This is a genomic window from Nostoc sp. DedSLP03 (genome assembly GCF_034530815.1).
Lineage (GTDB): Bacteria > Cyanobacteriota > Cyanobacteriia > Cyanobacteriales > Nostocaceae > Nostoc.
Map to the genome: position 1 here is coordinate 57,672 of NZ_JAVRCK010000011.1, position 57,671 is coordinate 115,342.

Sequence of the window (57,671 nt, forward strand, 5' to 3'; positions counted from 1 at the left end):
AGTGCTGGAATCTTTCGTGCAAATGGGAGTCACTTTAATAGATGCTGAGGGTAAAGCGGCGTTTAATTCAGCACCAGGGAAAGCCGCGTTTCAGTATTGGGTAGACTTGTATAAAAAAGGTTTGCTTCCTAAAGAGGCTTTAACTCAAGGACATCGCCACGCGATCGATTTATACCAATCTGGAGAGACTGCGTTTCTAGCTTCTGGACCAGAGTTCCTAAAAACGATCGCTAATAATGCCCCAAAAATTGCTCAAGCTTCGGAAATAGCACCTCAACTCACTGGTGACACAGGCAAGAAAAATGTCGCGGTGATGAACATAGTTATTCCCCGCGATAGCAAACAACCAGATGGCGCTGTGAAGTTTGCTTTATTTGTCACCAATGACGAAAATCAGTTAGCCTTTGCTAAAGCTGCAAATGTTCTGCCTTCTACAATCAAAGCATTGTCTGATAGTTACTTTAAAGATGTTCCAGCTAATGCTTCAACAATAGAAAAAGCAAGAGTAATGAGTGCTCAAGAACTGCCAAAGGCAGAAATATTGACCCCGACATTGAAGGATTTTAATAAACTTCAAAAAGCAGTTTACGAAAACTTGCAAGCAGCAATGTTAGGACAGAAAACTGTAGATAAAGCTGTAGAAGATGCGGCGCAGGAGTGGAATCAAAGATAAATTTGGGCATTGGGCATGGGGAAAGGGTAAGGGAAAAGGGTAAGGGGAAATGGGGAAAGATTAAATTTATTCCTTTTCCCTTTAACCTTTAACCTTTTCTCCTGCCCCCCTGCTCCCCTGCTCCCTCATCTCCCTATTCCCTATTCCTCATTTGTAAAAAGTCGCCGATTAAATAAAGGGAACCACACAAAACGATTAAATCGTCTGTGGTAGCGGTTGAGGTTGCAGCCTCTAATGCTGTGAATAAATCTGGATGGATTTGGCGATCGCTTAATTCGGGACAGATGCTGTAAGCTAGGTTTGATAAGTAGTCTAGATCCGCAGAAGTTCTACCGGGCCAAGGTTCTACTGGTATTGGCACTAAATAAAGGCGATCGCCTGGTCGCAGTAATGCGGTAAAAATATCAGCATGATCCTTATCGGCAAACATTCCCATAACCCAATTTACGGGTTTGAGGTTAACTGCGTCTAAGCTATCAATATATTGGCGGAGAACTTGAGCGGCGCCGGTATTATGAGCGCCATCAAGTAATAATTTATGCTTGTTCCAAGTAATCCATTGCATCCGCCCCGGCCATTTAGTTTTGGCCATACCGTTAATTATGGCTTCTTCTGAAATCTGCCAACCTTGTTGTTGGAGAATTTCTAAAGCAGCTATTGCCAAAGCTGAATTAGTTAACTGAATTTGTCCGGCTAACGGCAACGGATATTTAATTAAATTAGAATTTTGAATTGTTTTATATTCTGCCCATCCTGTAGCAATTTCACGGGCGGGTTGAGGTGTAAAAATTGGACATTGTAATTCTAAGGCGCGCGATCGCACCACTTGGTCTGCCTCTGGTGGTAATGGCCCAACCACAACGGGACATCTAGGTTTCAGAATACCTGCTTTTTCTCTAGCAATGTCAGCGACGGTAGGGCCAAGTTGCTGCCAGTGTTCCCGACTAATAGAAGTAATGAGTGTAACCAAAGGTTCCAAGCAGACATTGGTTGCATCCAAGCGCCCTCCCAGTCCTACTTCTACCACAGCCACATCAACTTGCTGCTGGGCAAAATATAACCAAGCAGCCGCCGTAATTACTTCAAATTGAGTTGCCGATTCGTCCTGATGACGAATAACCGCTTGGACTTTTTCTAATAATTGACTCAATTCCTCAGAGGAAATTTGCTGTTCGTTCAAACAAATACGTTCCGTCCAATCAACTAGATGGGGTGAAGTGTAGCGTCCTGTACGATAACCAGCCTCTGTGAGTACTGAGGAAATATAGGCACAGACTGAACCTTTGCCATTAGTGCCAGCAACATGAATTACCGGGACTTGGTGATGGGGATTGCCGAGATTTGCCAAGAGGTTGACAATGCGATCTAGTCCCAAATGGACACCAAAGCGTTGCAGGGGTTGTATTACAGAATCGATATCCAAGGAATGAGAGTGGGAGAAATCAATTCAAAATTCACGCATTCAAAATTCAAAATTGAATAAAAAGATTGGGAAAGATGTAGCTTTAGCTTCTTGCAGGGTAAGACACAAGCGGATAGGGGGGACAAGGGGGACTACTAAACCCAATGCCCAATGCCTAATGTCCCCATGCCCCATCAATGAATTTAAGCTTCTCTATCGAAAAAGCCTTGAAATTGTCTTAAAGCCGCAGCGCCAATATTAAACACTGCCCAACTAGCAGCAATGACTACTGGTGCTAAAACGATCGCTATACGAAAATCGATATCCATATCTAAGAACCCCTCTTTTAAGTAGAAATTAAAGTTTTGTCAACAGCTCTCATTTTTATTTTTAGCTGAAGTGGGCAATTTTTCCAAATCCAAATGTAAAGAATGTTTAAATTATGGGGCATTGGGCATTGGGGAATGGGGAAAGGGAAAGGGGTAAGGGGAAAGATTAAATTTCTTCCTTTTCCCTTTAACCTTTAACCTTTTCCCCTGCTCCCCCTGCCTCCTCTGCCTCCCCTGCCCCCTGCCTCCCCACTCCCTACTCTCTAAGCCTTGCTAAAACCAATATCAGTACCCTTACCAGCATGAACTAAAGCTAACTTTTGGTAACGTTTAGCGTGTTCAATCAGTTCTGCGGCTTCAACATCTGTTACTTGCCGTAATACTTTACCTGGAATACCGACAACTAATGACAAAGGCGGTACATTTTTAGTTACCACTGCGCCAGCACCAATAATGCTACCAGCGCCCACTCGTACCCCATCTAAAATCACTGCGCCAATGCCAATCAAACTTCCACGTTCAATGTAGGCAGAATGTACTACAGCGCGATGCCCTACGGTAACATGATCTTCTAAGATTGTTGGAAAACCAGCATCACCATGTAAAATTGCACCATCCTGAATATTTGTGCATTCGCCAATTTCAATTTGTTCTACATCTCCCCTCACCACTGCTCCATACCAAATGCTCACTCCTGTTGCTATATTTACCGAACCCATAACAACAGCATTGCTCGCAATGAAGGCAGCTTGAGAAAAATCAGGAGATGTCCAGTAAGAAGCGGTAGACACGATAGAATATGAATATGGTACCCAGGAACACTGGAGAAACTCCAACCTTTGAGGCTGGTTGCACAACCAGGATATCACAGCGTCAAGCCTCTACGCTGAGGAAAACACTAGTGAACAATGTTCCTGCCGCAACACCGTGTCTATGCAGCAGCGAGCAAGTAACCCAAAGTGGTTGAGCCGAAGTGTATAATCCAACCCACTAGTGCTGGTGAAGACAAAACTATGTTTGTACGCACTTCATGATGAATCCAGGTTTGCAGTACCCAATGTTTGGGCCGGAAATACAGTGTCCCCATTGTCGCCAGACTATTCCGGCGTTGACACTCACAGATACCTATCTGTGTCCGCGTCATGGCGCGTTTGAAGCTAATCCGAAAAATGGAGAGTTAATCCATTTGCAATCGGGGCGTCATTGGCGGAGGTGGAATAATGAATGGTATAGACAACATACTCATCCTGATGGTATTCGCTTTGAAATTCACGAAGCATTAGACAAGCTCTATACCCAAGGTTTTCGAGCAACACGAGTAATTATTGCTCGACGCTATCAGGAATTGATGAGTGGCTACTTAGAACGTAGCACGCCTTGGCGTTCTGGACAATCAGAAGCTACTGCGGCGCGTTTGTACGGTTTACCCGTGGAGTTTAGCCCCGATAGCTCAGATGATGCCTGTTGGGAAGTGATTAATTTTGACTTGGAAAAAGAGCCTGGTGTCCCTGTACGCTACCCTTATTTCAGGTTGTTTGAGTAATGGTCATTTGTCATTAGTCATTTGTCATTAGTGAATAACAAAGGACAAATGACTAAGGACTAAGGACTAAGGATTAATATGCACCACGCTTCTATTCGGACTGCGAATATTCATCGAGCGATCGCTTTCTACGAACTTCTAGGGTTTACAATCTCAGAACGCTTTACCACAGGCTACACCTTAGCTTGCTGGATGGAAGGATTGGGCGGCAGAATTGAACTGATCCAAATTCCCGAACCAAAACCAGCCCCAGATGCTTTTGCTGACGAACATTATGTAGGGTATTATCATCTCTCGTTCGATTTAACTGAAATTACACCAGATTTACCTAGCTGGTTGACAAATTTGCAAGAACGTGTATTAGTAGCTACTGAAAGTCAAACCGAAGGATTAGAACCGTTGAAGGTGCTTTTAGAACCGACACAACAGCAAATAGGCGATCGCATTTACGAAGTGGCTTTCATCGCCGATACTGATGGCTTACCTCTGGAATTCATTCGGATTTTAGCAAAACTCCCGTAATTTAGCTTTTTTATTAGCTTTGTTGCTAATATATTGTTTTTCTGTATTGTTACTGAAGTCACAGATTTTTTCGTCAGATTAGAGTGTAGTCATTCCTCAAAATAACTATGTAACTTAATTTACAGATAAATCCGCTAAATACATGTATGGATTTATCAAATTTTATTCTAAATTTGATAAATATCCCTTGCCGCTATTACTTTTAAGTTTATGGCTAGTAGCTGTTTTTTTGTTGAGCGATCGACCTGCTCATAGCCAACATCCAGTTATATTTACTAACAAAGAAAAATATCAGTCAACCTTGCTAGCAAAAAGAATAATGCCCTCAACACTGACAGAAAATGTCCGCAAGACAGTGCTGGAGAATGGTCTAACTGTTCTGACAAAGGAAGTCCATACTGCGCCAGTGGTGACGGTGCAGGTGTGGTACAAGGTTGGCTCGCGTAACGAAGAACCAGGCGTGAATGGCATTGCCCACCAATTGGAACACATGATGTTTAAAGGCACTCGCAATCGTCCAATTCAATTTGGACGTTTGTTTAGTGCTTTAGGTAGTGATTCTAATGCTTTTACCAGCTATGACCAAACTGCATATTACGGTACTGTGGAACGAAACAAGCTGAAAGCGCTCTTGGTGCTAGAAGCAGACAGAATGCGAAATTCCCAGATTGAGCCGGAGCAATTAGCCAGTGAAAAGCGGGTAGTAATTTCCGAGTTGCAGGGTTACGAAAATAGTCCAGAATATCGCCTCAACCGCGCTGTCATGCAAGCGGCGTTTCCCAATCATGCTTATGGGTTGCCTGTAGGTGGCACCAAAGCTGATGTTGAGAAATTTGAAGTCGAGCAGGTAGAAAAATATTACCGCAATTTTTACAGTCCCGATAATGCTGTCTTAGTGATTGTGGGAGATTTTCAAACTGCAAATACTCTTGAAACAATTAAAGAAGTATTTGGCAAATTACCAAAAAAAGTTAAGAGTGAGGAGCTAAGAGTTAGGAGTGAGGAGTTAGGAGTTAGCAGTAAAAATACTTTTACCCCATCTACCTCACTCAGCACTCCCATTGTATTGCGAGAACCGGGAGCAGGGCGGCTGTTACAAGTTGTGTATCCGTTACCGGATGCAAATCAACCGGATGTCCCGGCGCTGGATGTGATGGATTACATCTTGACAGAGGGACGGAATTCTAGACTTTATCAGGCATTGGTGGAATCAGGTTTAGCTAGTGAACTTACAGCATCCGTCACCAGTTTGCGAGAATCTGGCTGGTATGAGTTGTTGGTAACGGCTGGAGCTAAACAAGATTTGAAAAAAATTGACTCAATGTTGAGTAGTGCGATCGCTAATGTAGCAGAAAAAGGTGTGACATCCGAGGAAGTAGAACGAGCCAAAACTCAATTAACAGCAGATGTAATTTTGAGTAACCGTGATATCACCTCTCAAGCAATGCGATTGGGAACTGATGAGACAACTGTTGGTGATTATCGCTACACAGACCGCTATTTGGCAGCTGTTCGTTTGGTGAAGCCGACGGATGTTGTTGCTGTGATTAACAAATACTTGACAAAAGAAGCGCGGACAGTAGGATTTTTTGAACCAACCCAGAAGCGGATAACAGAAGTTGCTGACAAACCAGACTCAGCCCAAACTACAGAAAATTTCTCTCCTGGCGCACCTGTGCTTTTTTCTGAGGTGATGAAATACTTACCGTCGGTGGATTTGGCTACAGATGCGATTGCCCAAGTCTTACCCCAGGAATTTAAATTGACTAACGGATTGCGGATATTACTGTTACCCGATCGCAGTACTCCCACCGTTACCTTGAGCGGTTATATTCAAGCTGGGACAGAATTCGATCCAGAGAGCAAAGCTGGATTGGCTGCTTTTGTGGCAGATAATTTGCTAAATGGCACTAAGAGCAAGGATGTTTTAACTATTGCTAAAGTCTTAGGAGAACGAGGGGCAAGTTTAGACTTTCAAACCTACCGCGAAGGTGTGCATATTGAAGGTGATAGTTTAGCAGAAGACCTACCAATACTTGTGGAGATACTAGCAGATGTTATTAAAAATAGTACCTTTCCAAGCAAAGAGTTGGAACTGCATCGCGAACAAACTTTAACTGAGCTACAACAGGAATTAGATGAGCCATCAGAAGTAGCTAGAAGAGTATTTGTTCAGTCAATTTACCCGAAAAAACACCCCTTACATACTTTCCCTACAGAGGAGAGTTTACAGCAGATTCAGCGCCAGGATGTGATTGATTTTAAAACTAAACATTATCGCCCAGATACAACAGTGCTAGCGCTGGTAGGAGATTTCGATCTAGACAAAGTGCGATCGCTGATAAAAAATAAGTTTGGAGACTGGGAAGTTAGCGGCCAAGCACCCACATTAAAATATCCCCCGGTGGCAATGCCAAAGAAAATGGTGAGTGTCAACCCAGTTTTACCAGATAAAGCCCAAGCTGTAACTTATATGGGTTACACAGGTATTAACCGTTACGATCCTCGATTTCATGCAGCCTTAGTATTAAACCAGATATTGGGAGGCGATACCTTATCTAGTAGACTAGGTGCAGAAGTGCGCGATCGCCAAGGTTTGAGCTATGGAATTTATAGCTCCTTCCAAGCTCTTAAGAATGTAGGGACATTTTTGATTGAGATGCAGACTAGTCCTGAAGATAGCAGTAAAGCGATCGCTAGTACCCGCCAAATACTACAGCAAATCCATCAACAAGGCGTCACTGCACTCGAAGTAGAAACAGCTAAACGCACCCTGATGAGCAACTACAACGTTTCCCTAGCAAACCCAGAGGAATTAACAGATAGAATTCTGATGAATGAGGTGTACGGACTAGATAAAGTAGAATTGCACTCTTTCACTGATAAAATCCAGAAAGTCACCCTTACTCAAGTTAATCAAGCGGCTCGTGAGTTACTCCACCCAGATCAAATCGTAGTCGTTACTGCTGGGCCATCTGTGTTAGCAGAGAAAAGTATTAGGTAGAGATAGGCACTAGGCATGGATAATATAAAGAATAGGTAAAATGGTTTTCCCCGCTACCTATTAATCGTTATTGCTCATCAGCATTGCCTTTTGAGAATTAGTGATGAAAATCTATAACTATTTTTACGAAATTGTAATTAAATCCCTTACTTTTACAATTCATACTTGGGTGCAAATATTACGACCGAACTACGTGATATTAACGTTGCTTATAGCTCTAAATTTCATCGCTGCTACTCCAGCAATGGCGGCGAATAAATCTTTTGATTTGCTCAAGCAACCAGCTACAGAAATTACAGTTAGCTTGGGTAATGCGGCTGACGAACTCAAATTTGAGCCAAATCATTTGGAATTTGAGGTTGGCAAACGCTATCAACTACGGCTTACTAATCCCAGCCAACTGAAGCACTATTTTACTGCTAAAGATTTTGCCGATGGCATCTGGACACAAAAAGTTGAAGCAGGCAAAGTAGAAATCAAAGGAGCCATTCACGAACTGGAACTCAAGCCCAGTGCGGAAGCCGAATGGGTATTTGTGCCCCTGAAATCTGGTACTTATGGCTTACGTTGTACAATACCAGGACATACAGAAGCAGGTATGACTGGAGAGATTGCCATCAAGAATTAAAAATTAAAGATAATTGTGTTAAATTCTCTGCGTACCTCTGGGCTTACCTTTGTGCCCCTGGAGCGTTTAAATTTCAACCCTCATTTTAGACAAAACTGTACTAACTCCCATAGTGCGTTCTGAAAAAGAACTTAGGGCGTTTTTGATTCCAGTCCAACACATCAGGAGTATGCCAATATGTTATTCTATATACATTAGCGCCCAAAATAGAAGAATCCCTATCAAAGATTAAAATAACTTAAATTATAGATATTATTTCTCAATTAACTTAGAGAAAGCATTGATACTTCAGCGTCACAGCCACCAGTAATTATTAATTTCCCATGAACATTTTCAGTAACTTACTTTCTCAAGCGACTCAGCCTGCACCTGCGAAAAAACAGCGCCGAGGAATTGAAATTAAATCGCCGCGTGAAATTGAAATCATGCGGCAATCATCGACAATTGTAGCAACTGTCCTAAAAGAAATTTCCGAGCTAGTAAAACCAGGAATGACAACAGCTGATTTGGATGCTTATGCAGAGAAACGCATCCGCGAAATGGGTGCAACACCGAGTTTTAAAGGATATCACGGTTTTCCAGGTTCTATTTGCTCCAGTATTAATAATGAAGCAGTACATGGCATTCCTAGCCCCAAAAAAGTGATTCGCGTCGGGGATGTATTAAAAGTAGATACGGGTGCTTATTTCCAAGGCTTTCATGGTGATTCTTGCATTTCAATTGCTGTGGGTGAAGTGACGCAAGAAGCTGCTAAATTAATTCGTGTAGCAGAAGAAGCTTTATATAAAGGTATTGAACAAGTTAAGGCTGGTGTATACCTCCTTGACTTAGCTGGAGCAATTGAAGACCATGTGAAAGCTAACGGCTTTAGTATAGTTGAAGAGTTTACTGGACACGGTGTCGGTCGTAACCTGCATGAAGAACCTTCAGTATTCAACTATCGTACTCGTGAGATGCCAAATGTTAAACTCCGGGCGGGGATGACGCTGGCAATTGAGCCAATTTTAAATGCGGGTTCCAGACACACACGAACATTGTCTGACCGTTGGACAGCAGTCACGATGGATAATTCTTTGTCGGCTCAATTTGAGCATACAGTTTTGGTAACGGAGACTGGTTATGAGATTTTAACTGACCGTTCTAAGCTGTAATTGTTTAGTTGTAATTATCTGTTTTTAAAGAGGTGAAGCGTCGAAACAGGGCGATTTACCTCTTTACTTTTTTAACACAATTTGTAAAACATTCAATAACTGCTATATAGCAATCCTATCTAATTTTTCACAAATGATTTAGGACTGTTGATTAGTCCCTGCATAATTAGTTTTGTAAATAGAAAGCATCTCTTTAGCTTGCACAAAGACAGACGTACTCTCTGGAATAGCTTCTAACAAATTAATTGCTTGCCGCCATTTATTTTGTGCTTGCTGCCGACTTAGTTGTGAATGGGGTGAATTTTTAAATAAATTAGCTTCTGTTGCTAGCTTGTGGGCTAATTCTAAGTTTCCTACAGCTTTCCTTTCAATTAGCACTCTTTTACTGATAGATTTATAGTTAATTTGATAGTAAGCTAATTTATTCTTTGCCCGGTCATAAACTGATGTTTTAGCAGGAATGTTATCTAATAAAATTATTGCATGATACCATTTAGTTTCTGCTTCTTGCCAGACTTTTAGAGGATGCGGTGGCTTTTGAACTAGAGAAGCAGCCTCCATACCAAGTTTTTGAGCAGATTTAAAGTTGGCGATGGCGGAGTCATCGTCTGTGACGAACGTACTTGTTTCTTGAGTTAAACTTAGATTTTGCTCTTTAATTTTTAAACCAGTAAAAGTTAAGACTAATAAACTTGAAGCGATAATCAAAGCTGAACGTATTATTTTTGGTGTTGAAAACTTTGTTAATATTCCTACTTTCTGGCTACTGATTGCTTCTCTACTACTTTCCTCTTCAATCTTTTTCAGGGCTTGTTCTCCCTGTTGAGTTAAAGTATTACCCCTAATAATTAAAGCAGCAATTTGTTCTTGGAAATAATCACAATCATTGAGAATATCTGTCAATTCTTGAAATTTTCCCTCACTTGATATGATTAATTCGTGGTCATCATCTAACCACTCTAGAGCAAAACCAGATTTACCATAAAAAGCTGATACGCCTAATAAAATATTTAATAAGTTGCGACTATTTTTAATAGTATCAAAAATATAATTTAGTTTTTGTTGTAGCTTTAATAGTTGTTTTTGAGAATCGCTAATTTTTTCAATTTGATGTTTTAAAATATTAAATTTAGCCAAGGCCAAGTCAATTTTTAAACTTTCATTCAAGGTTTGAAGTTGATTAGATATACTTAAATTAATAATATCATAATTTAGTTGATTTACTAATTGAATATCACTAAGAATATCAGCGGCGATCGCTTGCAGAAAATAACCCCATTCAAGCCAATCATCAATTTTTGATTGTAAATCAGTCAATGAAATTTTAGTTTCTGAATTTCCAAATTTCTCTGCGATCGCTGGATCGATTAATCCTCCACTAGGTATAAATAAAACACCTACAGTACCTATTCGAGGAAGCGTAGCGATCGCAGAATTTTTGACGTTCTCAAGTCTCAATTCCTGAACGATTAATTTTTTAATATTTCGTAGTTTTTCCTGAGCATTATTAATCGGGATAATTTGTTCCATGATTTGATTAGAATCGCCAATAGTAAGTTTTAGACTCTGAATCAATGTTGGCAATTCACTAACAAGTATTTCTAGGTTAGCCATAAATACCCTTTAGGGATTTGTCGAAAGTTTATGCAGAACAATTAAAATGGCTTGAGTAAGAACGTAACCATGCCTATTGCATCTGAGTATCCTAAATGAGTGGCAAATCTCAGGAGCTATAAAATGTATAGTTCCCGGAAATCCTGCTAAAGTAACAATTTCAGTTTAAAAATCCCAGAGAAAAACAAAATTACCCATTCACTAACCTATGAATGAAGTTGATTTAGCATTTACCCCAGCACTAGAGTTGGCGCAATTAATTCGTCGCCGGGAAATATCACCCCTAGAGTTGGTAGAAATATATTTAGAAAGGATTGGGCAATTAAATCCCCAATTAGGAAGTTATTTTACGGTGACGGCAGAATTAGCGATCGCAGATGCCAAAGCCAAAACAGAATTATTAACAACTACTTCAGAACTACCGCCATTTTTTGGCGTACCGATTTCTATTAAAGACCTCAATGCTGTAGCAGGCGTTACCTGTACTTATGGAAATCCGGCATTACTGAACAATATCCCTAACTATGATGATGGGGTTGTAACGCGCATTAAACAAGCTGGATTTACTCTTCTTGGTAAAACAGCTACTTCCGAATTAGGTTCTTTTCCCTACAGCGAACCTATGGGTTTTACCCCAGCGAGAAATCCGTGGAATTTAGAATACACTCCTGGCGGTTCCAGTGGTGGTGCGGCGGCGGCGGTAGCAGCGGGACTGTGTGCGATCGCTCAAGGTTCTGATGGCGGTGGTTCAATTCGGGGGCCTGCGGCTTGTTGTGGTTTGGTGGGACTCAAACCATCAAGGGGCAGGGTGAGTAAAGCACCAGTAGGCGAACGCCTCGCTGGAATTGCCGTCAACGGGCCAATCGCCCGGACTGTCGCTGATGCTGCTGCCCTTTTGGATGCCATATCTGGGTACATGACAGGCGATCCTTACTGGTTGCCAGATCCCGAACCATCATTTCTCGCCGCTACTGAGACAAAACTCGGTGCTTTGCGAATTGCCTTTGACACTAGTATTTCTCCTTTGGGAGAAGCTGACGCCAACTGTCAGCAAGGTGTCCGTCAAACAGTCCAGTTATTAGAACAACTCGGCCACCACGTTGAACAAAAATCCCCAGATTTTAGTGGTTTAGTTGAACCATTTCAAATCGTTTGGCAAGCTGGAGTAGCTGCATCGGGACTTCCTGTTGAAGCTTTGCAGCCATTGAATCGCTGGCTATTTGCACGTACAGGTTCCGTTGGAGAATACCTGCAAGCGGTTTCCCAAATGCAGGTAGTGGCACGTCAGATTGTGGCATTTTTCGATACTGTGGATGTGCTGGTATTGCCAGTTTATCTACATTCACCTATTCGCGTTGGGGAATGGGCTTCGCTCAGTCCAGAAGAGACATTCCAAAATATTATTAAGTGGGTTGCTCCTTGTCCGCCTGCGAATGCAACTGGACAACCTGCGATCGCCATTCCTGTTGGCTTTGATAGTAAGGGTTTACCCATGAGTGTGCAGCTAATTGGTAAACCTGCCGCTGAAGCCACAATCATCAGCCTAGCAGCACAATTAGAAGCGGCTAATCCTTGGATTCATCATCGTCCAGCCTGGGCAATATCAGGCTAATCATGCAGGCATCCCTGGAACAACTTTCGCAAATTATCGTGTTTGCGGGTTTAAAAACAGCAGATAAGATTGGTTTGCAACCTTACACTCAGGTACAAGGCTATCGCAAAGGAGAAATTATTCTCCATGAAGGCGATCGCTTACCAGCAAAACTCTACGCTGTTGTCAGTGGATCGATTCAAGTTACTAAAACAGCAACAACGGGGAAAGAAACAATTCTCCGTGCCTTAGCTGCTGGGGAAATTTTTGCGGCTCCTGCTTTGTTGGGAAATGGAATTTCTCCGGCAACTGTCACTGCTGAATCTGATTGTGAAATCCTCACTGTAGAGCGAGATGTTTTATTAAAAGCTATTGGCGAAAATCCGGAAATCGCCTTACGAATGCTGATGGTTTTTAACAGTCGGATTCAGCAATTACATGAAACAGTTCACGGATTAGTTTCTGAAAGAGCGATTGTTCGCCTTGCGAGATTAATTCAATATTTTATTGTTGAATCTGGAACTGAATCTAGTCCACAAGGCGAGTGTTTAAAAGTTAAATTATCTTATTATCGGATGGCTCGAAGTAGCGGCATTACTTACGAAGAATGCGTGCGATTAATTAAAAGTCTCAAGTCAGTAATTGCTTATCGTCGAGGTGGGACGATTACGATCCTTGATGTTAAGAAATTGGATGCGATCGCTTCTGGAAATATAGATTAGTAGTGGCGCACAGATGTGCGCCACTATATGCGGGAGACAGCAATTCAGACTGCTACAGCTGCTTTATCTTGTTCGCGTGCAGCCACAACTAAAACTAGACATAGAGCTGCGATCGCTTTTTGCCATTCTTGCCGAACTTGCGCATCTTCGACACCTTCAAACAACCCTACCAAGCGGGGAATAGAAGCTTCTAAAGCCAGACGAGGTACTGGACGGTGTAACTCAACTAAATGAGTTAAACTTTCTTGATTATGGACAAAACCAATTACCCATTTTGTAGTGTGATCGGGACTATCAGGAACCCGTTTGACTCCCAACTCATTTTTTAACCAGTTGTAAAAAGGTGGTAATTCCTTAGCTAAAACTCTTCCGGCGGTGGGTAAAGTTTCCTTAAGCAAATTGGTATCTAAGCTGTTTAATTCTTGTTGCAATTCAGGTGAATTGAGAACTTTAGTTAGAGGCTGTGAGAGTATTTCCTCCAACTGATTTTCAGAAAAATTTAGATTTTCAGCAAAAGTTAAAAGTAGCGATCGCATTTTTTTAGACTCCAAAATTAACTAATTTTTATCTGTTACTTTCTCTGAGAGGGAAAGCAAAAATGTCAGGTTTTCTTCAATTTTTCAAGCATCAGGTGCATTGGTAAATATCAAGACAAAAACACCAATTCATAGTATTTTGGGATTATGAACTGTAAATAAAAGCTGATAATCCTCCAGGCTGAAAGTTTGCCTGCTGAGATAATTTCTCTGTAGCTATTTGTCTACGAGAACGCAGATACTTTTTTCTCGTTGCTGCTAATAGTTCGTGTTCTGTAGCTGTTTAGAAATTGAAGATAGGGTTGGTCATCTGTGCGATCCTTTGAACTTGTCTTACCCTCAATTTCTCAGTAATTTATGATATTGTCTCTGAGGTAGCTCATAGAAGCGATATTAGTTCGCTTGCCATTCATGCTCAAGGATCGCGTAAAGAAAGTTGTCGTACCATCTGCCTTTGATAAACTCTTTTTCTCGCAGATGACCTTCACGACGCATACGAATTTTTTCTAATACCTTTACAGAAGCAATGTTCTCTGAAACACACCAAGACCAGATACGATGCATTCTCAGTTCTTCAAAGCCAAACTTTAAAATTGCCTGTGCTGCTTCTGTTGCATAACCTTGTCCCCAATATTGAGTATTTAGTTCATAGCCGATATTTGCTTCCCGCATTTCTGGATCGTTTACACGGATACCACAATTGCCAATCAGCCGATTTTCTTCTTTGAGGACAACAGCTAACTGAAACTTAGTCCGAGGTTGCTCTTTTTGCTGATCGATAAACATCTGGATAAACTCACAAACATCGTTCTGTGTGCGTTGTGTCCAGTAGTTATAACGCAAATACAAAGGATCGGATTGATAAGCAAAAACCGCCTGCAAATCTGTCTCTACAAAATCACGCATTAGCAAGCGGTGTGTTTCTAATATCATGTCTTTTTTGATAGGCAAGTTCTACCATATTTACGTTAGCCAGTGGAATAATTGGCGTTGCTGAATTCAGGTATGAAAATGATTTGGCGTGATTTCAAAATCTTTGTAAAAACGTTACATGGCAACGTCTTTAAACCCAGATTCATAGATTGAATTAGCAACGCCGAATAATTAAGTTGCTCGATCGATTTTTTGCACTTCTTCGTCAGATAATTTCACGTTGATAGCACGCGTTGAGTCTTCGATGCTGGAAACCTTGCTAGCACCAGGAATAGGCAAAATAACAGGCGACTTGGAACGCAACCACGCCAAAACGATATTATACACCGACACGCCTTTTTCTTTAGCTAATTTAGCGAGCGCAGAAATATCTTGCAAGTCTTGATGGCGACGCCTACCACCAAAGGGACTCCAAGGTAAAAAGGTCAATCCCTGCTGTTCGCAATATTCTAATACGCCGTCATTTTCTGGCTGGCGCTGCCAAGGGCTGTATTGATTCTGCACTGAAACAATATCGATGATATCCTGCGCCCGTTTAATTTGTTCAACAGAAAAGTTAGAAACTCCTACAAACCGAATTAAACCAGCCTCCACTGCTTCTTTAACTGGCGCAAGAGATTCTTCAATGGTGTAATTAGAATCGGGAGAATGGTATTGCCAAACATCGATGGGTTTAGCACCGCCCAAAGCCTCAAAACTGGCTCGAATTGTTTGGCGCAAATGTTCTGGGTTGCCGTTGCTTGTCCAGTTACCATTGGGACGCATCAACCCGCCCTTAGTTGCTACAATTACTTGGCTAACATCGCCTTTGTAACTACTAAGTGCCTTGTGAATTAACTGTTCATTGTGGTGCTTATCTGACTCATCTTTGCAGTAAGAATCGGCTGTGTCAATAAATGTAATACCCAAATCCAAAGCCCGATGAATAACTTGGATTGATTCCGATTCAGAAGGACGATTAGCAATTGACATGGGCATACCACCCAAACCAATCGCACTTACCAAGATACCAGTTTTTCCTAGCTGTTTAGTTTCCATAATTCTAGCTATAGCTTTCTCCCCCAATTATTTATCAGTTAGTTATTCATCATAAATCCTCCCTAGTACTTAGACTTGAGGGCGATAAGTAGACCTCTTGCAAAAGTGCTTTTTGCAAGAGAGGGGAAAAGGGTAAAGGTTAAAGGGTAAAGGGAAAATAACAAACCTTTCCCCCTTTCCCCTTTCCCTTTTCCCGACTTTTGCAAGAAGTCTAGTGAATATAATTCTTCTTTATATTAGGCGTGAAAATATCAGATTATTTGATGACAATCATTGATTGCCTTAACTTCTACACAAGAATATACTTTCAAATTCAAAATTCAGCCACCCTACGCAATCTTGCTATATCACTCAATCCTTTTTCCCAAAATTATGAAAAAGTGAGCCAATTTCAAAGTCTTTTTCCCAAGCATGGGAGAAGGATTTAGGGTGAAAACTTTTGACTACTACAAGAATTTTAATAGTTATTAAAATAAAGTTAAAAGTTAATTTTTTTAAAGTCGTCTTTGATTGCAGTCTGAGTGAATTTCACTTTTGTTCAAGCTTGTTAATATTTAACTCAGTTTGCCCTGCTATTAAAGAAACAATATCTGCATTCGATTAGAGTAATTTGGTAATATTTACGCCCGTTAAACGGACGTAAATATCATTACACAATTGTACTGGCTAATTACTTCATCTAAATTTCTTAAGAAATTTAGATGAAGTAATTAATAGCCTTCTATAGTAAAACCAGCAGCTTGAACCATCTGTTTAATTGACTCTTCAGAAGCCTCAGTATCTACAGTTACAGTTTTAGTGTCTACGTTCACGTCTACTTTGGCATCAGATTCCATAGTCAGAATAGATTTAGTTATTTTCTTGGCGCATTCTTCACCTTTAATATCCGGAACTTTCAATTTAATTGCCATTAGGTACCTCATTACGCCAACTGAAATTTACATTTAATCAATATACTATCAATTTTAAGACTGAGCGGACATCTTACTAGAGTTAGGGAATTGAGCATGACAGAAATAGTAACAAATAATAGTTATACCTAAATCATTATTGACAAATTGCTTAAGCAGTAAAATAAAATAAAATGCCAAAGTAGATAAAGTATTTTCTGAAAATACACTTAGTACTGCTAACTTATAAAAAGCCACTTTTTTATTTATTCTGAAGACTCCATGAGAAGTTCCTCCTGCTTTTCTAAAAGTTGGTGTTCGACATAGTTGCTTTTGCAGCGCTGCCCAATTGTACAAGTGTCTATGCGTAAATCACGAAACTTTTTATCTGTAGTTTTTAATTTATTGTATACTTAAGATACTTTTGCCTCATTTTTAACGTACATATAAACCCAAAAAACAGCTATCTTGCGGCATAGATATACTGTGGATTTTGCAACAAAGACCTTCAATGACGCAATTATGGTATGAGTATTGGACGCTGCTAATTTAGGTATTGACAGTAGAAACTGCTTCACATTGCAAATGGAAACGATTACTCAAATGTGCCAGTAGTTGAAATGCGATCGCTAGAAGCAACGAAAAAATTAGCATTTCTCGTTTGATTTTTTTTCCAATATCTATGACGAACTATGACCCTCGAAATAAAACTCGCTAACGCTTCTCTAGGAGAGGCTACGCCTAGTTTGCTTACGCTATCGGTGGTGCAACTTCAGGATGCTGAAGTCATCTTACTCATAAACACAACCTAGTTAACTACAAATACCCACTTTGTCAGTTTGTCTAATTGAGATATGTTTGGTAAATAAAATAAGTAGCCTAGATCATCGGCTGTTATTCCACACTTGACATAAAGCATTGTGAGTGCAAAACGTCTGCCAGAAACCATTGCCCATGTCAGAATTACCCGCCAATCCTGGCAACACGGCTTCCTTGAGGGTGAAGTGAGTGCGGGTGAGTTTGAGTGGCATTTCCAGTGGCATTTTCGTCGGGGAGAACTTGCCGTCAAGCCTTCCCAAGGTCGCGCCTTAATCAAAGAACCTCTCGGTCGGTTCTTAGAGCAACAAGATTACCAGCTAGAGCCTGGCGGAGACTATGCTTTTACGATTCGGGCGGAACTTTAAAACTTAGGAGTTATTCAATTTTGGATTTTGGATTTTAGATTTTGGATTGAAGAAAAAATCTAAAATTGGCTGGTTGCTGATTCAGTGAGGCGATTTAAGTATCTTTCGATTAAGAGGATGGCAACAATGTCATCTATGGGTCTTGGAGGCTGTCGTAGACCCTGTGGCAATAGCTTGATTAACCCTTTGGGCGGGAACATTTGCCAATAGCGATCGCGTGCTTCTAAGGTTGTGTAGCGCTCATCCACTAAAATAATACTCAACGGTTCTGTCAATTCTTGATATAGTTTCTGTCTCCACTGTTTGGCTGTAGTTTGGTCGCCCATGACCATCAAAGAGATCGGGAACCTTTGGCGCAGTGTCTCAATACTAGCGATCGCCTCTTTTGCTAACACAACTTGATGATAATACAGTTGCCGATCCAGCCCCATCACCCCTAGACCACACTTATCTCGACCTGGATCGAACCCCAAGATGACTGGTTGCGTTGGTGAAAATTCACGGAAATTCATAATTAATTAAAAATTAAAAATGTTCGCATAGTATCTGCTAAATAAAAAATGCAGCTATAGCAATTATTTTGACTGCTGTTCAATATGTTTAAATCTTACTAATAACAGTGTGCAAATAATTTTTTAAGTACTAAAAATAATTTTTCCGTTAACTATTGCTACCAATTTTACTCTCAATGGCCCGGCTGTATAAGTATCCTCTGCTGCGATCGCTTTGATCTCCAAGGGTTGATTATACTGTCTTAGTAGACTGACAAAGCGCAGAAAAGTCCCCTCTACTTGCACATTTTCGACAATTCCGGCATTACGGGCACGAAATTGGGAAGCAGAAATCAGTATTTCTAGCCGCTGCTGTAACTGATAAGATGTCATGGTTTGGGAATCAGCAGTAGTCGTGGCTAGCACCGCACCTCCCGAAAAAACCAGTTGATTCTGGGCTGTATCCGCGAAAAATTCTATCTGCTTTTCTCCCCTGACGTAATTACCAGCAGAGAATATTCGCACGACGTATTCTTTACCATCGGCAATCTGCTTGCTTAATTGATCGACCCGATCCTCGGTCACGCGCAACAGCTCTAAATTTGACGAATTTGTACCAGGCTCGCTTAATTCGAGGTTGGCGTTGCGATTGGCTTCTTGTAAAAGTTGTACCACTGCCTGACGAGCAGCGGCAGGTTGAGTAACACGAATTACAGCAGCGGACAGAACTTGACCGCGAACTAAGGCCAGCTTACCCAAACGCAGGTCGCGGTAGGACTGATAATATTTTTCCAGTCTGGCAACTTCCTGTTCTAGTTCCTCCTGTTGTGCTTCCAATTCTTTGAGGCGCGATTCCCGTTTGGCAATCACTTGCTCTCGTGCTGCAACTTCTACGTTACGCTTTTGAATAAGTTGATCCAGCTGGCCAATTTTTTGATCGCGTGCTTCTATGGCTTCTTGACGGTTAGCAAGTTCGCGATCGCGTTTTTCGATTGCTGTTTTGGCTTCGTCAATGGCTTTTTTCGCTTCTGCATACAGTCGTTGACGTTCTGTCTTCAAGAGTTCAACTGCCGCCTGTAGCTGTTTTCTCTGATTGGAAACGCTTTGCAACTCAGCTATGGCTTTTTGGTATTGAGTTACAACTTGTCCTAACTGACCTTGAGTGCGTTGGAGTTGAGTTTGGGTTTGGGCTTGTTGACTAATTGTGCGGTTCAGCTGGGCTTGCGTTTCCCTCTGTTTGGCGTTTGCCGCCTGCAAGGATTGATTAATTGCCTGCAAGTCTTGTTGTGCTTTTGCTTGGGCAATTCTTGCTTGGTTTAGCTCACCCTCTACCTGACTTTTCTGCGTTTCTGCGGTTTTTAGCTGTTCCCGCTTCTGTCTGAGGTCTGTTTGAATATCTTCTAACTCAAAGACTCCTTTTCGCAAACCTTCGTCGGCAGCGAATAAAATCCCTAGAGTTGATGCTGAAATCAAACCACCAGTAAAAATTGTTACTAGTACGGCGGTGTTTTTCGGACGAAGCTTAAAAAGTGAGAGGCGGGCTTTGCCAACTCGTGTGCCGATGCGATCGCCCACGGTGGCAATTACGCCTCCCAAAATCAAAATTGCTGCGATAAGGATGTATCCGGTGGTCATCTTTAGCTACCGAAATCCTTCCAGATACAGCCTACTACTTTTAAGCATTGTCTGGAAAGAAGTGGAAATTGGCAATAGCTGAAATTATTCAATTTTAGATTTACCTCTAGCTATTAGTGTCATTTTTCAAAATAGAACACGCGCCGATTCCCCTTTCTCCAATTGTTTTTATGTGAACTGTCTACTTAAGGTAACAGGTTTATGCACAGTAATCTTCTTTTTGTGGATGGAAATCATTTTTTTCTCACGCAAATCTCCCAGTAGCCTAGTAACGGTAACACGAGTTGAACCAATTGCCTCTGCGATCGCTTGATGAGATAACTTCAGATCAATTGTGATCCCATCTGCACAAGGAACGCCAAAATCCCGACAAAGAATTAACAAAAAACTCACCAATCTAGAACCCATATCTCGGTGAGCAAGAGTTTCAATCATCATCTCTGTCTGTAAAATGCGCGAAGACAGACCTCGCAGCATTAACATTGATAATTCTGGATTTTCCTTGAGTGCTACCTCTACCTGTTCAATTGGTGCCGACAGTAATTCTACAGGAGTAAATGCAACCGCATGGTAAAACCGATCCGATTTATTTCCTGTCAGCAATGACAATACACCAAAAACACTATTTTCCCGCAGCAACGCTACCGTTATTTCCTCTCCTGCCTCGTACACCCTGGAAAGTTTAACAGCACCTTTCAAAAGAAAATAAACTCGTTCGGCAGGATCGCCAGGAAAAAAGATCGTTTTATTGCGTTCAAACGTTTCCACAACTGGCGGAAACGCCCCGGTCGCCATCTGACGAAAAACATTTGCTAGGGCTTTATCTTGTGTCACGATCATCTCCCTTCCCCTACCCAATGCCGGAAAAACAAAAACTGATTACCTAAGAATACACCCGAAAAATGAATAAAGCACCGTCAACCTTTCTGTACTTTCCTATACTCCAACTAATCTCTTCATAACTCTTTGTTTATAATGATACATAATTGTTGATCCTTTCAGCTACTAATTGTTGATAACTAGTTCCAATAACTGTATTTAAAAGGTTTTTTGAAGAACAAATAAAGATATTTTGAGAATATCTTTATAAAAAATCAAGATTTTTACACGCAGCAAAAACTCTTACCAATATTCATTTTTGCAAATCCTGTATAAAACAAAGATAAATTAGCCTCAGATTCTAGTATGCTCCTAATGATCGATCGCATTAACAATTTTTATGCTAAATCTGACTGGAAAAAATGCCCTTGTTACAGGTATTGCCAATAACCGCTCGATCGCCTGGGGGATAGCCCAACAGCTGCACAAAGCCGGAGCAAACCTGGGTATTACCTACCTACCAGATGAACGCGGCAAGATGGAGAAAAAAGTCGCGGAATTGGTAGAACCTCTTAACCCCAGCCTATTTCTTCCCTGTAATGTCCAAGATGAAGACCAAATTAAATCTACTTTTGAGACAATCCGCGAAAAGTGGGGAAAGCTAGATATCCTCATCCATTGTCTGGCCTTTGCCAGCAAAGACGATTTAAGTGGAGATTTTAGCCAAACTTCTCGTTCTGGCTTCAACACCGCCTTAGAAATTAGTACCTACTCACTAGTGCAGTTAAGTGGTGCAGCCAAACCTTTGATGACAGAGGGAGGTAGCATCGTCACCCTGACATATTTAGGTGGTGTTAGGGCAATCCCCAACTACAACGTTATGGGAATTGCCAAGGCGGGGTTAGAAATGAGTGTGCGTTACTTAGCTGCTGAACTAGGGCCGCAAAATATTCGTGTGAATGCCATCTCCGCAGGCCCCATCCGTACTTTGGCATCTTCAGCAGTGGGTGGGATTTTGGATATGATTCATCATGTAGAAGAAGTAGCTCCCCTACGACGCACCGTCACTCAGTTAGAAGTGGGCAACGCTGCGGCTTTCTTGTGTAGTGATTTGTCCAGCGGCATTACCGGACAAATTCTCTATGTAGATGCAGGATATGAAATTATGGGAATGTGACACGATAAAGTTAGGAGTTAGGAGTGAGGAGTTAAGAGTTATAAATTTTTAACTCATAACTCATAACTCCTAACTTTTAACTCTTTTCACTCCCCATGCAAACAACCAATCGCCAAGTTAATTCAAACTACGATCGCTCAACCCAAACCCCTCGCATTGCCACTGTTCACCGCACCACTGGTGAAACTAATGTGCAAGTCACCATCAACCTGGATGGTAGAGGAACTTGCACAGCAGCAACAGGTATTCCGTTTTTGGATCACATGTTGCATCAAATTGCCTCCCACGGGCTGATTGATATAGATGTTCAAGCCAAGGGAGACTGGGAAATTGACGATCATCATACTAACGAAGATGTAGGCATTACTTTAGGGCAAGCTTTTAACCAAGCACTAGGTGACAGAAAGGGTATTGTCCGCTTTGGTAATTTTCTTGCACCGCTGGATGAAGCTTTAGTTCAGGTAGCGCTAGATTTTTCTGGACGGCCTCACCTCAGCTATGGCTTGCAAATTCCAACTCAACGGGTAGGAACCTATGACACCCAACTGGTGCGAGAATTTTTTGTGGCACTGGTGAACCATAGTCAAATGACACTGCACATTCGACAATTGGATGGCATTAATTCTCATCACATCATTGAAGCGACATTTAAAGCTTTTGCAAGAGCAACACGGCTGGCGGTAGAAATTGACTCCCGACGTGCTGGTTTAATTCCCAGTTCTAAGGGAGTTCTATGAAAAAAGTCAAATTGGGCATTGGGGATTGGGCATGGGGCATGGACAAGAGACAACTTAGATGAGGAAGAGGGAAAAGACAAGGGAGAGACTGGTTTAATAATTCCTCCTTGTCCCCCTTGTCTTCCTTGTCTCCCCTGCCTCCCCTGCTCACTGCTCCCTTGCTTCTTCCCCAGTCCCCCATTTCGGATAATTGACACACGAGTTGTTGATGGTTATTATCAGCCTACCGGGTAATTTTTAATTGACGCCAAGCTGATAAATAGTGATTTAACCGAGATGAAGTCTGTTGCAGATGACTCTAATTCTCAACTTAATACGGCAGACATTCCACCAGTAGTCCTAACTTCTGAGTTGCGAAAAGTCTATCGCACTGGTTTTTGGCTAAATCAAAAAGTCGTATCTCTCAAAAACTGTTCTTTAACGGTTTACAAAGGCGAAACCTTTGGTTTGTTGGGGCCTAATGGTGCTGGGAAAACTACCCTTTTAAAATTGTTGCTGGGAATTATTCATCCCACTTCTGGACGCGGATCGTTGTTAGGTAATCCAATAGGCGATCGCAGTGTTAAGCAACATATTGGCTATCTGCCGGAAAATCCCTATTTGTATGACTATCTCACTGGTTGGGAATTTTTACAGCTTGCTGCTGGGTTATTCCAAATTCCCCAAAGTGTCCAACGCCAGCGCATTCCCCAACTACTGGAATTGGTCGGTTTATCCCAAGCCGATGCCCGTAAAAAACTGTTGCGCCGCTATTCCAAAGGAATGCTACAGCGTGTTGGTATGGCACAGGCATTAATTAATGAGCCAGATTTAGTTTTTCTGGACGAACCTATGTCTGGTCTCGATCCGGTGGGGCGCTATCAAATGCGAGAAATTATTCTGGCGCTCAAAGCTGCTGGTAAGACGATTTTTTTCAACAGCCACGTTCTTAGTGAAGTAGAACAGATTTGCGATCGCATTGCCATCCTCGCTCAAGGTGAACTAATTTGCTCTGGTTCCCTCAATGAACTCTTAGGCGTAAATGACACATATCAAGTAAAAGGTCAAGGTGGTGACTGGGAAATTCTCAAAAAATGGATACCCACTCTCATATTTGAGCCTGATGGTTCCTGGCACGGTACACTACAAGATGGTTACTATGATTTTCTTGCCAGTCTTCGTCTTATGGAAGGTAAAATTATTGCTATTAACTTGTCACGTCAATCCCTAGAAGAATTTTTTATTCAACAGATCCAAAGAAAAAATAACCCCTTGAATTAGTCTTGTTGCCAAGTAGTAAATTGTCGACTAGCTCGAAGAGCAAAACCCAAAATTCTGCCTTTTTGAGTTCTCTTTGCCAACGCAATCCACAAAAAATAAAATTCCAACATCTTTTCAAGGTTATTTGTATTTATTTAATGAACTTGTTCCTAATTTTAGTAGTCCCTTACTACTCATCGCAAATTTTAAATGTCATCAAATTAACTTTGAAAAGAAAAATTTATTCGTGACAATTGATTGTTAGCTAACAGACGATTTCTTGTAGAAACTGGGTTTATTTGTGTAAATCCTATATTTTTTGATATTACTCTATTCAAGCAACATTAACTTTAAGCTAACTTCACTAAAAATTTAACTTCAATAAACAAATTTCCTCCGGAAAATCACACTTTTCTAGGAAAATAAGAGTGTCGGGGAACATGAATATTTAGGTATAGTCAAAATAAGAATGTTTAGACAGTACTTTATTGATTGTAGTTTCAGAGTTTCAAGTAAATATGCTTAACAAAAGTTTGTCTAAATTCCTAATTCAGCCAACTGTAGGTATGGCTTTGTTAACTGCTGTCAATGCCGCTGTGTCATCTGCCAGTCTAGCTCAGGGACAACCGTTACCACCAACAACACAACCACCAATTACACAAACACAATTAGATGCTAATTATTCATTAGGAGGCGGCGATCTCATCCGTGTAAATGTATTTGAAGTACCTGAATATACAGGTGAATACCAAATTCCCCCCGGTGGAGCAATCAACCTACCTTTAATTGGCAGTGTATCGGTATTAGGGCTAACAACTGAACAAGCTTCTGACGAAATAGCTAGAAGATATGCTCGCTTCCTCAAACGCCCGTTAATCTCAGTCAATCTCTTGTCTCCTCGTCCTATAAATATTTTTGTTGCTGGAGAGGTGACACGTCCTGGAGCTTACACTCTAAACTTGAGCGGAGGCGCCGGGAACAATCCAGGCGTACAATATCCCACTGTATTAGCAGCATTAACAACAGCGCAGGGGGTGACTTTAGCTGCGGATGTGACTCAAGTTCAATTACGGCGTAGAATAGGACGTTCTTCAGAGCAATCTGTCACCCTCAATTTGAAAGAACTCATTCAAACAGGCAAGTTATCGCAGGATATTACCTTGCGGGATGGAGACACTATAGTTGTGCCAACAGCAACCAACTTCAACGTCGCAGAATCTCGCAATATATTTGCATCCAACTTTGCCGCCAGTCAAACCACACCCCGCACAGTAACAATTATTGGTGAAGTTAACCGTCCTGGTTCGTATCTTGTCACCCCAGGTAATACAGATAGCCAAGTGGGCGCAACTCCCAACAGTGGCACTGCCAGTCCCACTGGTTTACCAAATGTGACACGAGTAATTCAATTAGCTGGAGGGATTACAGCACAAGCTGATGTGCGTAATCTCAAGCTACGCCGACCTACAAGAACTGGCTCAGAACAATCTATAGATATTAATCTTTGGCAACTGTTACAGAGTGGTGATGCCAATCAAGACATCATTGTGCAAGACGGAGATACAATTGTTATTCCGACGGCAACTGAAATTAACCCCGCAGAAGCGACTCAATTAGCGACCACTACTTTGTCTCCTACACGAATTCAGGTTGGTGTGGTTGGCGAAGTTAAAAAACCAGGTCTAACAGACGTTCAACCAAATAGCTCTTTAAATCAAGCTATACTCGCTGCTGGCGGATTTAATGATGCCAGAGCTAGTAGTAGTGCTGTTGATTTGATTCGCCTCAACCCTAATGGTTCTGTCACTAAACGTATAGTAAAAGTGGATTTCTCTGCTGGGATTAATGAGCAAACTAATCCTATACTCCGCAATAATGATGTTGTAGTAGTCAACCGATCTGGTTCAGCTAAGACTGGCGATACCGTCAACACCATAACCGGACCTCTAGGTGTTATCTTTAATCTTTTGAACTTATTCGGACTTTAGTTTAAAAGATAGATGCAAATTGGGGACTTAGCCAACCCTCTTCGTCCCTAAAATTGCACTATCCTTTAATCAAAAGCAAGTTACACATAACACAATACAGTTTAGATAAGCCCAAAATCCAGATGTAGAGACGCGATTTAAAGACTATTTATAAAGTAAATCTAAAGAAGAGTTATCAGGTAGAAGTCAACGATAGGATACTGTTTATGCAGTATATCTACATAGGAAGCAATGAAGCGAAAGCTTTATTCTACAGACCTTAGTGACTCAGAATGGGCAATTTTAGCGCCTTTGATTCCAGCAGCTAAACATGGTGGGCATCCGCGAACAACGGATATGCGAGAAGTATGCAATGCGATCTACTACCACCTAAAGACGAGTTGCCAATGGGATATGCTTCCAGGGGACTTTCCTCCCAGTGCAACTGTTTACAGCTACTATCGTAAATGGCAAAAACGAGATATTTGGGAGCAAATGAATCATACTTTGCGCGATCAAGTTCGTCAAAAAATGGGCAAGTCAACTCAACCAAGTGCCTTAGCAAAGCTCGCCGTAGGCATCGCAGCAGATAGCCAGTCGGTTAAAACGACGGAAAAAAGGGGGATGTGTACGGTTTTGATGGTGGCAAATTAGTTAAAGAGAGGAAACGCCAAACGATAGTTGATAGTCTTGGGCTATTGCTCAAAGTTATTGGCAAGTGTTGGAAATGCTGCCCTATTGAGTGCTTGCAGCCTATGCTTTGATGGAGCTGCTAGAAGAACATCCTGAAGTCTTGGAAAAAGTCGAGGTAATGTGGGTTGATTCCGGCTATAACGGTGATAAGTTTGCCCTCGCAGTGTGGTTGATGATTCAAGCTGATGTTGAGGTAATGCAGCGTACAGGAAAAGAATTTGAGGTTTTACCCAAACGCTGGGTAGTGGAAAGAACATTTGGATGGTTTTACCAATATCATCGTCTTAGTAAGGATTATGAGCGTCTTCCAGAAATGAGTGAAGCTGCCATATATGCTGTTATGACTCGTGTTATGTTGCGTCGTCTTGTTGCCTAAAGATTTACTTTATAAATGGTCTCTTATCGCGTCTTAAAAGACCAATTATCTACACCAACAACCCTTAACCCAAGCGTATTGACACATAACAAACGCTTTACAAGACATCGCTTCTTCCAAATAGCGTTTTTTTTAAATGCTGTGATACTGGTTAGGACAAGTCTGCTATAAATACTCTGACAGTCGCTCTCTTCTGATTTGCCAATGTTCTAAGCTATTTGACTACTTTTATATATCCGTCATTATAATAATTTTAAGTAATATTACTCATAGAAAAATACTGTAAACTTTAAAACTCTCATTGTAAATTCATAATGTGCATTGATAGACTTTTGAAATCTTGATTGTAGGTACTCGGATTACTTATGATAATGAGAATATTTTAGAAAGCAGATTTCGTAAATACTAGTTCATTAATGATTTTTAGTCATTCAATGATTCTTATTATCATAAGAATTATTTAAGTAAATCAACTAATTGATGACAGATATACTATTTTAACCACAGATACTGCGTATACACAGTAGAATGATGTCGAATTGGAAATGACGCCATTTGTACGGTTGCTTGGTGTTCATGAATAGGGTAACTCTGGATACTGATATTTTTTATTCAGTGATTTTATCAGATGTTTGCGATTTTTTGGAACACAAGCTCAAAAGGTGGTTCAGCCATATTTACGCGAAAATGCGCAGGTTTAAACCTATAAAACCGTGTATAAACTTACAAGTGGCAGTGATACGACCGTATCTAATACTGGGTTATTAACTAAGGCTAGAGTTACTAACCGTTAACGATTGAGTTTTTGCAACATACCCTATTTTTTCCCTATGATGATTCATGGTTTCGGTTTTCTCAGTTTGAGCGCATCTCTTGTACTTCCCTGGGCATTAACAGGTCTGGTTCAAGGACAGAGAATAACAGAGTCTTTCTTTAAAGATGTTCCTCAGCCATCCACTATTCAGGAAACACCACTACCTAACCGCAAACTGATCAGTGGTATTTCAACTGGGACAACATACTATGTTAGTGGTAACGGAAACGACAGAAATAGCGGACTCTCTACCTCATCCGCTTTTAGGACACTTCAAAGGGCAGCAAACCTGACTAATCCTGGCGATACGGTACTTATTATGAACGGGCAATACAAGAATGGGCCTAAAAACGGTTCTGTACTAAGTATTAAACGTTCTGGAACTGCAAATGCATGGATTAAATATGAAGCATATCCTGGGCATTTTCCAAAAATTCAGCACAATACGTGGAATGGTATCTCGATTTCAAATGGAGCTTCATACATCGAGATTAACGGGCTGGAGGTTATAGGGAACAATGCTAATATCACCCGTGATTATGCGTTAAGTCAGAAATATAACAGATCAAATCCGCTTACTAACGGAAATTGCATAAGCATTGAGGGAGGAAACAAAGGCCGTTCTCATCACATAAATATTCTAAACAACAAAGTGCATGATTGTGGAGGAGGAGGTATCTCAGCAATCCAAGCTGATTATGTGAAAGTGGATAATAACACTGTTTTCAATAACGCTTGGTACACAGTTCATGGTTGCAGTGGCATTTCCATGCTTAATAATTGGAGTTCTGACAATAACAAGGGATACAAGATATTTGTGACCAATAATAGGAGCTACAACAATCGAATGTACGTTCCTTGGATTGATGCCGGAACGATCACAGACGGTAATGGCATTATTGTTGATGTTTCAAAAGGATATAGAGGACGGGTTTTAATTGCAAACAATCTCACCTACAATAATGGCGGTTCAGGTATTCATGCCCATGATAGTCAGCATATCGATATTATCAACAACACGGCATATTTGAATCAGCAAAGTGCAGAAGTTAAAAAAAAGGCAAAGGGCGAAATTTATGCGGGTTATTCATCTGATGTCAAAATTTTCAATAACATTATGTATCCTTCCCCTGGTAATGCTGCGAATAGCAATATGAAAAATGTCAACGTCAATTATAACTACAATGTTTATCGCAATAATTCGACGATCAAGATTACAGGACCTAACGATATAATTGCAGATCCACAGTTTGTTAATCCCTCAGCTCGTGACTTTAGATTAAAATCAACAAGTCCGGCAATTAATAGTGGTTTAAAGTGGAGTAGTTTGAAAACCGATTTTCTAGGCAATCCTCGTGTGTCCGGTTATGCACCTGATAGAGGTGCATACGAAAATCAGTAGTAGTTAAAAGTATGGCATTGGGTTGTAGGATAAAGTTCTTATTGATATATAGCTTTTGTCTACAACCCAATTGGAGAAGGCCAGCAAGAGCCATGAAGGAAAACAGTGATAGATATATCTGCTCTGATCTAGGAGCGCTATATAAATAATTTTTAGTCCGGTTAATTACTTATTATTTAAAATTTCTGGCGTCTTTACGTCAGTCTTTAATTAATTAATAAATAATTTATCCGGACTTGATGTAACTCCTAAAATAGTGTTTTTAGAAGCTTTATTTCTTCGCCAGTCCCTTAAGCTCTTTTTTCAACTCTCTTGGGTTAAAGTATTCGTGAGAATGATATCGATAACTACTAGATTCATTTTTATCAATGACTCCGTTGACTACTAAACCTAGAACGTTGTAATTGGATCTCTCTAATATCTCTTGAGCAGCATTAGCACTGTTGGAATCAATTACTCCGGGTCGAGCTACTAACAAAATACCATCAGTCATTTGGCTTAAAGTCAAAGCATCGGCTGCCAAAAGCAGTGGAGGAGCATCAATAATTACAAAGTCATACTTATACTGGGATGAGAAACTATCAATGAGTGATGCCATCCGTTTTGAGTCAAGCAAAGCAAGTGGGTTGGGAGGCCTAACTCCAGCAGTTAAAACATCAAGGTTGTCCATTACCTTAGATACGGCAATGTTAAATTCAGCCTGACCTACCAGAACCTCACTCAAACCAACTTCATTGGTTAATTGCCAGAGATGATGCTGAGAAGGAACTCGCATATCTGCATCTATTAATAAAACTTGACGTCCTAGTTGAGCGATCGCTGCTGCCAAATTAGCTGAAACTGTAGACTTGCCTTCTTTAGGAATTGCACTAGTTATCACAATGGTTTTAAGCAATTTATCTGAACTTAAGAATTTCAGATTTGCTTGTATCATCCGATACATTTCACTCGTTAAAGAGTGGGGAGTATCTCTGACGGCAACTATTTGAGACATTGATTCTGCATTTGAATCACGGGAACGAAGCTTTTTAACAGACAAAGGAACAATTCCTAGCAAAGTATATTTAAATACATCTCTAATTTCTTTAAGTGTTTTTAGAGATCTATCTCTCATCGCGAGAAAAAGTACAGTTGTGGTAGCAAAAAACAAACCAAACATGACTCCTAGCACCAAAACAATTATTTTTTTGGTTAATGTAGGATCTTCAGGCACTAAAGCCTGAGCAATAATTCGGGAACTAGGGGTATTTGTATTTTCAACTAACTGTAATTCTTGAACCTTTTTCAATAGAGTTTGATAGGTTGATTCTGCAACTTCAACTTTCCGTTCTAACTCTCGCTGGTTTTGTGCCAACTGGGGTATGAGTTTCACCCGCTGTTCATAGCTGGCACGAGAATTATATAAAGACGAGAGTCTTTGAGTTAAGCCAAAACGTTGTATTTCTGATTGCAGAAAGTTTTGTATCAGGCTTTGTCTGAGTTCTCCAATCTGCAATAGGTTCTGGGGAACTTGTGTTTGATTGCCAATAGTCTGACCAACTTGCTGTTGTAGAAGAGATTTTAAATTCGCTTTTTTTGCTTCTAGGTTAATAATTGTAGGGCTGTCATCGAGAAAACGGCTGCGCTCAACCGCTAACTGCCGATCGGTTTCTTGAAGTTGTGTAAGAATTCCCTGTACTGCTGGTGACTGACTAAGGGCACTCACAGCGATCGCTTCCTGAGAATTTAGCTCTACTTTCTGCCGTAGTTCATTGGTTTGGGCATTTACCTCATCCAGTTGAGCCTTGACAGTATTCATCTCATTATCTAGATTTCCAATAGTCGCAACAGCCGATCTTGTCTCCTCTGATAAATCTGCAATCTGATGCTTTTGTTTAAATATACGTAGCGCTACTTCTGCATTATTAACAGCAGCTTGAGTTGTAGGAAGTTGCTTGGCCATAAACTGACGAGTTGCTCCTGCCTCAGAGCGATTTGTCAGAATATCATTTTCTAAATAAAACTTCATAATTGTGTTGACTACTGCCGCTGCTTCTTCAGGATTGTGACTTTTATAAGCAATACGCAGCACATCTGTCCCACCAATAACTTTTAAGTTCAGGAGTTTTAGTAGTTCTTTTACCTCAAGAGGTTCACCATCGTTGTCTTTAAGTTGTAGTTTGTCTATTGTCCGTTGCAATAAAGCTGGAGAAGAAATAACTTCTATCTGACTGCTTATGGGATTTTGAGTTGCTACCAATGGTTTCAAATCTCCTGCCTCTCCTCCTTCAGAGGTATCAGGGTAAAGATTATTGCCTGCTACTTTAAAACTGGGAACCCTAAATAAAAGTTTTCCTTCCGCTTCATAATCTGGCTTCAGAAATTGTGTAGATATGGCACTCAGAATAACTGTCGCCACAAATACACTGAAAGCCGGTACCCACCACCGTTTCAATATCAATAAGTAACGATTAAGGTCTAAATCAATAGATTCTCTAGATTCCATAGATTTTTCTGACATAAATCTTCCCAAGTACAGGTCTTAAGCAAGAAACTCAAAATTGACTTATAACAGTCACAAACTAGTGCAATTGACAATATTGATTATGTATAATTTTACAATATAAAATATAGTATAGACGAATACGGTTCAGTTAAAGCTTAACTCTTTATCAAAATCCTTTTTTTAACGAACCGCCAAAGACGCAAATAAAATCAGCAAGAAGTGCTTAAATGAAACGTATTATAGTATTAACCCTCTTTTGTCACTCTGGGGAAATAAAAATTGGATCTAAATGATGAAACCTAGATTTAGTGGGAAGATTAGCGATCGCAAGCTAATAGAAACTTTCAAACAAGCTCTAATATTAAAATCCTATCTGGGCAAGGGTTACAAATTATTCTCTGCCGAAAGTGACAAAGGAGGGATTAAGTGAAGAATTTAGTCCTTATTGAGTGTAAATGTGTAACGGTGGTGTGTGTACCTTTATTGAGCAAAACCTTTGTTAATTTTGGGATTTCAGGTCAGTTAACTACGTGCTAATTATAACTGCCTTCTCATAAATCAACCCTTTAGTAACAGGAGGTTAAATTAAAATTTTTTTGCATTAGCCATCAACCACTAATGTTCATTTAAATTTATTTCTGGATTATCAAAGACTTGATTTTTTACTTTGATATTATACGGCTAGATACCTTGTCAGATAAACTATCTTAGCCAAAACACAAATTTTAAAGTCAAGCAAAAAATTCGTTCTTTAGTCATTTTGTAATTTTTGACCATAAACATCTACTCATTACTCAACTCACTTACTACATATAGTAATTCTGAAAGTTCAAGTAGCTACCTACTTTGCCAAACTTTATCGTAAGCATCTAACAGTTTTGGAGCTTGATATTGCCATTCAAGAATTTCCTCCATTCTGCGTCGGCCCTCGGCTCCGATCTTTTGTCTACGTTCGGGAGAATCTAGAAGTTCCAAAATTTTCTCGGCAAATTCTACTTCGTCATTAGGCTTAGCATAAAGAGATGCTTCTTGTGCAGAACGTCTTCCCTCTCGCAAATCAAACTGGACAATTGCTTTTCCCATTGCCATGTATTCAAGAATTTTATTCATAGTGCAGTTTTCGTTATAAGCAGATGTTGGAGAAGGTTCTACACACACGTCGCAGCTGGAAAGCCGCTCTAAAAGTTCTTCACCTTGCTTAAACCCTGTAAATTCTACAAACTCATTCACTTCTAACTCTTTGGATAAGTCCTTGAGCTTTTCTGCCATAGGTCCACTACCAATTAGCATAAAGTGAATATCAGAGCGATTTTTTTTGTATACAATGTAATATACCATTCTTAGGAGATAATCAATACCCTCTGGTTCTCCCATGACACCCATGTAACCTATCAAGTAATTTCTACCTCTACGGTAATTGGGGTTTGGAGGCATTCGACGAAAGCGCGAAAGATCGGGCGCACTACGAACTACAAATACTTTCTCTGGTTTCTTGTGCCCACGGTTAAGAGCTACCTCTCTGTGTGACTCGTTCGTTGAAATTACCATGTCTGCTGTGGCATAGGTCAAGCGTTCAGCCCAGCGTAATCCATGATAAAAAACATCGCGCCGCCGATACTTAGCTTCATACATTTCCGGACTAAGGTCATGATGATCGAAAATAACACATATACCATGAAATAATTTAAACCATGCTGCTACCAAGAAAAGTAAATCGGGCGGATTACAAATATGTATGACATCAAAACTACGCTCTCGCCATACCCTTTGAGCTAAACGGAATTGCCAGTTAATCGCCCAACTGTACTCTCGGAGATAGCCAATGACAGAACTTTCTTCCGGTGGTAGAGGATGACGATAAATGTGAATCTGCTCAATAATTTCGTAATCTTTTTCAAAGCCATTACCTGTAGGTGAAATTACACTAACTTCATACCCAGCTTTTTGTAAAGTAGTTGCTTCCATCCATACCCGTCTATCAAAGGGAACTGGGAGGTTTTCAACGATAATTAGTACTTTCTTCGGTGATGCCATAATAATTTCAATTTTTAATTAGTTTAGTAAGTAATTATTCACTCACTCGTAACAATGGTCGAAACCCTGAATTTATGGGTGATAGGCAGGGAAATGTAAAACGTTACTTTAGTAAAACACTCACTTGCCAAGTCTAAAATATACCTTATTTATGGAACCTATATTCATAACTTAGCGAAACTGGGTTAAATAAGTATGCATATCTATATCGTAAGAACCATCAGTTTTGCTGTTACTAGCTGGTTACAGTTATATTGATTAATCATCTAATTTTTACTTGATCTTTACATTCTGACAGAGAGAGATGCCGCTACATAGAGTATCCAAGTTAAACTATTTGATTCCAGCAAGTTAGACTCAGTGAGGCTAGATAAGAGTATAAATGTCATGTGTATAAGTGGCCAAATATCAAATGCTGTTTTACTACTACGCACGCAAGCAAATCCTTGCAGATAACTGCGCCAAAATCCAAAAAAGAAGACTCCTAACCCTAAAAGACCCAAATCAAGACAAAGAGCCAGATAACCATTGTGGGGGTGGTTTGGCGTCCATCCAGCTGCAAGCCAAATATCAGCAGATTCGCCATTCCATCCTTGCCAGAATCCACCATAACCGTAACCAAGCCAAGGATGTTTCCAAATCTTATCAATTACTAATGGCCACAATTGTGTTCGACCCGTCAGTGTCGCATCTTTACCAATTGCACCAAACAGGATATCAGGGTTATTAGAGAACCAAAAATATAAACTTTGGCTGATAGTTGCCATCATTATTAGGGTTGGTACAATGAACTGGTAAGACCAACGCCAAATTTGAAAAATAAAAAATGCCAATATTATAATTAATAGATTAACTAGAGAGGAACCGGAAGCAGAAAGCCGTAAGAGTATTATTGACAAGCTAAACGCTGCCCAGAAAAACCAACTACGTCTTTGAGTTTGATAACCAAGGATGAAAAAAGTCATACTACTTGTTACCATTCTTGCTCCTAGACCGTTTTTGTGCGTGAATACTCCACGCCACTTTGAGCCATCCAAATCGCTCTGTATTCCATATTTAGGCAAAGCTATAGCAAAAATAAAACTGAGTATTATAATAATTGCAAAGTTCCAAGCAAGTAAATGTAATTGCTGTTTTAAGCTATATCGCGAAGCAAAATATAATCCAAATAAACTGGAATTAATAAGGGAAAAACTATTTTTTAATGTCGTTGATGGTTCAAAAGACCAAAGAATAGAAACAGCTGACAATAAAATTAAAGAAAAAAGCCAAAAGTCTTTTTTAAGGAAATAAAGAGTTGTCTTCCAACGCAAAATTAGTAGTATTACTGTAACTGCGTAGATTAAGGAATAAATAATTCGAATCCCAGAGCTATCAATTTCTACTAAATCGCTCTGTCCAGCTCCTCCTGATAGTACGAGAACAAAGATTGCCCCTGAATACATCAGCAAGCTCAAAATTGTGAATACCTGTTCAGTAACAATTAGTATTTTTCGCATAATAAAATAACTAATATTTATTTTGCATATTTATTTTTTGATAATAAATTTGAGCTGTTTGAGCAGCAATATTTGACCAATTTAAATCTTCTTGACAACGTGCTAATGCCGCAGTTTGCATGCGTTGTTGCAAGTCGCGATCGCTTAACAAATAAATAATGGCATCAGCTAAAGATTGAACATCACAAGGTGGAACTAACAACCCATCTTTTTTATGCTGAATTATCTCACTTAATCCCCCTACTTCAGACGCTACAACCAGCGTTCCCATCCCATAAGATAAAGCTGCTACACCACTTTGAGAAGCTTCTATGTATGGTAAAACTGTTACCGTACTGCGTTGAAATAGCTTACTTACTTCTTCAAGGGGGATAAAGTCATTGATAATTTCGTAGCGTTTCTGATCGTAACCATTAGGGAAATATTGTTTTATGTTTTCTCCCCGTCCAGCGATAATCAGTTTGACTTCAGGTATACGTTCAGCAATTAAAGGCATAGCCTGAAGTAAATATTTCAATCCTTTGTATGGCCAGATGCGGCCAAAAAATAGTAATGTATTTGGATCGCGAGTCTGACTATCGTGATTACCCCGACGCTTATACAAACTACCAAGTTCCCCATGTGGTAAAACATTGACTCGCTCTTGAGGTATACGGAATTGTTCAATTAGAATTTTTTTTAGTTGATGAGTATGAACAATCAATTGTTGGGAACGGTAGAAGGCAATACGCCTGGTATACTCTGAACCGAATACAGACATGCTATCCCCTGGGTGACGGAATATATCATGGATAGTTGTCACCACTGGTGGCATTTTGTTGAGTAACAGTGTCCAATCATACCAAGGATCGTTAGTTTCTTGCACATGCAAAATATCTGGTTTTATGTCTTTGATAATACGCATCATCGCGTACATAGACAATAGGTTGCGCGGGTCGCGAATCCGCGGTTTTTTAAAGGTAATTACGCGGATACTGGAATCAAGAACATTGCTGCATACATTTGAGATTTTTTCCGGGTGAATAAGCGTTAAATCAACATATTTAACTAAACTGTTTGCTAATTCAATAGTGTAATCTTCAAAGCAAAAATGTAATAAAGCAACTTTAATCATAATAAAAATTATACCTCGCTCAATTTTGATGAGTTAATGGTAAAAATCTATCTTCAACACCTACTACGATTTTAAAAATTTTATCCATAAAAAACGAAACCCACCAAATGCACGAATACCTAAATAAATCACAAATAAAGAATAGACACAAGTTGCAATGAGTAAAGTAAATATAAAGTCTAGATTAAGTTTTTGTAATAAAATTAATATAAATAACATGAGAATGCTTATTATTAATGGACGGCGAAATATTCGCCATAAATTTAATGAAAATAAGCGAGTATAGGTGAAATAAATATACTGGATAGAACCAAAAATAGTCATTAATAATGCTATTAAAGCTGCACCTAGCAACTTATAGTGCGAAACTAATACCACACCTCCCAAGCTTCCTAATGTAGTAGTAATAACTACTTCCCGTAGGTTCACTATCTCGAAACCATTGGCTACAAGTAAATAACTTAGTGAGCGTGCAAACGGCAAAAAAAGGAGTGATGCAGCGGCTAAACTAAGGGCTATATTTGCTTCAGCAAAGCTAGTATTATAGATAAAAACTAACAAATCTTTGCCAAACAATAAGATTCCAAGGTATAACGGCAATGCAATGATTAATAAAATTTCGATAATATTTTCAGCTATCTGTCTCTGCTTGTCCCGTCCTTGCTCTACTGCCTTGGAAAATCTTGGAAATATTGCTAAAGTTATACTATTAGCAATAATCAAAAAGGGTTGTAGTAATTGTGTTATTCCACCAAATAGACCTACTAAAAGTTCATTTCCTAATAATGAAAGAATCAATATTTGAATTCTGCCACTAACTACAGCCATTGCTTCAATAGCAAAAAATGTCCGCGCTTCTTTAATTGTATTAAAGACAAAACTTCTATCAATCTGCCATTGTATTTTTACTAAAGGAACAATAAAAATCCATTCAATTATCAGAATTAGTGTTTCTGAAAAAAATAGGATTCCCCCCAAATATTCAATTCCATATTTTAGTTGCATCGCCCAAATCATTATTATTAGGCGTAGGATATAGATCGGCACTGTAGCGATCGCTATCAGATGCATTTTTTCTTTAGCTTGAAAAATCGCCTCTGTGATATTAGAAAGCGCAAAAGGAACGATCGTTAAGCCCATTATGTAACAAACAGTTGAGGTCTTAGAACTATAAGGAAGAAAAAACACTACAATTACCAATGCCGCATAACTAAAGAAACTAAATATTAACTGTAGCCACGTACCACTCATTAGATAGACTGGTGTTTTTTGTGGCTCACGAGCTAGTTCTCTAGTAAACAATGTCTTTAGTCCTTGTGAGGCAATGCCCACAAAGATAAAATAGTAGCTATATGCGAGTAGATACTGACCTAAAGCCTCAGCTCCTAAAGTACGAGCAATAGAAGCGGTTAAAACAAATGCTGTTATGCTTTGTGCTAACCGATTGAGTATCATTGAAAGGGAATTACTTATGAATTTGTACTTTTCTACCATTCTTGTAATTCTTAATTCAGTTTGATTCGTTCATTTTGAGTTACCATAATTGTTTCGGATATATTCTTATAAATAAAATAAGTTTTTTATATCTCCCTCAAAAAGGTAACTAATCGGCAAGGTAGAAAAATCTAAATTTAATCCGCTATTAACTAAACTGTAGACTGCAATACTTTTATCGATACATAACCTAAATTTTATAATCCTGAACCTCCACAGCTATTGTTTTATTCTTTAGTAAGCACCATCTTTTTTCAAAACTACCATAACTGTTTTAAGGAGAATTTCAAAGTCTAAAGCAAGTGACCAATTTTCGATGTAGCTCATATCCAGATGAATCACTTGTTCAAAATCTAAAATATCAGATCGACCTGATACTTGCCAAAGACCTGTAATACCAGGCAAAACCTCATGTCGAATAAAATGATGTTCAGAAAACTTATCAACATCTCTAGTAGGTAGAGGGCGAGGACCTACTATACTCATTTCTCCAAGGATAACATTAAAAAGTTGCGGCAATTCATCTAAGCTGTAACGACGGAGAAACTTCCCAATACGGGTAATACGAGGATCGTCTTTTATTTTAAAGATAATACCATCTTTTGTTTCATTTAAAGCTTCTAATTCCTTCTGTAGTGTTTCTGCATCAGACCTCATAGTTCTGAATTTCCATACTTTAAACTGTTGTCCATGTAAACCTATACGAGTTTGCTTATAAAATACTGTCCCAGAAGAGTCAAGTTTTATAGCTATAGCTATAGCTATATAAATCGGGAATATTAATATTACAAATAAAGTTGCCAGACAAAAATCACAAATACGCTTTATCCAAAAATCTTTACCTGTAATTATCGGGCAATCTAAACTCAGACAAGGCATTCCTCCTATCTTATTAAATTCTACATTTCTATAAATTGGTTTCAATTCCATTGGTAAGATATGTACTTGAATTCCAGATGCTTGAAATAACCAGCACAAAAACATTCTATTTTTTAGAGCATCCCAAGATATAAAAACTTCTGTTACACCTAATTCATTAAGTTGAGTCAATGTCTGTTGACGTTTATATCTGTCTAATGAGTTAGCATTTGCCGTTCCAGAGACAATATAATGCTTTTCTTTTTTTATAAAGCTAGCAATTTGCTCGCGATCTTGAGGATCGCAAATAATGAATACAGAAGAACGAACGATTTTTTTCTGCTTACGCAAATATTCTAAAATAACATTTACACCATATCTACCAGTACAAATAAATAATATACTTAGCAACCAAGATAATAATGTCAATCTTGGGTTGTTGATGTCTACAACTGGTTTATACAAAGAACAAACAATGAGTATTAATCCATGAGCAAAAGTTAACGATTTGATAATATTCCAATAGTCATAGCGTTTTTGACCTTCTCGATAAATACCTTGGATAGCTAGCGATCCGATTTGAATTCCAATAGTTATTAAAATCGGAAAATATTGACTTGGTACATACCAAGAAAGATGCTCAGAAGAAGATTGATATCCAGCAAAAATCCAAGCTAAGGACAACAAAGTACAATCTACTAAAAACAATGTTATCAATCTTAGCCACCACGAACCCTTGCGTATACTGACAAATGCAGATGCACGTAAATCTGAAGATACTTCACTCAATTTATTTGTTGCAATGCTTTGATTACTCATACTTTAGTAATGCCTAATTTTGTTAAAAAAGTTATGAAAAACCATCATCTAATCGTGACATTTTAATTCGCGTTTTTTCAAATAAACTTGTTCTGTATAGTCTACTATTGAATTTTTTTTCAGAGTAACTTATAAGTTCTTTATTAAAAACATATTCCAGGATTTTATTACTTAACTTTAGTTTACATGGTAACATTTATCCTGTTTAGCCCGTAAATTTTTAGCTTTGATGCTAAAAGAAGGGGAAAAAGATTTATTGGCGAATTAACTTAGTATGTTTGAATAACATTCCTGACATTAACAATCACCTTGGTCAGGTAAACAATATTAGTATTAGTATTTTTAATGTACGTGTACAAAATAATTGGACTGTCTTAGCATAATTAACCTTTTTTTGCCAATTTTTACCAAATAATTATTCTTTAATTTTTAAAGACTTTAGTAAGAAGGCTATTTAAATAGACAAATTATAGATAGCGATCGCTATCTATGATTTTGCTTAAGACTCAGCATAGACATAATTTACTTCTCTTCCCAAAATGACAAAATAGGTATAACATCGCAGATGTATCCTTTCTAACAGAGATATAGTTACATATCTTTATAAATTACTTTAGCATGTTTGCTTATACTATTTTAGTTTTAATTAAAAGCTTCTTTGTTTCTTTACGCAGAATTACTTATTAACAAAACTTACACAATTAACCTATAACAAAACGCATCAAAAATTTGATTATTGTTACAAAACTTTACATATACAAGTATTGTAATTTAACATGGGTCGCACTTGTGAGTATATTTTATTACTTAGTATTGGCAAATAAGCCAAAATACAGGTATAGTTTTCAAGGCTTATAACTAGATTTTTCAATGGAATTTTAGCGATCGCACCCAATCAATATTAATTGACAAAAGCGTGAAAAAACGTATTCACGTTATTTCACAAGATAGTTATTTTGTACAGTGCGTAAGTCCTATATTTAAAAAAATTAGTAACAGATTAATGAGAATAATTCTTAATAAATTAAGTTAAGCTCAATAATGTCTAATATTTGTAAGCCTTGCAATATATTCATTCTAAACATTTTTACCTTCCGATGGAGTCAATTTTTTTGATATACCTTTTTGTGTCTTAGATTTGGATTTTAGATCGCTTGAAATTCTTGTCTATTAAAAGTTGAGGACTTAGGCACGGTCATATCAGCGTCAAAAAATCAACATCGGACTTGCGAGTCATTATTTATAGCTAAAAAATTTAAATAAGTTTTTGCTTTCAGAAAAACCAAGGCTTTTGATGTATTTAATATTACATTTGTTCAAACATTAATTCTATGTGCAAGACTTTTACTTTATGTATACTTTATATAGTAAGATAGAATCATCCTGATGATGGTTTCACTGAGTCGACATAACGCTTTTTCGTCAGTCTTTGTGAAAATTAATGATTTTTTGTCGTCTCGGTTAACGAAAAATCAACCCTTCAACTTAAACTTATGAAAAAATAATAAGTATAAAAGGATAAATAGGACTTACGTACTGTACAACAAAATCATCTTTGTATAACGTAAATAAGTTGTTTCAGGTGTTTATAAAATATCCATTTTTAACCGCGATAGCAAAAATTTGGTTAAAAGCCTTAAAAAGTATGCCTGCTATTTCAGCTTTTCTGTATAAAAATGAATTAGGTTAAAACCTTCTTGTTTTCTACTTTTTGCCTTTCTGAACTTTTGAGACTTAGAGCAGAATGTCCCAACGCAGGAAGTCAACGATTAAACTTCCCCTTTCCCCTTCTTGATTATAATGACAATTTTTACACCAAGTTGAGCTTATTTAAGTATTTTAGCAAATTTGATCGTATCTTTACACTATCTTTACATATCAATAAACACAATGAAGATTCGGTAATAATGATTTTCCCATTAAGCAAACTTTCGTTAAAAAGGATAGAGTATTTTTTGATATTGTAATATGTAAATTATACACGCTCATGCAACAATTATTTTTTTAAAACAGATTAAATCGGTAATTCATAATATGCCAATATTTCTTATCTTTAATTAATAGTTAAGGCAGTATTAGTAAAAGTTGATAAATAGGCTAATACACAGATAATAAATGGATTAGCTAGATATTCCAAAATACTTTTTATACATAAATATTATTATTTAATAATTAGTCGATATACTACAAATGAAGTTACAACCCTTTAATTTAGTAGTATTTGCCAATCTTACAGCTAAAAAACTTTGTTTTTGTATTCCCATACTCTCAGCATCAAGACATTAATTTGTAGCCTCATATAAGATTTATATAAACACATATTAAAATAAAGAATAATTTAAAAACTTGGACTTATTAATGGAGCTGATACATAAAAAATGCAGATAAATAGCCAAACTACAGAATATAAGAAAAATATTCCGTTAGATACCTTAACTTACATCATAAACGCTCAAGTTTTAGAAGAATCGAATGACACCCAAGTAGTCGCTCGTCAGGATCTGTGCATTCATCAAATGTTTGAGATGCAAGTAGAGCGATCGCCCCAAGCCATTGCAGTAATATGTGAAAATAAACAACTTACTTATCAACAGTTAAACCAGCGGGCGAATCAACTAGCGCACTACCTGCGTTCTTTAGGCGTTGGGCCGGAAGTACTTGTGGGTATATGTCTGGAGCGCTCCTTAGAGATGATTATAGGACTACTGGGTATTCTCAAAGCTGGAGGCGCTTATGTGCCTTTAGATCCAGCATATCCCTCAGAACGTTTAGCTTTTATTTTGGAAGACACCCAAACAGCAGTATTGTTAACCCAAGAAAAATTGGTCAAGAACTTACCACCCCATCAGGCACAAGTGGTTTGTCTGGACTCAAACTGGCAAGGGAATATCCAAAACAGTCAAGAAAATCCTGTAAATCAAACTACAGCTGATAACCTCATCTACGTAATCTACACATCTGGTTCTACAGGACAGCCCAAGGGTGTAATGATCCCTCACCGTGGTATTTGCAATCAACTCCACTGGAAGCAAACAACTTTTGGATTAACTCACGCAGACAAAGTTTTACTGACTATTTCTTTTAGCTTCGATCCCTCAGTGTGGCAGATATTCTGGCCATTGTGCTTTGGGGGGCAATTGTTCATAGCTCGGCCTGGTGGACATCAAGATACAGCCTATCTTGTGAAGGTAATTACTAAGCAGCAAATCACCGTCCTGGCTTTAGTACCTTCCATTCTGCGTGTCTTATTAGAAGAGAAGGGAATTGAAAATTGCCGATTCATCAGACACATTACCTGCGGTGGAGAAGCTTTACCTGGCGAACTTATAGAACGCTTCTTTGCCCAACTGAATTTGGACAATGTTTTACATAATTGTTACGGGCCGACAGAAGCTTCTATTGATACTACTTTCTGGAGTTGCCAACGTGACACTAATTATGCTATAGCACCCATTGGTCGTCCGATTACCAATGCAGAGATTCACATCCTCGATGACAATTTGCAGCCAGTGCCTGTTGGTGAATCAGGTGAACTGCACATTGGCGGTATTGGTCTAGCGCGAGGTTATCTTAACCGTCCAGAATTGACCATAGAGAAGTTTATTTTTAACCCCTTTAGCTCTGAACCTGGGGCACGCCTTTACAAAACTGGGGACTTAGCACGTTATTTGAGCGATGGTAATATCGAGTTCCTTGGTCGCATTGACCACCAAGTTAAAATACGTGGCTTCCGAATTGAATTAGGAGAAATTGAAGCCATACTAGCTCAACATCCAGCACTGACGCAGACTTTAGTCATAGCCAGAGAGGATGCGCCTGGGGACAAGCGACTCGTAGCATATATTGTTGCCAGTCCAGAGCAAATTCCTAGTCAAGCTGAATTGCGTCGCTTTTTGGAAGCTCGGTTGCCAGAATACATGGTGCCTGCTTTCTTTGTCTTTTTGGACACCCTACCATTAAATCCCAACGGAAAAATAGACCGCCGCGCCTTACCTGCACCGGATACATCTTATATTAGGCTGTCAAATAACTTTGTTCCACCTCAGAATTCGACAGAAGAAGTCTTAGCTGGCATTTGGGCGAAAGTTTTGTGTCTGGAACAAGTAGGCATCCACGACAATTTTTTTGAATTGGGAGGGCATTCACTCCTGGCCACTCAAGTGATGTCTAGAGTTCGTCAAGCTTTTCAAATAGAAATAGCGTTGCAACTCTTATTTGAGAATCCCACGATCGCTACTTTAGCTCAAGCAATCGCCCAAAACCAAACTCCAAAAAACGACCCCCAAAATCAGACCATTCCTCAAATAGCCAATCGGCAATCAGCCCCTCTATCCTTTGCCCAGCAGCGAGTCTGGTTTTTGGAGCAGTTGGAACCCAACAGCCGAGCGTATATTGTCTCCAATGCACAACGCTTAACGGGCAAGTTAAACCTGGATATATTACAACAGTCACTAGATGCGATCGTTGTCCATCATCAGGCATTGCGAACCAACTTTATGACATCGCCTGATGGTAGCCCCATACAAGTAATTGGCACGCCTCGGCCAGTGGAACTTAAAATCATTCAGGTAACAAAGGAGCAAGTAAAATTGCTCCTAAATCAAGAGGTGCAACGCCCCTTCAACTTAGAATTTGACTTAATGCTGCGTGCTACTTTGCTCCAAGTAGACGAACAGGAGCATATACTCTTGTTAATGATGCACCACATCGCTTCAGATGGTTGGTCAATTGGTATTCTTTGGCAGCAGTTAATAGCGCTTTATGAAGTCTTTTTGAGTAGTAAGCCTTCCCCATTAGCAAAATTGCCCATTCAGTATGCGGATTTTGCTGTGTGGCAGCACCAATGGCTATCAGGTGAGGTACTTTCTAAGCAAATTAACTATTGGAAAACCCAATTAGCAGGTGCTAATACTGTACTGGAATTACCCACCGACCGACCACGGCCACCAGTGCAAACTTACCAAGGCGCAGCTCAATCTCTGATACTACCGCCGACTTTGAGTGCATCACTCACAGAACTCTCGCATCAGGAGGGTGTAACTCTATTCATGACATTGCTGGCAGCTTTTGGGACAATACTGCACCGCTACACCGGGCAAGAAGACATTCTTATCGGTTCTCCCATTGCCGGACGTAACCGTTCTGAGATTGAAGAGTTAATTGGATTTTTTATTAACACCGTTGTTTTACGCACTAATTTTGCGGATAACCCCAGTTTTCGTTCAGTGCTAAATCGAGTTCGCCAGATGGCATTAGCTGCTTATGCCCATCAAGATATGCCCTTCGAGAAGCTGGTAGAAGAACTGCAACCAGAGCGAGATACCAGTCGCAACCCACTGTTTCAAGTGTGGTTTAATATGCTCAACTTAAGGGACATTCAACTAGAACTACCTGGAGTGGCTATCGAACCAGTCTCGATCCTAGAAACAGCTTCTAAGTTCGACTTAACCCTTTACGTTACAGAACAAAATCAAGGAATCCAACTTGATTTAGTTTACAACACCGCTCTGTTTACTTCAGAACGTATGATGGAAATGCTCGATCAATTCCATCACTTGCTAAATCAAATTGTTGCAGCTCCAGAGAGGAAAATTAGTTTATATTCTCTGGTGACACCAAAAGCGCAACTTTTGCTGCCAGAACCAAGGGCGGTTTTACCAGAACCACAGTATCAGTTGACGACAACAATGTTTAGCTCTTGGGTAAACCGTACCCCAGAACATTCATCACTTCGTCAAGGAATTCGCACTTGGAATTATGGGGAATTGGGCAAAACCGCTCAAACTTTGGCACAAGTTTTGTTATCTCACGGAGTAGAGCGGGGAGATGTCGTAGCCGTATATGGTACACGCAGCTTTGGGCTAATTGCCAGTATGCTAGGCGTACTCTTGAGTGGCGGTGTATTACTCACCCTCGATCCGAAACTTCCCAGCCAACGCCAGCGCCTGATGTTACAGGAAGCTAAAGCTAAATACATATTATATATTGATGATCAGCGTCCAGAAGACGAAAAGATAAGGGAGTCTTTAACTAGCATCTGTGTCAACCGAGACACAGGAGAAGCTATAAATTTCCAAAAGAGGATTGAAGCCGTAAATCTACCTGAAATCACTGACGACGATGCAGCTTATATTTTCTTTACTTCCGGCACTACTGGTGTGCCCAAAGGGGTGCTGGGGTGTCATAAAGGTTTGGCGCATTTTCTGAACTGGCAGCGACAGACCTTTGAAATTAATCAGCAAGACCGCGTTGCTCAATTAACTGGTCTTTCTTTTGATGTCGTTCTTAGAGATATCTTTTTACCTTTAACTAGTGGTGCAACCCTATGCTTGCCAGAAGAAGAGGATAATCTAGAACCAACGAGAATTCTGTGTTATTTGGAAAATGAGCAAATTTCTGTACTGCATACAGTTCCTTCGCTGGCGCAATTATGGTTAGCGAATGTGCCGTCAGGAGTCTCTTTACGTAACTTACGCTGGTTATTCTTGGCTGGAGAACCTCTGAAGGAAACCCTTGTACTTCGGTGGCGGGATGCTTTTCCAGAATCAGGTGAAATAGTTAATCTCTACGGCCCGACAGAAACAACTTTAGCAAAGTGTTATTACCGAGTACCTGTTGAGTGTAGCCCTGGTGTACAGCCAGTAGGATTGCCGCTGCCTCAAACCCAAGCACTGGTTTTCACATCAAATAACCAACCATGCGGTATAGGCGAACCGGGTGAGATTGTAATCCGAACTCCATTCCGCAGTTTGGGCTATATCAATGCCCAACAAGAAAACCGTTCTCGATTTGTCAAGAACCCTTTTCGGAACGATCGCCACGATTGGCTTTATTATACAGGCGATCGCGGCTGCTATCGTCCAGATGGCTCTCTAGAAATTCTCGGACGCCTCGATCATCAAGTCAAGATCCGGGGGATACGCATTGAACCAGGGGAAATTGAAACGGTGTTAGCTCAACACCCAGATGTACTTCAGACTGTAGTCATTGCTCGTGAAGATGTTCGCGGCGAGAGATGTTTGGTGGCTTATATTATACCGAATCAAGACTCAGCAATTGCAATTACTAATATCCGTAGCTTCCTGTCGACAAAATTGCCACAGTATATGCTACCTTCGGCTTTTGTAGTGCTGGACACCATGCCCTTAACTCCCAACGGCAAGGTAGACCGTCGCGCTTTACCAGCACCAGACTTATCAAGGCAAGAACCAGAAGCGAGCTTTGTTGCTCCCCGCAATCAAGTGGAACGCCAGTTAACCCAGATTTGGGAACAAATTTTAGGCGTTCAACCGATTGGTGTTAAGGATAACTTCTTCGAGCTAGGAGGACATTCTATCCTAGCAGTAAAACTGTTTTGGCAAATTGAAAAAACATTTAATAAAAACCTGCCTCTTGCTATTCTTTTCCAGTCAGGTACTATAGAGGCTCTAGCCAAAATAATTTGCCAAGAAGATTTAACAAAAAACTCGGCTTTAGTAAATACCTTAGACCAATCAAAATCTTGGTCATCCCTAGTAGAAATTCAACCCAACGGCTCCAAGCCACCTTTTTTCTGTATTCACGGGCTGGGTGGAGAAGTCTTATGTTTCCGTGAATTGGCATTACATTTGGGGACAGAACAACCATTTTACGGATTACAACCACGAGGGCTAGATGAAAAACACCCTCTCCATACCCGCATTGAAGATATGGCAGCGCACTACATTCAAGAAATTCAGACCCTTCAACCTCATGGCCCTTATTTTCTTGGAGGTTATTCCTTTGGGGGTACAGTTGCCTTTGAGATGGCTCGGCAACTCCATGAGCAAGGCGAAGAAATTGGCATTTTAGTTATGCTTGATAGTTGTCGTATAGGTTATAGCTGGCAGTCGCCATTTCTCAAGCGAGTTTTTTTGCATTTAAATAATATTGTTCAGCAAGGGCCTAACTATCTTTGGCAAAAGGTTGTGAGATGGAGTTATTGGCGTAAACAAGAACTGCAAAATACATATAACCGTTATTTGGAAAACGTACTTCATGTACCTGAAACTGACAAGCATTTAAAAATTATAGATACTAACACTCAAGCCCTTAGCGACTATATTTTTTCACCTTACTTTGGTCGAGCTATTCTTTTGCGGACAGAGGATAGAAATCGGGACGAAGCTATAGGCATAGAATACGATCCTCAATTTGGCTGGGACGAGGTAGTAGTTGGGGGATTAGATATTCATTATATTCCCGGATCTCACCTTGACATACTTAAAGAACCCCATGTACAAATGTTAGCTGAAAAATTGAAAACTTGCTTAACTCAGGCACAATCTCAAATTGTAAAAAATTAATTTGAACTTTTCCGTGAATTCACCTTTGCACAACTCAGCACTGCTGGGTTGTTTTGCTATTTCTTGGTCTAAACTTGAAATAATAATAGAAAAACGCTTGCTAGTGGTAACTAGAGTGAGATAATTATTCTGTGGAACTGGAATATTGGTAAAAATCCAATAACCAAAAGACCTGACCGATTTAAGAATGCGATGAATATTGCTAATGTCACAGATTGAACAGAGGAAATGATTGTGGCACTAGAAGCTGGAATGAGTATCGTTTTTAGATTTTAAGTTGGTAAGCAATCTACAATCCACTGATGCTATATAGAAGATTTGGACGCACAGAATTACAGATGCCAGTGTTTTCCTGCGGTGGCATGAGATATCAGTTCAAATGGGAGGATGTTCCCAATCATGAAATTCCTGCTGATAACCAGGCAAACTTGGAAGCGACTATTAGAAGGGCAGTCGAGGTTGGGATTAATCATATTGAAACTGCTCGTGGTTATGGCACTTCTGAAATGCAATTGGGGAGAATATTGCCCAAGTTTCCCCGCGAAAAGTTGATTGTTCAGACAAAAATAAATCCAAAGGCAGATGCGAAAGAATTCCGAGAAACGTTTGAACAATCTTTGAAAAATCTCCAGCTAGATTATGTTGACCTTTTAGGGTTGCACGGCATTAATCATCCTGAGTCGTTAGATGACAGCATCCGTCCCGGCGGCTGTTTGGAAGTAGCACAGCAGTTGCGAGCAGAGGGAAAAGTTAGATTTATCGGCTTTTCCACACACGGTTCGACAGATATAATTGTGCAGACAATTAATACCAATCAATTTGATTACGTAAACCTGCACTGGTACTACATTAATCAATGGAATTGGGCGGCAATCGAAGCAGCTAAACGCTACGATATGGGGGTGTTTATTATTAGCCCTTCTAATAAAGGAGGTTTGTTGTATGAGCCTCCTCAAAAATTAGTAAATCTTTGCGCTCCATTGAGTCCAATGGTGTTTAATGATTTGTTTTGTTTGAGTCATCAAGAGGTACATACCCTGAGTTTAGGAGCAGCAAAACCACAAGATTTTGATGAACATCTGAAGACTTTAGAATTATTAGATCGAGCATCAGAAATTTTGCCGCCAATTTTAGCAAGATTGGAACAAGAAGCGATCGCTACTTTGGGAGAAGATTGGGTAAAATCCTGGGAAACAAATCTCCCAACCTATGACGAAACCCCTGGTGAGGTAAATATTCGGGTGATTTTGTGGCTGCGGAATTTAGCGATCGCCTACGATTTAGTAGACTACGCTAAAATGCGCTACAACCTGCTTGGCAATGGCGGCCACTGGTTCCCCGGCAACAAAGCCGATCGGCTAGATGAATTAGATTTAGGGAAATCTCTTACCCGTAATCCCCACGCCGATAAAATTCCCCAACTCCTGAAACAAGCTCATCAGATGTTGGCGGGTGCAGAGGTGAAACGTCTTTCTAGCGCTTGATAAATTGCATAAATCGGGCATTGGTGATGGCATATGGTAAATAGTAAACAATAATTATCAATGCCCAATGCCCAATCCCCCAATCCCCAATCCTAATCAGATTTTTTCGTATCTGCTGATTTAACTGCCTTCGGTACGACTAGCACCTTATCAACGCGATTACCATCCATATCCATCACTTCAATTCGCATACTTTGCCATTCAAAATGATCTGCTGCGGCAGGAATACGACCTAAATGGGTGATCACAAAACCGCCTAATGTTTGATAACTACCGCGTTCCTCAGATTCCCACTCTTCCATCCCAAAAAGTTCCAAAAACTCCTCTACAGGCAACATCCCATCCAAAAGCCAGGAACCATCTTCGCGTTGTACAGCTTGTGGTTGATCCTGTCCATCCGTTGAAGGAACATCACCCACGATTTCACTCATGATGTCGTTGAGAGTGACTAATCCTTGAATTACGCCGTATTCATCCACTACCAACGCCATGTGAGTGATCGTTTGCTTGAACAATTCCAAAACTTTCAAGCCACGGGTGCTTTCTGGCACAAATACAGGCTGTCGCAATCCGATGGTCAAGTCTAGTGGTTCCCCTCGGAAACTTCTGGCTAATAAGTCGGTGACAGGAATAACACCCAGCACATTGTCAAGTCCCCCCTGACAAACTGGATAGCGAGAATAAGCACTATCAACCATTTTTAGGCGATTTTCTTCGGCAGAGTCGTCTAAGTCTAGCCAAACAATATCAGGACGAGGTGTCATTAAGTAACTAACAGGGCGATCGCCTAAACGAAAGACTCGCTCTACCATATCCTGTTCAGCTTCCTCAAAGGTTCCCGCCTCTGTGCCTTGCTCGATTAAGATTTTAATTTCTTCTTCGGTGACTTGCGGCTCAGTAGAAGCTGTAATTCCCAGCACTCGCAAGATCAAATCTGTAGAAGTGCTCAAAAGAAAGACTACAGGAGAAGCGATCGCAGCCAAGGCTTGCATCGGAATCGCTACAATCGAGGCAATCCTTTCTGGATTATTTAATGCCAAACGTTTTGGTACCAATTCGCCAACAATGAGTGACAAATAGGTAATGAGCAAAACCACTATTCCAAAAGATATCGGTTCGCTATAAGGTGCTAACAAAGGTACAAGTCGCACATAGACTGCCAGTCGGTTGGCAATTGTTGCTCCTCCAAAAGCACCAGTTAAGATACCGATTAAGGAAATACCCACTTGAACAGTTGACAGGAAATGATTTGGAGACTCTGCTAATTTCAATGCTGCCATTGCCTTGGCATCTCCTTGATTGGCAAGCTGTTGTAACCTTACTTTCCGTGCCGAGACAATCGCCATCTCAGACATAGAAAACACGCCGTTGGCAATAATTAGCACCAAAATGATTGAAATTTCAAAAGTGATGGGGGACATGTTTAAAATTGCCGCTTATCAGAGCGAATGTAGCTCAATACCTAGTATCTAGTATTAAAGGTGCTTCTATAAATGCTTTGATTGTACACAAAGTAGTAGTTATAGTTCTTAAGTTTATTAGTCACTGTGCATTATTCTTCTACCGCAAGAATAAGAAAGCTGTTAACACTTTTAAAATAGTTGACATAAACTGCCTCAAGATTTGCTGACCCACAAAGACTCCCATCGCTAGTAGTACTTATGTCATTTTCTTCTATTGTGCGTGCCTTAGGCCGATCGCCGCTCACCACTGAATTTATTTCTAAGCTGAATCGACACCAAGAATTGCGGTTAAATGGCATTCCCAGGCTGCCCAAGACTCTAGTGGCTTCGGCATTAGCGCAGTCTCAGGGTAAAGATTTGTTTGTGGTTTGCGCCACCCTAGAAGAAGCTGGACGCGTTTACGCACAACTGGAGGCAATGGGATGGCAAACAGTACATTTTTACCCCACCTCCGAGGCTTCTCCCTACGAACCTTTTGACCCGGAAACTGAAATGAGTTGGGGGCAAATGCAGGTATTGGCAGATTTACTCAAAAATCAAGAGTCATTAGTCATTAGTCAGTTGTCATTAGAAACAAACCAAGAACAAATGACAAATGACATAGACGCGCCAGCGGCTTCCCGCAGGGTAGGACAAATGACAAATATGGCGATTGTGGCTACTCAAGGGGCGCTGCAACCTCATTTACCACCACCAGAAGCTTTTGGTCAATTCTGTCTTACCCTAAAAAAAGGGATGGAATTAGACTTGAATAGCTTCAGTGAGAAAATAACTATTTTGGGGTATGAAAGAGTTCCTTTGGTGGAAATGGAAGGGCAATGGAGTCGGCGGGGCGATATTGTTGATGTGTTCCCGGTTTCTTCTGAATTTCCAGTCAGGTTGGAATGGTTTGGTGATGAAATCGAGCAAATGCGGGAATTTGACCCAGCAACCCAACGTTCCGCCCTCGACAAAGTTGACCAGTTAATTCTTACCCCCACTAGCTTTACTCCCATCGTGATGGCTGCACTGAAAAATAGTGCTGAGTTCGGAGTGCTGAGTGCTGAGTTAAATTCTGACTCAGAACTTAGCACTGCGAATTCATCAATGTTGGAGGGTAGCCGTCGCTTTTTGGGGTTAGCATTCGAGCAACCAGCATCTCTGCTAAACTACTTAGCAGAAAATACCTTGATTGCCATTGATGAGCCAGAACAGTGTCATGCTCATAGCGATCGCTGGGTAGAAAATGCCCAGGAACAATGGGTAATGGCGCATGGAGAAGGATCAACTCCCCTAACATTGCCAAAAATTCACCGTTCGTTTGATGAGTGTCTGGTTGATGTTGCCAGATTTAAAACATTATATTTATCGGAATTATCAGAGGAAAATGATGGGATCAATCTTGCCAGCCGTCCTGTTCCAGTCACGCCACACCAGTTTGCTAAACTAGCTGAAACCATCCGCCAAGAACGCGATCGCAATTTTTCGATCTGGCTGCTTTCTGCTCAACCTTCGCGTTCTGTCTCGCTGTTACAAGAACATGATTGTCCGGCTCAGTTTATCCCCAATCCCCGCGACTACCAAGCTATTGATAAGCTGCAAATCAACCATACTCCCATAGCCTTAAAATATTCTGGTTTGGCGGAATTAGAAGGTTTTATTCTGCCTACATACCGATTGGTAATCGTTACAGATCGGGAATTTTTTGGGCAACATTCTTTAGCGACTCCTGGCTATATCCGCAAGCGCCACAAAGCTACTTCTAAACAAGTCGATCCCAATAAGTTGCGTCCGGGCGATTATGTCGTTCATAGAAATCATGGTGTTGGTAAATTTGTCAAGCTGGAAAGTTTGACAATTAATAACGAAACACGTGACTATTTGGTAGTGCAGTATGCTGACGGGTTACTCAGAGTCGCAGCCGATCAAGTAGGTGCTTTATCGCGGTTCCGCGCCGCAGGTGATAAAGCACCAGAACTCAATCGGATGACTGGTAAAGCTTGGGAAAATACCAAGAATAAAGTCCGCAAAGCGATTAAAAAATTGGCGGTGGACTTGTTGAAACTGTATGCAGCGCGATCGCAACAACAAGGTTTTAGCTTTCCAAGCGATATGCCTTGGCAGGAAGAATTGGAAGACTCTTTCCCTTACCAACCCACAACGGATCAACTCAAAGCTGTACAAGATGTAAAACGCGACATGGAAAGCGATCGCCCAATGGATCGCTTAGTTTGTGGCGATGTCGGTTTCGGAAAGACGGAAGTGGCGATTCGTGCTGTTTTTAAAGCAGTCACCGCCGGTAAACAAGTGGCACTCCTTGCGCCAACGACAATTTTAACACAGCAGCATTACCATACACTCAAAGAACGTTTTGCTCCCTACCCCGTAAATGTCGGTTTGCTCAACCGTTTTCGTTCCGCCGAAGAACGCCGCGATATTCAAAAGCGATTAGCAACGGGTGAATTAGATGTAGTAGTTGGTACACACCAACTTTTAGGTAAAGGCGTGACATTCCGGGATTTAGGACTATTGGTAGTAGATGAAGAACAGCGGTTTGGGGTAAATCAGAAAGAGAAAATTAAAAGCTTGAAAACTCAAGTTGATGTGCTTACCCTCTCCGCCACTCCCATTCCCCGAACTTTGTATATGTCCTTGTCGGGAATTCGGGAAATGAGTTTGATTACCACCCCACCTCCAACCAGACGACCAATTAAAACTCATCTATCACCAATAAATTCCGAAAGTATCCGCACTGCTATTCGTCAAGAATTAGACAGAGGTGGACAAGTATTTTATGTAGTTCCACGAGTAGATGGAATTGAAGAGACAACAGCCAATTTACGAGAAGTAATACCGGGAGCTAGGTTTGCGATCGCTCACGGTCAAATGGATGAAAGCGAGTTAGAATCAACCATGCTCACTTTCAGTAATGGCGATGCAGATATCCTAGTTTGTACGACAATTATTGAATCTGGCTTAGATATTCCGCGAGTCAACACGATTTTGATTGAAGATGCTCACCGCTTTGGATTGGCACAACTGTATCAATTACGCGGTCGTGTGGGACGTGCAGGGATACAAGCTCATGCTTGGTTATTTTATCCGAAGCAACGGGCATTATCTGATGCGGCACGGCAACGATTACGAGCGATTCAGGAATTTACTCAGCTAGGTTCTGGGTATCAGCTAGCAATGCGCGACATGGAAATCAGAGGCGTGGGTAACTTGCTAGGTGCAGAACAATCCGGTCAAATGGATGCCATCGGTTTTGATTTATACATGGAAATGCTTGAAGAAGCAATTCGGGAAATCCGCGGACAAGAAATTCCGAAAGTGGAGGATACCCAAATTGACCTTAACTTGACAGCATTTATTCCGGCGGATTATATCACCGATTTGGATCAAAAGATGAGTGCATATCGGGCGGTAGCGACAGCTAAATCTAAATCAGAATTAAAGCAGATTGCAGCCGAGTGGAGCGATCGCTATGGTAGTTTACCAGTGTCGGCAAATCAACTTTTGCGAGTTATGGAACTCAAACAGCTAGCAAAAAAACTCGGATTTAGCCGAATTAAACCAGAAAACAAGCAGCACGTCGTCTTAGAAACGCCGATGGAAGAACCCGCTTGGAATTTGTTGGCGGCGAATTTACCAGACAATCTCAAGACGCGGTTTGTATATTCTCCTGGTAAAGTGACAGTGCGTGGGTTAGGGGTATTTAAAGCAGATCAACAATTGCAAAATTTGATTGATGCTTTCGGGAGAATGCAAGGTGCGATTCCAGAGGCGGCTGTTGTTTAATTGGGATAAAAAGATTAGTCATCAAATGAAAACCTATGTCATTTTGAGCAGGCTGGAATTCCAAACCCGGCCCTTTGAGTCTAGTTAGTAGAATTAAAGGAAATACCAACGCGACTTCAACTCATGATCAAAACTATCGAAGGCATTTATCAGGATGGGCAAATTCACCTTACCCAACTACCGCAAGATGTTAGCGATCGCTCCCAAGTCCTCGTTACCTTTCTAGATGCTGGCAAAATCGACCCCAGTAAATTACGCCAACTGATCGATCGGTTGGAGACAATTGCTGGTATTGGACAAGGTTTCGAGGAACTCAACGCTGGTCAAACTCGCCCCATTGGGGATTTTGTTCAAGAAATGCAGCAAAAGTATGGCATTTCAGGTTGAGATTACCCCAATCGCGGAAGCTCAGATTGAGCAAACTTATCGCTGGTATCGAGAGCGGAATCCGGAATTTGGCGATCGTTGGTTTCGAGGATTGATGAAGCTTTATAGGATATGGAGTTTAAACAGATAGATTAAAGTAGTAATAATGGTGAAATAAAAATTCCGTCTTTAGCTGTTAACTGTGGTTGATTATACACTTAATATTATGTCTATTAACGATAAGGTACATTTAATATCGTCGATACTATCTTCTTTAACCCTTTCAGACTTAGAATTGTTGAAAGAAGAAATCGATTCTCTTATTAGTACAAAAAATGCAGAAAAACTTAAAAAAGAAATAAATGAACTAACGTATAATGCTTCTATGGAATTTCTTAATTCTATTGCAGGTATGAATGGTTTGACTATAGATCCAAGTACTTTTAAAGCAATCATTCATCCAGCAGAAGAAGGCGGTTATTGGGCAGAGGTTCCCGCGCTTCCCGGTTGTATTACCGAAGGAGATACCATAGAAGAGGTAATGGCTAATTTAAAAGATGCTATTGAAGGTTGGCTTGAAGTTGCCAACAGTCGTAATGCAATTGAGTCAACAGATCGAGTTGTCGAAATTGCTATATGAAATCGATTTCTGGCAAGCAACTTTGTAAGATTGTGGAACAAAAAGGTTGGGTCTTGCAAAGAATTACTGGCAGTCATTATATTTATGAAAACCCCGAAGTACAAAAAATCCTGTCAATTCCTGTTCACCGCAATCAAGATTTGAAAGTTGGAACCTTGAAAGCCTTGATGAAAATAGCCCAACTATCTGAAGAAGATTTACTTTAATTTCAAATTACTGCTCTGATTCATCTAGTAACTTGCTTGGTTCACCAGGGTAGAAATCATAGTCCATAATCTCTACCAAACTATAAGGACACTCTACCGGAAAAGTACGCTTGGGCAAATCTGTTTCTCCAACAGCTAATTCTACACCTTTAAGGTAAGCTTTGCGAAGTGCTTCTTCAAGGTAGGGCTTTAAGCTAGGATTATCTTCGAGCAGTTCAGCAATATCTAAGCGTTGAATCCGAAGTGTTGCTAACCAGCTACGGCTACGATGCCCAGACTGGTACTGCCATTTTAGTAAATGTCCTATCAACACACTCTGACGGTTTCGTAATTCTTGACGTTGCTGTTTACCCAAAGATTGAATCTCCTCAATCAGATTTTGCAGATCAATCTGACTCCACTGCTGATTGCGAAGTAAAGTTACTTGTTCCTGTGTCCAAGCGTAAAAATCAGTTTCGTAGAGGCTTGGTGAAAGCATTGGTATCTTTGGGTTTGTTTCAGGTACACCCATTAGGTTAGTTCAACCTCAACGTCTTTGCTTTTATTGTAGAACTGTCTCAAACTCTCTTAGTGCTATTGAGAAAGATTGCTTGCTCGTACTCAAACCCTACTACTTCGGCTATGGAGCGATCGCACCCTAAAAACCCCAGTACAGTGCAAGCAGAGATAATTTATAATATGTGTTTAGCTGAGACTTCTGAACAAGAAGGCGTTAGTCTCAACCAGTATATTGTGTCTTTGCTGAGTTCGGTAACATAATTAACAGCAAAGCACTCTTAGTAAAGTTCCATGTTATTTATAAATATTCAAAAAATACTTCAGGTACTAATCTTAATTCTCCAGATTTCAAGCGAGAAATGTCTATCCATAAAGCTCTATGTTTATAATGTGGGGATTCAGAAAAAACTAAACTTTCCAGTTTATAAAATTTTGAATCAGCAAAGTCACACTGATAAAGCTGAATAATTTCATGACCTTGCCTACCATTAAATATAAACAGGTTCTCTATACAACCTAAATATTTAATATTCGTTAATTCTGCCTGAATTTCCTCTTGAAATTCCCGTTTTAAGGCGGCGTGGCTGGTTTCGCCAAAATCAACACCACCGCCTAAAGCTCGATAAAATGTTTCTTGTTTTACGGGGTCGTAGCCTTCAGAAAGAAATATGCGTTCGCCATTCCGAATTAACCCCAAGGCTATTACCCGAATTTCGCCAGCTTTATTCATTTTTATAACTAATTATCATAAATAGACTGAGGACGACTTTCGCTATCTTCAATAGGCCAATCTGGATTTTCACCACCGATGTACAATTCTTCAATGGTGACATATTCCTGACTTAGCTGGGTGAGAGCGTTGATTAAAATATCTAATGCGATCGCATCACTGGTTCCTAAGTCAAACCAACAACGCCCCCACTGACCCTCATATTCAAACTCACCCATGTTGTGCATCAGTGCTAGCAAGCTTTTGTCATACCCTTGTGCATCATAATTCATGTAGCTGATATCGAGTCCAGTGTCCTGCACCTGAAGATTCTCTGCATTAAACGCACCCAATTTACCTAGATAAAACCAGGAATTAAAGACTTCTTCTACATACTGCTTTTCACGCGCAGAAGGATTTGTGCTGAATTTCAGCCAAATCCACATATCAAAAGGATTAATTTCGCGGAACCGAATCTCCATTTTGGTCTATTATCTCAATTACTCTTCTGCAAATAAGCATATCAAAGTAGGGAATGGGGAATGGGGCATGGAGCATGGGACATAGGGAATAGAGAATAAAACTTAATCGCCAATGCCCAATGCCCAATGCCCAATGCCCAATGCCCAATGCCCAATGCCCAATTATCCAGGATTCTTAAGGCTAACAGCACTTCTGCGTTCGCGTTCAATTTGTTTGACTAAATCGCCTGGGAGTTGAGATTTTTTAGTCAATGCTTTGTCAAAATTAGCGATCGCTTCCTGGATCATCTGCTGACTTTTTTCTCT

The 57,671-nt window shown here is 40.1% G+C and carries 43 protein-coding genes and 1 pseudogene (2 of these 44 cut by a window edge); 22 read left to right on the forward strand and 22 right to left on the reverse strand.

Going from position 1 to position 57,671, the window contains the following annotated elements; translation table 11 throughout:
• Positions 1-673, forward strand: the 3' portion of a protein-coding gene (locus RM368_RS07715) for a sugar ABC transporter substrate-binding protein (RefSeq protein WP_322693534.1). It extends 626 nt beyond the left edge of the window; 673 of the gene's 1,299 nt are visible here — the last part of the coding sequence; the start codon falls outside the window, past its left edge; the stop codon is at positions 671-673.
• Positions 674-806: 133 nt separating this feature from the next.
• On the opposite strand, the gene RM368_RS07720 is transcribed toward RM368_RS07715, so the two are convergent.
• The 3 genes from RM368_RS07720 to RM368_RS07730 form a co-directional block, all read right to left on the reverse strand.
• Positions 807-2,096: a folylpolyglutamate synthase/dihydrofolate synthase family protein gene (locus RM368_RS07720; RefSeq protein ID WP_322693535.1), complete on the reverse strand. Its 1,290-nt coding sequence runs from the start codon at positions 2,094-2,096 to the stop codon at positions 807-809.
• Positions 2,097-2,278: 182 nt separating this feature from the next.
• Complete coding sequence (locus tag RM368_RS07725) at positions 2,279-2,404, reverse strand: photosystem II protein Y (RefSeq protein WP_322671746.1); 126 nt, start codon at positions 2,402-2,404, stop codon at positions 2,279-2,281.
• 263 nt (positions 2,405-2,667) lie between these two features.
• Entirely contained in the window at positions 2,668-3,195 is a 528-nt protein-coding gene (locus RM368_RS07730; protein ID WP_322693536.1) for a gamma carbonic anhydrase family protein, read from the reverse strand.
• A 239-nt stretch (positions 3,196-3,434) separates the two neighbouring features.
• Here RM368_RS07730 and RM368_RS07735 point away from each other — a divergent pair, with 239 nt between their 5' ends.
• The 5 genes from RM368_RS07735 to map all read left to right on the forward strand — a co-directional run bounded on the left by RM368_RS07735 (position 3,435) and on the right by map (position 9,252).
• Complete coding sequence (locus RM368_RS07735; RefSeq protein WP_322693537.1) at positions 3,435-3,947, forward strand: TIGR02652 family protein; 513 nt, start codon at positions 3,435-3,437, stop codon at positions 3,945-3,947.
• A gap of 78 nt (positions 3,948-4,025) precedes the next feature.
• Complete coding sequence (locus tag RM368_RS07740; protein ID WP_322693538.1) at positions 4,026-4,469, forward strand: VOC family protein; 444 nt, start codon at positions 4,026-4,028, stop codon at positions 4,467-4,469.
• A gap of 142 nt (positions 4,470-4,611) precedes the next feature.
• Positions 4,612-7,473 (forward strand): pitrilysin family protein, encoded by a 2,862-nt coding sequence (locus RM368_RS07745; protein WP_322693539.1) that lies wholly within the window; start codon positions 4,612-4,614, stop codon positions 7,471-7,473.
• Positions 7,474-7,576: 103 nt separating this feature from the next.
• Positions 7,577-8,101, forward strand: coding sequence for a plastocyanin/azurin family copper-binding protein (locus RM368_RS07750; RefSeq protein WP_322693540.1), 525 nt, complete (start codon positions 7,577-7,579; stop codon positions 8,099-8,101).
• A 323-nt stretch (positions 8,102-8,424) separates the two neighbouring features.
• A complete protein-coding gene (map, locus tag RM368_RS07755) occupies positions 8,425-9,252 on the forward strand; it encodes a type I methionyl aminopeptidase (RefSeq protein ID WP_322693541.1) in 828 nt (275 codons plus the stop codon).
• A gap of 138 nt (positions 9,253-9,390) precedes the next feature.
• Here map and RM368_RS07760 read toward each other — a convergent pair whose 3' ends face one another.
• Positions 9,391-10,866, reverse strand: coding sequence for a hypothetical protein (locus RM368_RS07760; RefSeq protein WP_322693542.1), 1,476 nt, complete (start codon positions 10,864-10,866; stop codon positions 9,391-9,393).
• Between the two features lie 208 nt (positions 10,867-11,074).
• On the opposite strand from RM368_RS07760, the gene RM368_RS07765 reads away from it, so the two are divergent.
• Positions 11,075-12,478 (forward strand): amidase, encoded by a 1,404-nt coding sequence (locus RM368_RS07765; RefSeq protein ID WP_322693543.1) that lies wholly within the window; start codon positions 11,075-11,077, stop codon positions 12,476-12,478.
• A gap of 2 nt (positions 12,479-12,480) precedes the next feature.
• On the forward strand, positions 12,481-13,179 hold the full coding sequence (locus RM368_RS07770) for a Crp/Fnr family transcriptional regulator (RefSeq protein ID WP_322693544.1): 699 nt from the start codon (positions 12,481-12,483) through the stop codon (positions 13,177-13,179).
• Between the two features lie 44 nt (positions 13,180-13,223).
• On the opposite strand, the gene RM368_RS07775 is transcribed toward RM368_RS07770, so the two are convergent.
• The 4 genes from RM368_RS07775 to RM368_RS07790 all read right to left on the reverse strand — a co-directional run bounded on the left by RM368_RS07775 (position 13,224) and on the right by RM368_RS07790 (position 16,597).
• A complete protein-coding gene (locus RM368_RS07775) occupies positions 13,224-13,715 on the reverse strand; it encodes a hypothetical protein (protein ID WP_322693545.1) in 492 nt (163 codons plus the stop codon).
• A gap of 393 nt (positions 13,716-14,108) precedes the next feature.
• Positions 14,109-14,648 (reverse strand): GNAT family protein, encoded by a 540-nt coding sequence (locus RM368_RS07780; protein ID WP_322693546.1) that lies wholly within the window; start codon positions 14,646-14,648, stop codon positions 14,109-14,111.
• Between the two features lie 171 nt (positions 14,649-14,819).
• Positions 14,820-15,686 (reverse strand): aldo/keto reductase, encoded by an 867-nt coding sequence (locus tag RM368_RS07785; RefSeq protein ID WP_322693547.1) that lies wholly within the window; start codon positions 15,684-15,686, stop codon positions 14,820-14,822.
• A 710-nt stretch (positions 15,687-16,396) separates the two neighbouring features.
• Positions 16,397-16,597, reverse strand: coding sequence for a heavy-metal-associated domain-containing protein (locus RM368_RS07790; RefSeq protein ID WP_322693548.1), 201 nt, complete (start codon positions 16,595-16,597; stop codon positions 16,397-16,399).
• 899 nt (positions 16,598-17,496) lie between these two features.
• Between RM368_RS07790 and RM368_RS07795 the strand changes: the two genes are divergently transcribed.
• On the forward strand, positions 17,497-17,760 hold the full coding sequence (locus RM368_RS07795) for a DUF3146 family protein (protein ID WP_069070640.1): 264 nt from the start codon (positions 17,497-17,499) through the stop codon (positions 17,758-17,760).
• 59 nt (positions 17,761-17,819) lie between these two features.
• On the opposite strand, the gene RM368_RS07800 is transcribed toward RM368_RS07795, so the two are convergent.
• From RM368_RS07800 to ntcA, 3 genes are all read right to left on the reverse strand, one after another.
• Complete coding sequence (locus RM368_RS07800) at positions 17,820-18,272, reverse strand: resolvase (RefSeq protein WP_322693549.1); 453 nt, start codon at positions 18,270-18,272, stop codon at positions 17,820-17,822.
• A 123-nt stretch (positions 18,273-18,395) separates the two neighbouring features.
• The gene (locus RM368_RS07805) at positions 18,396-19,886 is read right to left on the reverse strand and encodes a DUF3084 domain-containing protein (RefSeq protein ID WP_322693550.1); all 1,491 of its coding nucleotides are present in this window, start codon (positions 19,884-19,886) and stop codon (positions 18,396-18,398) included.
• A gap of 168 nt (positions 19,887-20,054) precedes the next feature.
• The gene (gene ntcA / locus RM368_RS07810; protein ID WP_292854711.1) at positions 20,055-20,726 is read right to left on the reverse strand and encodes a global nitrogen regulator NtcA; all 672 of its coding nucleotides are present in this window, start codon (positions 20,724-20,726) and stop codon (positions 20,055-20,057) included.
• A 379-nt stretch (positions 20,727-21,105) separates the two neighbouring features.
• Between ntcA and fabI the strand changes: the two genes are divergently transcribed.
• The 6 genes and pseudogenes from fabI (at position 21,106) to RM368_RS07840 (ending at position 29,110) form a co-directional block, all read left to right on the forward strand.
• A complete protein-coding gene (fabI, locus tag RM368_RS07815; protein ID WP_322693551.1) occupies positions 21,106-21,882 on the forward strand; it encodes an enoyl-ACP reductase FabI in 777 nt (258 codons plus the stop codon).
• 95 nt (positions 21,883-21,977) lie between these two features.
• Entirely contained in the window at positions 21,978-22,619 is a 642-nt protein-coding gene (hisB, locus tag RM368_RS07820) for an imidazoleglycerol-phosphate dehydratase HisB (RefSeq protein ID WP_322693552.1), read from the forward strand.
• Between the two features lie 276 nt (positions 22,620-22,895).
• A complete protein-coding gene (locus RM368_RS07825) occupies positions 22,896-23,879 on the forward strand; it encodes an ABC transporter ATP-binding protein (RefSeq protein WP_322693553.1) in 984 nt (327 codons plus the stop codon).
• 497 nt (positions 23,880-24,376) lie between these two features.
• The gene (locus RM368_RS07830) at positions 24,377-25,846 is read left to right on the forward strand and encodes an SLBB domain-containing protein (protein ID WP_322693554.1); all 1,470 of its coding nucleotides are present in this window, start codon (positions 24,377-24,379) and stop codon (positions 25,844-25,846) included.
• Between the two features lie 231 nt (positions 25,847-26,077).
• Positions 26,078-26,894: pseudogene (locus tag RM368_RS07835) on the forward strand (IS5 family transposase).
• An 830-nt stretch (positions 26,895-27,724) separates the two neighbouring features.
• Positions 27,725-29,110 carry a right-handed parallel beta-helix repeat-containing protein gene (locus tag RM368_RS07840; RefSeq protein WP_322693555.1) on the forward strand — a complete coding sequence of 462 codons (1,386 nt, stop codon included), beginning with the start codon at positions 27,725-27,727 and terminating at the stop codon, positions 29,108-29,110.
• A 271-nt stretch (positions 29,111-29,381) separates the two neighbouring features.
• Here the strand turns inward: RM368_RS07840 and RM368_RS07845 are convergent, their stop codons facing one another.
• From RM368_RS07845 to RM368_RS07870, 6 genes are all read right to left on the reverse strand, one after another.
• The gene (locus RM368_RS07845) at positions 29,382-31,610 is read right to left on the reverse strand and encodes a GumC family protein (RefSeq protein ID WP_322693556.1); all 2,229 of its coding nucleotides are present in this window, start codon (positions 31,608-31,610) and stop codon (positions 29,382-29,384) included.
• Positions 31,611-32,432: 822 nt separating this feature from the next.
• A complete protein-coding gene (locus RM368_RS07850; RefSeq protein ID WP_322693557.1) occupies positions 32,433-33,629 on the reverse strand; it encodes a glycosyltransferase family 4 protein in 1,197 nt (398 codons plus the stop codon).
• A 284-nt stretch (positions 33,630-33,913) separates the two neighbouring features.
• On the reverse strand, positions 33,914-35,128 hold the full coding sequence (locus RM368_RS07855) for an O-antigen ligase family protein (protein WP_322693558.1): 1,215 nt from the start codon (positions 35,126-35,128) through the stop codon (positions 33,914-33,916).
• Between the two features lie 10 nt (positions 35,129-35,138).
• On the reverse strand, positions 35,139-36,242 hold the full coding sequence (locus RM368_RS07860; RefSeq protein ID WP_322693559.1) for a glycosyltransferase family 4 protein: 1,104 nt from the start codon (positions 36,240-36,242) through the stop codon (positions 35,139-35,141).
• Positions 36,243-36,305: 63 nt separating this feature from the next.
• Entirely contained in the window at positions 36,306-37,736 is a 1,431-nt protein-coding gene (locus RM368_RS07865) for an oligosaccharide flippase family protein (RefSeq protein ID WP_322693560.1), read from the reverse strand.
• A 234-nt stretch (positions 37,737-37,970) separates the two neighbouring features.
• Positions 37,971-39,413, reverse strand: coding sequence for a sugar transferase (locus tag RM368_RS07870; RefSeq protein ID WP_322693561.1), 1,443 nt, complete (start codon positions 39,411-39,413; stop codon positions 37,971-37,973).
• A gap of 2,378 nt (positions 39,414-41,791) precedes the next feature.
• On the opposite strand from RM368_RS07870, the gene RM368_RS07875 reads away from it, so the two are divergent.
• A complete protein-coding gene (locus RM368_RS07875; protein WP_322693562.1) occupies positions 41,792-47,737 on the forward strand; it encodes a non-ribosomal peptide synthetase in 5,946 nt (1,981 codons plus the stop codon).
• Between the two features lie 302 nt (positions 47,738-48,039).
• A complete protein-coding gene (locus RM368_RS07880) occupies positions 48,040-49,221 on the forward strand; it encodes an aldo/keto reductase (RefSeq protein ID WP_322693563.1) in 1,182 nt (393 codons plus the stop codon).
• Between the two features lie 92 nt (positions 49,222-49,313).
• Here RM368_RS07880 and RM368_RS07885 read toward each other — a convergent pair whose 3' ends face one another.
• On the reverse strand, positions 49,314-50,642 hold the full coding sequence (locus tag RM368_RS07885; RefSeq protein WP_322693564.1) for a hemolysin family protein: 1,329 nt from the start codon (positions 50,640-50,642) through the stop codon (positions 49,314-49,316).
• Positions 50,643-50,882: 240 nt separating this feature from the next.
• Here RM368_RS07885 and mfd point away from each other — a divergent pair, with 240 nt between their 5' ends.
• The 5 genes from mfd (at position 50,883) to RM368_RS07910 (ending at position 55,676) form a co-directional block, all read left to right on the forward strand.
• A complete protein-coding gene (mfd, locus tag RM368_RS07890) occupies positions 50,883-54,464 on the forward strand; it encodes a transcription-repair coupling factor (protein ID WP_322693565.1) in 3,582 nt (1,193 codons plus the stop codon).
• 123 nt (positions 54,465-54,587) lie between these two features.
• The gene (locus RM368_RS07895; RefSeq protein WP_322693566.1) at positions 54,588-54,851 is read left to right on the forward strand and encodes a hypothetical protein; all 264 of its coding nucleotides are present in this window, start codon (positions 54,588-54,590) and stop codon (positions 54,849-54,851) included.
• On the forward strand, positions 54,835-54,981 hold the full coding sequence (locus RM368_RS07900; RefSeq protein ID WP_322693567.1) for a hypothetical protein: 147 nt from the start codon (positions 54,835-54,837) through the stop codon (positions 54,979-54,981). The genes RM368_RS07895 and RM368_RS07900 overlap by 17 nt, the downstream gene beginning before the upstream one ends.
• A gap of 261 nt (positions 54,982-55,242) precedes the next feature.
• Positions 55,243-55,470 (forward strand): type II toxin-antitoxin system HicB family antitoxin, encoded by a 228-nt coding sequence (locus RM368_RS07905; RefSeq protein WP_322693592.1) that lies wholly within the window; start codon positions 55,243-55,245, stop codon positions 55,468-55,470.
• Positions 55,467-55,676 carry a type II toxin-antitoxin system HicA family toxin gene (locus tag RM368_RS07910; protein ID WP_322693568.1) on the forward strand — a complete coding sequence of 70 codons (210 nt, stop codon included), beginning with the start codon at positions 55,467-55,469 and terminating at the stop codon, positions 55,674-55,676. The genes RM368_RS07905 and RM368_RS07910 overlap by 4 nt, the downstream gene beginning before the upstream one ends.
• A 7-nt stretch (positions 55,677-55,683) precedes the next feature.
• Here the strand turns inward: RM368_RS07910 and RM368_RS07915 are convergent, their stop codons facing one another.
• The 4 genes from RM368_RS07915 to RM368_RS07930 all read right to left on the reverse strand — a co-directional run.
• Complete coding sequence (locus RM368_RS07915) at positions 55,684-56,154, reverse strand: DUF29 domain-containing protein (RefSeq protein WP_322693569.1); 471 nt, start codon at positions 56,152-56,154, stop codon at positions 55,684-55,686.
• Between the two features lie 318 nt (positions 56,155-56,472).
• The gene (locus RM368_RS07920; protein ID WP_322693570.1) at positions 56,473-56,904 is read right to left on the reverse strand and encodes an NUDIX hydrolase; all 432 of its coding nucleotides are present in this window, start codon (positions 56,902-56,904) and stop codon (positions 56,473-56,475) included.
• 8 nt (positions 56,905-56,912) lie between these two features.
• Positions 56,913-57,365 carry a DUF3531 family protein gene (locus RM368_RS07925; RefSeq protein WP_322693571.1) on the reverse strand — a complete coding sequence of 151 codons (453 nt, stop codon included), beginning with the start codon at positions 57,363-57,365 and terminating at the stop codon, positions 56,913-56,915.
• A gap of 162 nt (positions 57,366-57,527) precedes the next feature.
• Positions 57,528-57,671 carry the 3' portion of a Sll0314/Alr1548 family TPR repeat-containing protein gene (locus tag RM368_RS07930; RefSeq protein WP_322693572.1) on the reverse strand. The gene runs 789 nt beyond the window's last position, so the window shows 144 of its 933 coding nt (coding positions 790-933); the start codon falls outside the window, past its right edge; the stop codon is at positions 57,528-57,530.

What these genes read in the sequence shown, in the direction of transcription:
- RM368_RS07725 (WP_322671746.1), bottom strand. Translation starts at nt 2,404, where the DNA reads ATGGATATCGATTTTCGTATAGCGATCGTTTTAGCACCAGTAGTCATT.
- RM368_RS07735 (WP_322693537.1), top strand. Translation starts at nt 3,435, where the DNA reads ATGATGAATCCAGGTTTGCAGTACCCAATGTTTGGGCCGGAAATACAG.
- RM368_RS07740 (WP_322693538.1), top strand. Translation starts at nt 4,026, where the DNA reads ATGCACCACGCTTCTATTCGGACTGCGAATATTCATCGAGCGATCGCT.
- RM368_RS07745 (WP_322693539.1), top strand. Translation starts at nt 4,612, where the DNA reads ATGTATGGATTTATCAAATTTTATTCTAAATTTGATAAATATCCCTTG.
- RM368_RS07750 (WP_322693540.1), top strand. Translation starts at nt 7,577, where the DNA reads ATGAAAATCTATAACTATTTTTACGAAATTGTAATTAAATCCCTTACT.
- map (WP_322693541.1), top strand. Translation starts at nt 8,425, where the DNA reads ATGAACATTTTCAGTAACTTACTTTCTCAAGCGACTCAGCCTGCACCT.
- RM368_RS07760 (WP_322693542.1), bottom strand. Translation starts at nt 10,866, where the DNA reads ATGGCTAACCTAGAAATACTTGTTAGTGAATTGCCAACATTGATTCAG.
- RM368_RS07765 (WP_322693543.1), top strand. Translation starts at nt 11,075, where the DNA reads ATGAATGAAGTTGATTTAGCATTTACCCCAGCACTAGAGTTGGCGCAA.
- RM368_RS07770 (WP_322693544.1), top strand. Translation starts at nt 12,481, where the DNA reads ATGCAGGCATCCCTGGAACAACTTTCGCAAATTATCGTGTTTGCGGGT.
- RM368_RS07775 (WP_322693545.1), bottom strand. Translation starts at nt 13,715, where the DNA reads ATGCGATCGCTACTTTTAACTTTTGCTGAAAATCTAAATTTTTCTGAA.
- RM368_RS07780 (WP_322693546.1), bottom strand. Translation starts at nt 14,648, where the DNA reads ATGATATTAGAAACACACCGCTTGCTAATGCGTGATTTTGTAGAGACA.
- RM368_RS07785 (WP_322693547.1), bottom strand. Translation starts at nt 15,686, where the DNA reads ATGGAAACTAAACAGCTAGGAAAAACTGGTATCTTGGTAAGTGCGATT.
- RM368_RS07790 (WP_322693548.1), bottom strand. Translation starts at nt 16,597, where the DNA reads ATGGCAATTAAATTGAAAGTTCCGGATATTAAAGGTGAAGAATGCGCC.
- RM368_RS07800 (WP_322693549.1), bottom strand. Translation starts at nt 18,272, where the DNA reads ATGAATTTCCGTGAATTTTCACCAACGCAACCAGTCATCTTGGGGTTC.
- RM368_RS07805 (WP_322693550.1), bottom strand. Translation starts at nt 19,886, where the DNA reads ATGACCACCGGATACATCCTTATCGCAGCAATTTTGATTTTGGGAGGC.
- ntcA (WP_292854711.1), bottom strand. Translation starts at nt 20,726, where the DNA reads ATGATCGTGACACAAGATAAAGCCCTAGCAAATGTTTTTCGTCAGATG.
- fabI (WP_322693551.1), top strand. Translation starts at nt 21,106, where the DNA reads ATGCTAAATCTGACTGGAAAAAATGCCCTTGTTACAGGTATTGCCAAT.
- hisB (WP_322693552.1), top strand. Translation starts at nt 21,978, where the DNA reads ATGCAAACAACCAATCGCCAAGTTAATTCAAACTACGATCGCTCAACC.
- RM368_RS07825 (WP_322693553.1), top strand. Translation starts at nt 22,896, where the DNA reads ATGAAGTCTGTTGCAGATGACTCTAATTCTCAACTTAATACGGCAGAC.
- RM368_RS07830 (WP_322693554.1), top strand. Translation starts at nt 24,377, where the DNA reads ATGCTTAACAAAAGTTTGTCTAAATTCCTAATTCAGCCAACTGTAGGT.
- RM368_RS07840 (WP_322693555.1), top strand. Translation starts at nt 27,725, where the DNA reads ATGATGATTCATGGTTTCGGTTTTCTCAGTTTGAGCGCATCTCTTGTA.
- RM368_RS07845 (WP_322693556.1), bottom strand. Translation starts at nt 31,610, where the DNA reads ATGTCAGAAAAATCTATGGAATCTAGAGAATCTATTGATTTAGACCTT.
- RM368_RS07850 (WP_322693557.1), bottom strand. Translation starts at nt 33,629, where the DNA reads ATGGCATCACCGAAGAAAGTACTAATTATCGTTGAAAACCTCCCAGTT.
- RM368_RS07855 (WP_322693558.1), bottom strand. Translation starts at nt 35,128, where the DNA reads ATGCGAAAAATACTAATTGTTACTGAACAGGTATTCACAATTTTGAGC.
- RM368_RS07860 (WP_322693559.1), bottom strand. Translation starts at nt 36,242, where the DNA reads ATGATTAAAGTTGCTTTATTACATTTTTGCTTTGAAGATTACACTATT.
- RM368_RS07865 (WP_322693560.1), bottom strand. Translation starts at nt 37,736, where the DNA reads ATGGTAGAAAAGTACAAATTCATAAGTAATTCCCTTTCAATGATACTC.
- RM368_RS07870 (WP_322693561.1), bottom strand. Translation starts at nt 39,413, where the DNA reads ATGAGTAATCAAAGCATTGCAACAAATAAATTGAGTGAAGTATCTTCA.
- RM368_RS07875 (WP_322693562.1), top strand. Translation starts at nt 41,792, where the DNA reads ATGCAGATAAATAGCCAAACTACAGAATATAAGAAAAATATTCCGTTA.
- RM368_RS07880 (WP_322693563.1), top strand. Translation starts at nt 48,040, where the DNA reads ATGCTATATAGAAGATTTGGACGCACAGAATTACAGATGCCAGTGTTT.
- RM368_RS07885 (WP_322693564.1), bottom strand. Translation starts at nt 50,642, where the DNA reads ATGTCCCCCATCACTTTTGAAATTTCAATCATTTTGGTGCTAATTATT.
- mfd (WP_322693565.1), top strand. Translation starts at nt 50,883, where the DNA reads ATGTCATTTTCTTCTATTGTGCGTGCCTTAGGCCGATCGCCGCTCACC.
- RM368_RS07895 (WP_322693566.1), top strand. Translation starts at nt 54,588, where the DNA reads ATGATCAAAACTATCGAAGGCATTTATCAGGATGGGCAAATTCACCTT.
- RM368_RS07900 (WP_322693567.1), top strand. Translation starts at nt 54,835, where the DNA reads ATGGCATTTCAGGTTGAGATTACCCCAATCGCGGAAGCTCAGATTGAG.
- RM368_RS07905 (WP_322693592.1), top strand. Translation starts at nt 55,243, where the DNA reads ATGAATGGTTTGACTATAGATCCAAGTACTTTTAAAGCAATCATTCAT.
- RM368_RS07910 (WP_322693568.1), top strand. Translation starts at nt 55,467, where the DNA reads ATGAAATCGATTTCTGGCAAGCAACTTTGTAAGATTGTGGAACAAAAA.
- RM368_RS07915 (WP_322693569.1), bottom strand. Translation starts at nt 56,154, where the DNA reads ATGCTTTCACCAAGCCTCTACGAAACTGATTTTTACGCTTGGACACAG.
- RM368_RS07920 (WP_322693570.1), bottom strand. Translation starts at nt 56,904, where the DNA reads ATGAATAAAGCTGGCGAAATTCGGGTAATAGCCTTGGGGTTAATTCGG.
- RM368_RS07925 (WP_322693571.1), bottom strand. Translation starts at nt 57,365, where the DNA reads ATGGAGATTCGGTTCCGCGAAATTAATCCTTTTGATATGTGGATTTGG.